Origin of the sequence: Mesorhizobium qingshengii (assembly GCF_027563465.1) — a bacterium.
Lineage (GTDB): Bacteria > Pseudomonadota > Alphaproteobacteria > Rhizobiales > Rhizobiaceae > Mesorhizobium > Mesorhizobium qingshengii_A.
In genome coordinates, this window is record NZ_JAPFQA010000012.1 from 54,444 (window position 1) to 111,541 (window position 57,098).

Here is a 57,098-nt window from a genome sequence, read left to right on the forward strand (position 1 = left end):
AGGTTTCGTTCGAAGCACCGGTGTCCTTCGGAATCTGGGTCAGCGGGATCAGATAGCCGGAGGTCGAATCCGGATCGGCGTAGCCCAGCTTCTTGCCCTTGGCCGACTTGATGTCGGTGATGCCGGAGGACTTCAGCGCCAGGCCGATCGAATAATAGCCGGTCGCGCCGTCGGTCTGCTGGGTGGTGAGGATCGGGGTGACGGCCTTCGGGTCCTTCAGGACGACGCTGGCGTAGCCGGAAGCGCCGAGCTCGGCGAAGTCGAGCGTGCCGCCGAGCAGGCCCTGGATGACACCGTCATAGTCGGCGGCCGGGAACAGCGACACTTTTTCAAAGCCGAATTCGGCTTTCAGGTGGTCGGCGAGGCACTGGTAGTTGCGCAGCCGGTCGGTCTCGTTTTCACCGCCGAGAATGCCGACGCGAAATTCCTTCATATCGGCGGCATGGGCCATGCTGGTCGCCATTGCGAGCACCGAAACGGCGCCAAAAACCATCTTCCTGAACATTGGATATCTCTCCTGTAGGTTCCGGCCACGCGCCGGCAGCGTTCTGATTTTGACAGGTACCCTTGACGCGGGCTGGCGATCCAGGCCGCTCAGTATCCCGGAAATGCGGGTTCGAGCGGTCCGGCGGATGCGGCGATCTTTTGCTTGATGGCAACGCTGGTCGAGGTGATGGCCTCGGAGATTTCGCCGCCATTGCTGTCGGCGCCATAGACGAGGCGCACGGCCTCGCGGTTGAGCTCTTCCGGCGGGCCATCGAAGACGACCTTGCCGGCGGCCATGCCGATGATGCGGTTGCAGTAGGTGCGGGCGGTATCCAGTGTATGCAGATTGGTGACGACGGTGATGCCTTCGCGCAGATTGATGTCCTGCAGCGAATCCATCACCACCTTGGCGTTGAGCGGGTCGAGCGAAGCGATCGGCTCGTCGGCGAGGATCACCCTGGGCTGCTGCATCATGGCGCGGGCAATGGCGACGCGCTGCTGCTGGCCGCCCGACAAGGTGCCGGCGGGCTGCAGGGCGGTGCGGGCGATGTCGAGCCGTTCCAGCGCCGCAACCGCTTCGGCGCACTCGGCGCGGGAGAACATGCCGAACAGATTGGTGATGGTCGAACGGTGGTTCAGCTTGCCGAGCAGCACATTGGTCAGTACGTCGAGGCGCGGCACCAGGTTGAACTGCTGGAAGATCATGGCGCAGTCGCGCTGCCAGCGCCGCAGTGGCGAACCGCGCAGCTGGGAAACCTCGGCGCCGTCAAAAAAAATCGACCCCTGGCTGGGATCGATGAGACGGTTGATCATGCGCAAAAGGGTCGATTTGCCGGCGCCGGAACGGCCGATGATGCCGACCATCTGACCTTGCGGGATCGAGATGTCGACATTGCTGACGGCGATGTTCTTGCCAAATCGGCGAGAGACGCCGCGGATTTCGAGCGTGGCTGACGTTGCTGACATGGGCAGGTTCCAGTCCAGTCGCGGTTGAAGGTCTGTTGGCCTTCGCTAGCGCAGCGCCATGAACCTGCGGTGTCGGATTGATGTCAGTTTTGTTACTGCCCACAGACGCGGCGTCTGGCGCCCCTTCCAGAGCGATCAGCCGAGCGCAAGCAACTCCTCGAAGTGCTTCATGTCGCGGAATGCACAGAAGGCGGGTGCCTTGATCTCGATCATCGGCGCCTGCCGCGCGAAAAGCGCGAGAGAGTCATCGAACAGTGCTTGCCATTGCGCCATCCTGTCGTCCGCCAGTCGCTGGATCTGATAGGCGAAGGTGATGTGGAAGACATAACTGTCGTGATCGGGGTGCCGGTATCCGAACGGCACGGCCAAGGCATCGCGCCAGGCACGCATGATGCGCACGTCGTCGTCCGTCGCGCCGGCAACGGTGAGTCCCGTCGGGACGACTTCGACCACCTTGATGTTGAATGGGCCAAAGCCCTCGAAGCCCTTCAGCCGTTCCAGATAGAGGCGGGTCATCGCGTCGATGCTGGTGTCGAGCGGTACGCCACGCGGCCAGTAGGGCAACCGGCGGCGGTATTCGATGATGCCCTGGAAAAGCGTCATATGCAGGCTGGAGACGGGCGTGAAGGCCAGCCGGTCGGCGTCGGGCATCGCCAGCATCCGGTCGCGTACTGCGAGCACCACGGCTTCGGATGGCGAACCGCCGACCAGGTGGCTGACCACGGTGTTGCCGGGTTCGATCAGGAAATTGCCTGACGTGTCGTAGCGGGTGCCGAGGTGCAACGGAGGGGTCGGATTGGAGCCGGCAAAGAATCCGGCGAGGGATGGTTTGACTGTGTCGAGCATGGCGATCTCCGAGGAAAGACCACGTCCTGCTTCGGCGATGTGTCAGGGATATGAAACAGGCCTGTCCATGACGATGATGTGATGGCCGATCTCTCGTTGTCTAACGCAATTCCGGACGGAAAACCGGTTCCCCACTTTTCCTGCAATTGCTCTACCCGCCATATTTCTCCAGGAAGGCTTCGGCCTCAAGCGACCGAAAATCGTCGAGTGCGGCGCGCAGCCTTGCGTGGTCCCAGTCCCACCAGGCAAGCGCCCGGTAGCGCTCGGCGGTGCGGCGATCGAAGCGCTCGCGGATCGGCTTTGCCGGTACGCCGCCGACGATGGTGTAGGGCGCGACATCCTTCGAGACGACCGCTCCGGCGCCGACCGCCGCGCCATCGCCGACAGTGACGCCAGGCAGGATGGTCGAGCCGTGACCGAGCCAGGTGTCATGGCCGATGGTGACGCGCCTGGCGCGGCGCTGGGCGAAGAATTCGCTCTCGTGCTCGGCATCGTCCCAATAGTCGGAGGCGCGATAGGTGAAATGGTGCAGCGTCGGCCGCCATGTCGGGTGGTTGGTGGCGTTGATGCGCACGCTTGCCGCAATGTTGGAGAACTTGCCGATCGTCGTGCACCAGACGGCGCAGTCCTGCATCATATAGGAGTAATCGCCGAGTTCGCTTTCGGAAACCCGGCTGCGGTCGGCGATCTCGGTCCAGCGACCAAGTGTCGAGTTTTCTACGTCAGCCGTCGGATGGACCAGCGGCGCTTCCGATAATTTCCTGGTCATGCGGCGATTTTTCCCGGGGCAAAAGCGGTGACGTCAATGATGCGGTCGGCAACCGCCTCGCGCACGTCATGGTCGTGGAAGATACCGAGGAGGGCGACGCCCGCCGTCTTCTTGCCAGCGATGAGTTCGATCACCACGTCGCGGTTCCTGGCGTCGAGCGAGGCAGTCGGCTCGTCGAGCAGCAGGATCGGGTGCTCGGTGATGAAGCCGCGCGCGATGTTGACGCGCTGCTGCTCGCCGCCGGAGAAGGTCGCCGGCGGCAGAGCCCAGAGTTTCTCCGGCAGGTTGAGTTGCGCCAGCAAGGCGCGCGCCTTGTCGCGCGCGCTCTCGTGGTCCTCGCCGCGCTCGACCAGCGGCTCGGCGACGACATCCAGCGCCGGGACACGCGGCACGGTGCGCAGGAACTGGCTGACATAGCCGATGGTCTGGCGGCGCACCGCAAGCACGGTGCGCGGGCTGGCGGTGGCAAGGTCGATCAAGCCGTCGTCGTGGCTGACGATGATCTGGCCTTCATCGACGGCGTAATTGCCGTAGAGCATCTTGAGGATCGAGCTCTTGCCGGCGCCGGACGGGCCGCCAAGCACCGTGCATTCGCCAGCCCTGATCGAGAACGAGACACCGGCGACGACTGGCAATTTGATGCCGTCGCGCAGATGCATGGTGAAGCTCTTGGCGACGTCGGAGACGACGAGCGGGGTTGCCATGTCAGTGTCCTTTGTTCTGCCGCATGATCTGGTCCGAAAACCGCCTTCCACTTTTCGGGATCACGCGGCTAGACCTGCAAAATGGAAGAAACGAGAAGCTGGGTGTAGGGCGCGCGCGGGTCATCAAGCACGCGGTCGGTGAGGCCGCTTTCGATGACGCGGCCGTCCTTCATCACCATCATGCGCTGCGACAGAAGGCGTGCCACCGCGAGGTCGTGGGTGACGACGATGGCGGCGAGACCAAGATCGGTGACCAGGCCGCGCAACAGGTCGAGCAGGCGCGCCTGCACCGAGACGTCGAGGCCGCCGGTCGGCTCATCCATGAACACCAGCCGAGGCCCGGTGACGAGGTTGCGGGCAATCTGGAGGCGCTGGCGCATGCCGCCGGAGAAGGCACGTGGCTCGTCGTCGATGCGGTCCTCGTCGATCTCGACGCGCGACAGCCAGTCGACGGCCGTGGCGCGGATCTTGCCGTAATGGCGATCCCCCACAGCCATCAGCCGTTCGCCGACATTGGCACCGGCCGACACCGTCATGCGCAGGCCATCCGCCGGGTTCTGGTGGACGAAACCCCAGTCGGTGCGCATCAAAAAGCGGCGCTCGGCCTCGCTCATGCGGTAAAGTTCGCGGAACTGGCCGTCGCGCATGCGGTAGCTGGCGGTGCCGGAGGAGGGCAGCAGCCGTGTCGACAGGCAGTTGAGCAGCGTCGTCTTGCCGGAGCCGGATTCGCCGACCACCGCCAGGACTTCGCCCGGCCACAGGTCGAAGGAGACATTGTCGCAGCCGACACGCGAGCCGTAGAATTTGGAGAGTGCCGAGACGCGCAGCAGTGGTTCGTCGGTCATTGCGCCGGCTCCATGTTTCCTGGGGCAAGGTGGGTTTCCGGCGCAAGATGGCCGCGATGGCCCTCTTCACGCCGCTTCTCGCAGTGATCGGTGTCGGAGCAGACGAACATGTGGCCGCCATGGTCGTCGAGAATGACCTCGTCGAGATAGACATTCTCGGCCGCGCACAACGCGCAGGGCTGGTCGAAGGTCTGCACCTCGAACGGATGATCCTCGAAGTCGAGGCTGACCACGCTGGTGAAGGGCGGCACCGCGTAGATGCGCTTTTCGCGGCCGGCGCCGAACAACTGCAGGGCCGGCGAGCGGTGCATCTTGGGATTGTCGAATTTCGGCGTCGGCGACGGGTCCATCACATAGCGGCCCTCGACCTTGACCGGATAGGCATAGGTGGTGGCGATGCGACCGTGCCTGGCGATGTCCTCGTAGAGCTTGACATGCATGAGGCCGTATTCCTCCAGCGCATGCATCTTGCGCGTTTCGGTCTCGCGCGGCTCGAGGAAGCGCAAGGGCTCGGGGATCGGCACCTGGTAGACCAGCACCTGGCCCGCCGTCAGCGGATGTTCGGGGATACGGTGGCGGGTCTGGATGATGGTGGCGCTGGCGGTATCGGTCGTCACCGCGACATTGGCGACCTTCTTGAAGAAGGCGCGGATCGACACGGCATTGGTGGTGTCGTCGGCGCCCTGGTCGATAACCTTGAGCACATCGTGGGGGCCGATGATCGAGGCGGTGACCTGGACGCCGCCGGTACCCCAGCCATAGGGCATCGGCATTTCGCGCGAAGCGAACGGCACCTGATAGCCCGGGATGGCGATGCCCTTGAGGATCGCGCGGCGGATCATCCTTTTGGTCTGCTCGTCGAGATAGGCGAAGTTGTAGGTGGCGATATCGCTCATGGCGCGACCTCCAGTTCCTTGGCGTAGCGTGCCAGCCGCTCCGTAAGCGTGCCGGTGTGCAGTTCGAACATGTGGTTGTCGTCGTCGTAGAAATAGATCGAGCGACCTTCGCCCTCGACACGCGGGCGGGGCGGGCGCATGTCGAGGCCGAGCTTGCCGACGCGCTCGGCATAGCGGTCGAAATCGGCGTCATCGATCTTGAAGGCGATGTGGTTGTAGCTGCGTTCCGGCAGCGTCTCGCCCTTCATGATGGCGATCCAGATGTCGCCGATCAGGAAGAATTTTTCGCGCGACAGCGAGAACTGCTTGGCGTCGCTGGCATAGACCTCGCGCGCGTCGAAGACTTCCTCGAGGATCGCGGTCATGCGGTCGAGGTCGCGGACGATGAAGGTCATGTGGGACAGGCCTTCGATCATTCGGCGGCCTCCCGCTTTTCCTCGACCTTCGTAGGATTTTCGCGCGCGTCGTATTCGGCGCGCATGCGGCGCACGAGGTCGAGCTCGGCCTGGAAGTCGACATAGTGCGGCAGCTTCAAATGCTCGACGAAGCCGGTCGCCTGGACGTTGTCGGAGTGGGAGATGACGAACTCCTCGTCCTGCGCGGCGGCGACGACATCCTCGCCGAGCTCCGTGGCGCGCAGCGCCCGGTCGCACAGCGCCATGGCCATCGCCTTGCGCTCGCTTTGGCCGAAGACGAGGCCGTAGCCGCGGGTGAATTGCGGCGGCGCCTTGGCCGAGCCCTTGAACTGGTTGACCATCTGGCATTCGGTGACGCGGACGGTGCCAAGCGGCACCGCGAAGGGCAGTTCCGGCACGTCGAGTTCCAGCTCGACCTCGCCGATGCGGATCTCGCCGACGAAGGGATGGTTGCGGGCATAGCCGCGCTGGGTGGAATAGCCGAGCGCCAAGAGGAAACCCTCGTCGCCGCGTGACAGCGCCTGCAGGCGGATGTCGCGCGCCATCGGGAATTCCATCGGCTCGCGGGTGATGTCGCCGGGGACATGGTCCTGCGGCATCTCGCCGTCCGGCTCGATCAGGCCTTCGCGGGCGAGGATCGCCGAGACGCGCGGCATGGCTTGCGGTTCCGTCTCGCGCCGCAGCGGCTCGGCAACATCGGCGCCGGCGGCAAGCTCCGGATCGAGCAGCCGGTGGGTATAGTCGAATGTGGGCCCAAGCAGCTGGCCGCCGGGCAGGTCCTTGTAGGTTGCCGACACGCGCCGCTCGACCAGCATGTTGGCGGTGTCGATCGGCCTTGTGTAGCCGAAGCGCGGCAGCGTGGTGCGATAAGCGCGCACCAGGAAGATCGCCTCGATCATGTCGCCGCGCGCCTGAACGATGGCCAGCGCCGCCAATTCCCTATCGTAGAGCGAGCCTTCGCTCATCACCCGGTCGACGCCGAGCGCCAGCTGCTCGACGATCTGGTCGAGCCGAAGTGCGGGCACCGAACGTTCGCCGCGCCTGCGATCAGCAAGCAGGCCGTGGGCGTTACGAATAGCGGCTTCGCCACCTTTTACCGCGACATACATCCTACGCCTCCATCGTCTTGATCCGCGTCGTGCGCGGCAGGCAGGCTATGCCGTCAGCGGTGGCGAGGATGATGTCGACGCCGCGCGGAAAGCGCTGGTTGTTCTGCTTCCACTGCTCGACGAAATGACGCGGCATCCGCGCCGGTGCGATCGTGGCGCTGGTCTCGATGCCGGGGCCCTCGAGCAGCAATGGGGCGCCCGAAGCAAGATCGCCGACTTGCAGGATCAGCGTGGTCGAGCGGTCGGGATAGTCCTGCGTGCCTTGCGAAAAACCATCGAGCGCCATCATCTCGGCCGGCGTGGCGACAAACGCGAAATGCGCATCGGCCGGTGTGTTGGCCAGTGGTGCGCCAGAGTGGAAACCAAGCCAGGATCTGATCGCGGCGGAGCTTTGCAGTGCCGGGTCGAGCCATAGCGGGGTGTCATTGTCGCAAAGCGCCAGTGCTATGGCGCCGGCGGTTGCCGACAGCGGCGCCGGCGGGCGGGCGAAGGCCGGCAGCGGCTGCACGCTACCCGGCCGCGCCATTGCGTCCATGACGGCGCGGAACACGGTCTGGGCGTTGAAGACCGGATCGGCGAAACCGCCCTCGATCGATTGCACAGCTGCGTCCATTAGTCTTCTCCGCGAACCATTGTGAAGAAATCCACCTTCGTTGCCGCCGTCTCGGCACGGCGCCGTTCATGCGCTGTGGTCAGCGCCGCCTGCAGGGGCGCGATGATTTTGGTCTCGACCTCATTGCGGCGCGCCGGGTCCTGCCACAGCGCGTCGGCGATGGCCGCCAGCCTTGCCTTCTGCTTGTCGCGGCCAAGCGCATAGCAATGGCCGACCTGACCGGACGGCAGCCTGACGGTGGCCCGGGTAATGGTCGCCTCGCCGACATTGAAAGGCGCGCCGCCGCCGCCGATGCGGCCGCGCATGGTCACCAGGCCGGTCTCGGGGCCACGCAGCAGTTCAGCTTCCGAGGGCAAACCGGCCTCGTTCCAGAGCCGGACGATATCGTCGCCGCTGGATTGCGCCAGTGTTGCCATGGCGGCCTTGCGGTCGGCCTGGTCGCGGGCTTCCTGTCCTCGCATGAGCAACATCCCTCTCGCCTAAATTCGTCTATTGATATAGACATCTATACAAATTATACCCATTATCTAACGCGAGTCCATGACGGGTGGATGACAGGCGATGGAAGGCTAGGGGCAATCGATGATCGGGCGGCCGGCAGCTGACAGAATCGAGCGGCGCAGTGGCGTCTCGCTATGGCGACAGATCGCCGACAAGATCCTGCACGCGATCGCCATTGGCGATTTCGCCGAGAATACCGCGCTGCCGCCGGAGGTGGCGTTGGCCGAGCGCTACGGCGTCAACCGTCACACCGTGCGCAGCGCCATATCGGCCCTTGTGCAGGAAGGGGTGCTGCGGGCAGAGCAGGGGCGTGGCACCTTCGTGCTGTCGCGCAAGCGGCTGTCCTATCCGATCGGCGCGCGCACGCGCTTTTCGACGGGTCTGCAAGGGCAGACATCGGAAAGGCACATCGTCCTGCTCGCCTCGTCGGTCGAGCCGGCCAGCCAGCGCGTCGCCGAGGGCCTTGGCCTTGCCAGGGGGGCCGAGGTGATACGGCTGGAAACGCGCGGCGAAGCCGATGGGCGGGCGGTGTCGCGCGCTGCAGGCTGGTTCGAAGCCAGGCGCTTTGCCGGCATCGATGCCGTGATGGCGGAAACCGGTTCGATCACCGCATCGCTGGCGCGTTTCGGCATAGACGACTATCTCAGGCAATCGACCGTGTTGTCGGCGCGCCATGCCGATGCTGCCGATCTTGCCGATCTCGATCTGCAGCCCGGAGCCATCGTGCTGGTCACGGTCGCCGTCAACGCTACGCCCGACGGCCAGCCGATCCAGTTTTCCGAGTCGCGTTTCCCGGCCGAGCGGGTCGAGCTCAGGCTGTCGGCGCTGTGAGCCGACGCTGCCGATTGCTTATCCGACCTCGATCACAGCCTTGATCAGGCCGGATTTCTCGTGTGCCCAGCGGGCGAGATCGCGCGGCGTTTCGGTAAGCGGTGTGCGGTGGGTGACAAGCTTGGCCAATGGCACCGCGCCGTTGCGGATCGAGGCCGCGACGTGATCGAAGTCGGCGCGCAGCGCATTGCGGCTGCCGATCAGCGTCATCTCACGCTTGTGGAATTCCGGATCGGAAAAGACGATGTCGTCCTTGACGACGCTGACCAGCACCAGTGTTCCACCATGCGCGACATGGGCGAAGGCCGATTGCACCGACCGGGTGTTGCCGGTGGCGTCGAAAACCATTTCGAAGCCTTCGCCGCCGGTCGCCTCCCTGACCAGATCGGGCACCGCGCCGCGCGAGCCGTCAAGGGTCTGGAAGCCGAGTTCGTTCGCGGCGAAGGCGAGCCTTTCGCTGCTCATGTCGAGCAGCGTCACGTCGAGACCGGCGATACGGGCGAAGATGGCCGTGCCGAGCCCGATCGGGCCGGCGCCGATGACCAGCGTGCGGGCGCCGGGATCGGCGCGTGCGCGCCGCACGGCATGCGCGCCGATGGCGAGGAACTCGACGGCGGCGGCGTCCGCCAGCGGCAGACCGTTTGCCGGATAAAGATTTTGCGCCGGTACCAGGATCCGTTCGCACATGGCGCCGTCGCGATGGACGCCGAGCACCTCGATCCTGACGCAGCAGTTCGGCTTGCCGTGCCGGCAAGCGATGCACTTGCCGCATGAAAGATAGGGGTTGACGACGACTGGCTCGCCAACGGCGAGATCCACAGCTTCACCGGTCTCGAGCACGGTTCCCGATACTTCATGGCCCATGATGCGGGGATAGGCGAGGAACGGGTGCTTGCCCTCGAAGATATGGTAGTCGGTGCCGCAGATGCCGACGTGGCTGACCGCCACCAGCGCCCAGCCGGGCGGTGGCGCGCCGGGTGCGGGACGATCTTCCAGGACAAGATCGCCGGGCGAGCGGCAGACGACGGCTTTCATGCTTCAATCCAGTCTGTCATAAAATCGCCGGCCCGTCTTCATGCCAGGCCGGCGATCGATTTCAGTGGTGGTCACTTGCCGCCGCGGCGGCGCAGACCGTCGAAATAGACGATGACGATGATCAGCACGCCGGTGACGATGCGCTGCCAGAACGCGTTTACGTTCAAGAGATTGGCGCCGTTGTTGATGGTGGCGAGAATGAAGGCGCCGAGCAGCGGCCCATGCACCGAACCGACCGCGCCGAACAGCGAGGTGCCACCGATGACCGACGAGGCGATCGCTTGCAGTTCCCAGCCCTCGGCCTGGGTCGGGTTGCCGATGCCGATGCGCGAAGCCAGCAGAACGCCGACGAAGGCCGCGCAGAGACCCGATAGCGTGTAGGCCATGAAGATGGTTCGCTGGACGTTGACGCCGGACAGACGCGAGGCTTCGGCGTTCGATCCGACCGAAAACAGGTACCGGCCCCAGCGGCTGTGATGCAGGAAGACATAGGCGGGTATGCCGACCAGGATGACCATCCAGAACAGGTTGGGGACGCCAAGGAAGGAGTTGCGCGAGAATTCCTGAAAGGCGTCGTTGTTGATCGAGATTGAATTGCCGTTGGTTATCAAAAGGCCGATACCGCGCAGCGAGGTCAGTGTCGCCAGCGTGATGATGAAGGGCGGCAAGCCCATCTTGACGATGCCGAAGCCATGGAACAGGCCGATGGCGACGCCGACCAGCAAGGTGAGCAGAACGGCGAGGAAGACCGGCACGCCGGCATTGATCAGCATCGCTGCGATGACGGTGGCAAAGCCGACCACGGCGCCGACGGAAAGGTCGATGCCGCCGGTGATGATGACGAAGGTCTGTCCGACCGCAAGGATCGCGATCATCGAACCCTGACGCAGCAGGTTCGAGATGTTGTTGGCGGAGGCGAAGCTTGATGTGGACACCGACAGGATGACCCATAGCAGCACCAACAAGGCCAGAAGCGTCAGCCCGAACAAGGCGTTGTAGTTGCGCTTCGGCTTTTCGGCAGGAATCGCCTCGGTGCTCATGTCTGTCCTCCCAGCTTTTCTTGTTTCTCGGCGAGCGCCTGTGTGAGAATTTCCTCGTGGTCGGCGGTGCGGAACCCATGCGTGGCCACCAGCTTGCCGCGGCGGAACACGTGCAGGGTGTCTGCCAGTTCATAAACTTCCGGCAGGTAGGACGAGATCAGGATGATGCCGGCGCCCTTCGACAGCAATGCGCTGAAAAGGCGGTAGATCTCGGCCTTGGTGCCGACATCGACGCCGACCGTCGGCTCGTCGAAGATGAACAGCTTGGCACCATGGGCCAGCCATTTGCCGATGACGATCTTCTGCTGGTTGCCGCCGGACAGGCTGGACGCCAGCGCATTGCGCGTCGGCGTCTTGATCCGCAGATCGGCGATCTGGCGGTCGGCTTGCGTCTTTTCCTGCGCGTTGGAGATCAGCAGATTGTTCGAGATGCGCTTGTAGATCGGCAGGTTGAGATTGAGGCCGACCGGCAGGTTGAGGCAGAGGCCCTGGTCGCGGCGGCTTTCCGGCGCCAGCGCCATGCCAAGCTTGATCGCGTCATGCTCGGAATTGATCTGGACTTCCTTGCCTTCCCACAGGACCTGGCCGGCCGATTTGCGGTGGCGGCCGTAAAGCGTGGTGACGAATTCGCTGCGCCCGGCGCCGATCAGGCCGTAGAGCCCGACGATCTCGCCTGCGCGGACCGTCATCGACACATTCTCGAAGCCTTTGCCGGAGAGGTTCCTGGCTTCGAGGATTGCCGCGCCCGGCGTGAAATGTTCCTTATGGTAGATCTGCTCGATCGAGCGGTTGATCATCATCTTGACCAGCTCGGCGTCGTTGGTCTCGCTGATGTTCCTGGTGCCGACCAGCGTGCCGTCGCGCAGCACGGAGACGCGGTCGGCCAGCTCGAACACTTCCTCCATGCGATGGCTGATATAGATGATCGTCACGCCTTCGCCCTTCAGCCGGCGGATCAGCGTGAAGAGCTGATCGGCTTCCTTGCGGGTCAGGTAGGCGGTTGGCTCGTCAAAGATCAGGAACTTGGTGCCGCGCACTGTGGCGCGGGCCGCCGCAATCAGCTGCTGCTGGCCGATGGTGAGGTCACCGAGTGTGACATGCGCCGGCAGGTCGAAACCGAGATCGTCGATGATCTTCTGCGCTTCCTTGACCATGGCGCGCTGCTGCAGGATGCCGAAGCGCGAGTTCTCCTCGCCGAGAAACATGTTGGCGGCGACCGTCAGGTGACGACAGAGCACGACCTCCTGGTGCACGGCATTGATGCCAAGCGCCATCGCTTCATGCGGGGTCGCCAGCGCCGCCGGCTTGCCTTCCCAGATGACCTCTCCGGACGTGCGCGGCATGACGCCGGTCAAAAGCTTGATCAGGGTGGATTTGCCGGCGCCGTTCTCGCCGACGATGGCGTGGATTTCACCAGCCTTGAAGGCGAGGGTCACCGGTTTCAGCGCATGGGTGCCCGGATATTTCTTCTCGAGGCCGTGCAGTTCGAGGATCGTCCTGCCGGGTTCCAGCACGGGGGCCGGGTGCAGTTCCTGCGCCGTCGACGTCATGACAATCCTCCCAGATTGGCCTCACGATTTGGCATGCGGCGAGGCTTTGGCACACCGCCGGAGCAGCCTAACCCAAGCCGGCGGATTTCCAAGCGATATGCTTGGTGTTTCCGGGGCAACGAGGCCCCGGAAACAGTGCGCCTGTGCCGATGCTTAGTTGAGCTTCGGATTGAGCAGCGCGTCGATCTTCGGTTCCTTCATGTTGGCCTTGGTGACGAGGTTGGCGCCGGTGTCGACATTGGCCTCGACCTTCTCGCCCTTCGAGGCGGCGAGCGCCGTCTTGATGCCGTCATAGCCCATCCGGTACGGATCCTGGACGACGAGGCCGGAAATGACACCGTCATTGAGGAATTTGATCAGCTTCTCGTCGCTGTCGAAACCGATCAGCCCGACCTTGCCGGCAAGGTTGTTCTCGGCGATCGCCTGACCGACGCCCTGCGCCATGATCAGGTTGGAAGCGAAGATACCCTTCAGGTCCGGATTGGCGGTGATCAGATCGGTCGCGATGTTGAGACCGGTCGTGGCCTGGCCGTCGGCATACTTGTCGGCGACCAGTTCGAGGCCAGGATATTTAGCCTTGAGCTGTTCCTTGAAGCCCTGGGCGCGCTGCTCGAGCGAGCCGGCGCCGGGAAGTGCGGTGATCAGGGCAACCTTGCCTTCGACCTTGCCGCCATTGGCGGCACCGATGGCCGCGGCAAGACCGTCCGCGGCGACGCGGCCGCCCTGCACGTTGTCGGTGGTCAGGAACGAGGTGAAGGCCTTGGAGTCGGCGCCGGAGTCGATGCCGATAACCTTGACCTTGGCGGCGGCCTCATCGATCGGCTTGCCGAGTGCCTTGAATTCCGTCGGCGAGATGACGACGGCGGCCGGGTTGCCGGCAACAGCGTTCTCGAGGATGGAGATCTGGCCGTTGACGTCGGTTTCAGCCTGGGCACCGAGTTCCGGCACGTTGACGCCGAGATCCTTGCCGGCCTTGCGGGCGCCGGCCAGAACGATCTGCCAGTAGAAGGACGTGGTGTCCTTGACGATGATCGGAATGGTCACGTCCGCCGCCGAAACCGGCGCCGAATGCATGACGCCGGCGAGCATGGAAGCTGCTGCCAGTGCCATGACGGCGCGGCGGTTGAGAATGCTGGTCACGAATTTCATAGGATTCCTCCCTAAGTCGCCCGGTGAACGTTACGGAAGCTCCATCCGGATAGGCGCGGCCCAAACAGAACTTTATCAATAAAAAACATTTACCTCGTTTTGATAGTGCATCGACTGGGTCGATGCAAGCGGTGTTTCATGCCAGTCCTCCCGTGGCCCGGCAGAGGCTGATCCACCGCGCCGCTCCTCCTTTGCCGCGGCCAGACACTCCCGTTTCCGTTCCGTGAACACATGGAATATTAATTCCATGTGTTAGTCAATATGGAATGTTCATTCTTTTCTGGGATGGCGAGGCTGTGATGCCTGGGGCGCCTGCTCACGGCGGGTGGACGCGCGTCTCACGCCAGTTCCTGCACCACCGTGTAGGGGCGATATCTGGCGTATTCCGTCTCCGGGAAGTCGACATCGAGCAGGTCGAGGTTGCGCGTCAGGTTCGCCAGTTTGGCTGTGCCGGTCAGCACGGTGGCGACCACGGGCTCATGCAGGGGAAACCGGAACGCGGCAGCGGCCAGCGGATAACCGCCTTCGGCGGCGATCTTCTCCATCGCATCGACACGGTCGAGGATATCGCGGCTGGCGGGCTGATAGTCGAAATGCGCGCCTTGCACCGGTCCGGTCGCCAATATGCCGGAGTTGAACACGCCGCCGATGACCAGTGAGGTCTGTTGTGCGCGGCATAGCGGCAGCAGTTCGGCTTCGGCACTGCGGTCGAGCAAGGAATAGCGGCTGGCGAGCAGGATGCAGTCGAGCGGTGCCCGGCGCATCACGTCGAGGCAGATCTGGACTTCGTTGACGCCGAGCCCATAGGCGGAAATCACCCCGGAAGATTTCAATTCCTCCAGCGCCTTGAGGCCGCCATCCATCAATTGGCGAAAGTGCAGCTTGGTCTTCTCGACGCCATGCGTATAGGTGCCGATGTCGTGGACGAAGAGGATGTCGATCTTGTTGAGGCCAAGCCGCGCGTAGCTGAAATCGACCGAGCGCATGATGCCGTCATAGGAATAATCGTAGTCGAGCGCGAAGGGCAGCGGGTCGACATAGGAGTGATCGGGAACCTGGTCTTCCGGCACCGGGCGGAACAGGCGGCCGACCTTGGTCGACAACACATAGGAATCGCGCGGCTTGTAGCGCAGGAAGTCGCCGAAGCGCCGTTCCGACAGGCCGAAACCGTAGAAGGGCGCGGTGTCGAAGTAGCGCAGGCCGGCTTCCCAGGCGCCTTGCAGCGTCTCCATCGCCGCCTCGCGCGAACAGGCGCGGTAGAGGCCGCCGATCGCGGCGCCGCCAAAGCTGACCTCGGTGACCTCGAGCGCAGTCTTGCCGATGCGGCGCTTTTCCATGCACAACCTCCCGTTCCCGACCGTTGTCCGGCCTGGCAGTCTTCAGATATCGGTGAAATCTAGAGCGTTGCGCCAAGATGCCAGGGCACGAACTCGTTGTCGCCGTAGCCGAAGTCCTCGCTCTTGGTCTTGCGGCCGGAAGCCGTCTCGACGATCAGTTCGAAGATCTCGCGGCCCATGCCGGCGATGGTCTTTTCGCCGGAGGCGATGACGCCGCAGTTGACGTCCATGTCCTCTTCCATCTGGTGATACATGGTCGAATTGGTGGCGACCTTGATCGACGGCGTCGGCCGGCAGCCGAAGCAGGAGCCGCGGCCGGTGGTGAAGACGATGACGTTGGCGCCGCCGGCCACCTGGCCGGTGGCCGAGACCGGGTCGTAGCCGGGCGTGTCCATGAACACCAGGCCGTGCCCGGTGACCTTTTCGGCATAGCCGAACACGCCGTTGAGCGGCGTCTGGCCGCCCTTGGCGACCGCGCCGAGCGATTTTTCCAGGATGGTGGTCAGGCCGCCGCGCTTGTTGCCGGGCGAGGGATTGTTGTCGATCGAGGCGCCGTGCTTGGCGACGTGATCCTCCCACCATTTCACGAAGCCGTCGAGCTTCTGCGCGACCTCCGGCGTTGCCGCGCGGTAGGCGAGCAGATGTTCGGCGCCGTAGATTTCCGTGGTCTCGGACAGGATGCCGATGCCGCCGACGCCGGCCAGGATATCGACAGCCGCACCCAGCGCCGGATTGGCCGTGATGCCCGACATGCCGTCGGAGCCGCCACATTGCAGGCCGACGACGATCTCGCTGACCGGGATCGGCTCACGCTTCAACTGACCGACTTCCTCCGCGATCTCGGCCAGCACGCCCATCGCCATTTCGACCGATTTGCGCGAACCGCCGGCGTCCTGGATGTTGAAATGGCGTTTGCCGGCGGCGACGCCCTTCTGGCCGTAAAGGGTCAACTGATTGACCTCGCAGCCGAGCCCGACCATCAGCACGCCGCCGAAATTCGGATGACGGGCGTAGCCGGCGAGCGTGCGGTGCAGCACCATCATGCCGTCGCCGGTGGCGCTCATGCCGCAGCCCTGGCCGTGGACGATGGGAACAAAGCCGTCGATGCCGGGATATTTCGGCAGCAGCGTGCGGTTGGCGTGATCGGCGATGGTACGGCAGACGGTGGCCGAGCAATTGACGCTGGCGATGATGCCGATGAAGTTGCGCGTGCCGGCGCGGCCATCGGCGCGGCGATAACCCATGAAGGTGCGGGCGCGGTCCGCCTCCGTTGCGTGCTCCGCCTCGCTCGGCGGCACCACCGGCAAACGACCGGCTTCGAAAACCAGATTGTGCGAATGGACATGCTCGCCGGGCGCGATGTCCTGCGTGGCGCGGCCGATCGCCTGGGCGTATTTGACCACGGCCGAGCCTGCGGGAATGGGCTTGATCGCTACCTTGTGGCCGGGCTCGATGACGGCGGTGGCAAGCGCGCCGCCCGGCAGCGCGGTGCCGATCTCGATGCGGCCGTTGGCGACGGCGACATTGTCGGCGGCGGAGAGAAGAATGCTGTTCGAGGCGTTCACGGGCGGTTTCCTGGGTGATCCTGGGATGCGCGGGCGGATTGACACGCGCCTGTTAAGAGGTAATGTCTTTTATCGTGAAAAAACATTTTTGCGTCAATTGTTTTTTCGCCGCAGTTCCGCGTGGCTCTGGGTGAGGGGGATGCTTCAAGCACCGAGCCAGACCTTGGATTGCCGAAAAGCGATTCCGCTTTTCGGGACCATGCGCTAGGAACGTCATATTGCGCTTCAAGCCGGCCACCGCAAGCGCCGGCGTGCAACGGGTCAGGGATGTCGAAGAGCAACAACGTCTACAAGGATGCCTACAACCGCTGCCTCAGGCTGCTCGACGAAACGCGCAGCCTGCCGTCGGAGCCGGAGCTGGGTACCTTGCTTGGCGTCAGCCGTACGACCGTCCGCAGCATCCTGGCGCGCATGGAAGAGACCGGGCTGATCACCTGGAACAAGCGTGCCAAGACGGTGCTGCGCGAACCGCGTCCAGATGATTTCTTCCCGGAGGAAGAAACCGACACGCTGGCAGAGATCATCGAGCGGTCGTTCATGCGACGGCTGCTCGCCGGTGGCGCCGAAGCTGGCATGCAGATCAACGAGCTCGAACTGGCGCGCGAGATCGGGGTTGGCACCACCAGCGTGCGCGAGTTCCTGATCCGCTTCTCCCGCTTCGGCCTGATCGAGAAGCGCCGCAACAGCCATTGGGTGCTGAAGGGCTTCACCCGTGCCTTCGCGCTGGAGTTGACCGAGATCCGCGAGATGTTCGAACTGCGCTCGGCGGCCGCCTTCGCCGCCTTGCCGCAGGACAGCACGGTCTGGGTCGATCTCGACCGTCTGGAGGATGAGCATCGCCTGCTCGCGCGCGAGATCGCCACCCGCTTCAACGAATTCTCGGAGCTGGACGAGCGCTTTCACCGGCTCATCCATCGCGCGTCGCGCAACCGATTCATCGTCGATTTCTACGACGTCATCGCCATGATCTTCCACTATCACTACCAGTGGAACAAGGCGCAGGAGCGTGAGCGCAACGAAGTGGCGGTCGGTGAGCATCTTGCCTACATCGAGGCGCTCAAGTCGCGCGACCTCGGCAAGGTCGACGCGGCCTGCCGCAAGCACCTGAAGTCGGCGCGTCACACCTTGCTGACCTCGATCCCTGAAAACCGGCCGCTGCAAAAATCCTGATCGCGCCGCGTTGCCGCAGCATCGAATTGCCGATTTTCCACCCGCCAGCCGCATGCTAGGTATGTAGCATTGCTGCGAAGAGGCAGGGCTTTGAGCGTATCGAGAAGACGGTGGAGCATGCCGGCCGCGCTTGTCGCGGCCTACCTGCTGCTGCTCCAGTCGACGCTCGGCGCGTTCGCCTTCGGCGCCGGGCCGACTGCGGCGCAGATCGACGCTTTCGGCAATGTCATCTGTACCCATGAGGGTGCGGCCGAGCTTCCGGGCGGCAATCCGCAACCGTCCCATGCGCCGGCATGCTGCGTGCTTGGCTGCAGCATGGTTTCGACGGCCTTCGCGCCGCCGCCCGACACCGGCCTGGCGCTGGGCAGCCTTTCCTTTGAAACGGTCGCTTTTGTCTTTCCGGCAACGCCGCACCTGGACTTCGCGCGTGAGCGCTCGCCGTCGAACCCGCGTGCGCCGCCGCTGCCGGCCTGAGCCTGCCTGCCGGCGGAACCTTTCGCGGGCGTACCCATCCAAAGATCAGAACTGCTCGCGACCGGTACCGGCGCGATCATCACTTCATGGAGCAACCATGTCCTATTTTTTCCCTACCGCCGCGCGTCCTGCGCTCGGCCGCAACAGATCCTTCCTGCGTAGCTTCGAGGAGCGTCTCGGCATTGCCGTGCTGGCTCTTGCCCTGTTGTTCGCCGGTGCCCAGACCGTCCTGGCGCATGAGTTCAAGGCCGGCGATCTCGAGATCGGGCATCCCTGGTCGCGCGCCACGCCGGCCGGCGCCAAGGTGGCCGGCGGCTATTTCACCATCACCAACAATGGCAGTGCGCCCGACCGGCTGCTGTCGATTTCCTCCGATGTTTCGGACAAGGCCGAACTGCATGAGATGGCGGTGAAGGACGGTGTCATGACCATGCGGCCGGTTGCCGGCGGCCTGGAAATCCCGGCCGGCGGCAAGGTGGCCCTTGCGCCTGGCGGCTATCACCTGATGTTCATCGGACTGAAGCGGCAACCCAAGCAAGGCGAGAAATTTTCCGCCACGCTGACTTTCGAGAAGGCTGGCACGGTCAGCGTCGATTTCGCCGTCGAAGGCATGGGCGAGATGGGCGGCATGGACGACCACGCCAATTGATCGCGCCAGCAGGTTTCAGAGGGATCATCATGAACAAGTATATTTTGTCGGCCGGCGCGCTTTTCGTGCTGGGGACAAGCGCCGCCTTCGCGCACATCACGCTCGAAACACAGGAAGCCGCGGTCGGCTCGACCTACAAGGCAATCCTGCGCGTGCCGCATGGCTGCGACGGCAAGGCGACGACAGCGGTGCGCGTACAGATCCCGGAAGGGGTGATCGCGGTGAAGCCGATGCCGAAACCGGGTTGGACATTGCAGGCCAAGAAGGGCAAATACGAAAAATCCTACCAGCTCTACGGCCAGGCGGTGACCGATGGGGTCAAGGAAATCGACTGGAGCGGCGGCAGCCTGCCGGATGAATTCTACGACGAGTTCGTCTTCCGTGCACAGTTGACCGCGGATCTGCCGGCGGGTGAAGAACTCTACTTCCCGGTGGTGCAGGAATGCGATGGCGTCGCCGATCGCTGGATCGAGATCCCGGCGGCCGGCCAGGATGAAGACGCCCTGGAGAATCCGGCACCCGGCATCAAGCTGTTGCCCAGGAAGTGATTTTTGGCGGCGCGCTTCAAAACGGAGCGCGCCGCTCTCTCAGCGGTGATGACATGAACGCGGCATTTGTCCTGGAGCAGGCCTGCACCATCCACCGTAGCGTCGGCCGGCTTGCTGCTGGCCTGCTGCTTGGATTTCTGCTGCTTGCCGCGGCACTGATGCCGGACCGGGCCTTTGCCCATGCCGCCCTGATCAAGACAGATCCGGCCGACGGCGCGGTGCTGGCACAGGCTCCGGCACGGTTCTCATTGACCTTCAGCGAGCCGGTGTCGCCGCTGGTGCTGACGCTGGTGAAGCCCGACGGCACGCCGCTTGCACTGACATCCTTCCGCCTCGGCGACCAGACGGTCGAGATCGACACTCCGCAGACCCTTGGACCCGGTACGCATGTGTTGAGCTGGCGGGTCATTTCCGCCGACGGTCATCCGGTCGGCGGTTCGCTGCTGTTTTCCATCGGCGCGCCAAGCGCGCCGCCCGCCGTGCCCGAGTTTGTCGACTGGCGGTTGCGCTCGGCAATCTGGCTCGGCAAGGTCTTTCTCTACATTGGCCTTTTCCTTGGCGTCGGCGGCGCCTTCGCCTTCGCCTGGTTGGCCGGCGGCGGACAGGCTGGTCGGCGTTTCGTCATCGCTGCGATCCCGTGCGGGTTGATTGGGGCATCCTTGTCGCTCGGCCTGCAGGGGCTGGATGCGCTCGGGGCACCGCTTTCTCATCTGGCGCAGCCGGTCATCTGGCGGACCGGGCTCGGCACCAGTTTCGGCTGGACGGTGCTCATTGCCCTGATGGCGCTGGGCCTCGGCCTGCTGTCGCTGGTCGGGCCGCGCGCGACCGCCAAGCCATTCGCCCTGGCAGGGCTGGCCGGGGTGGGTGCCGCGCTTGCCGCCAGCGGCCACGCCAGTGCCGCCGAACCACAATGGCTGACGCGGCCGATGGTGTTCCTGCATGGCGTCGGCATCGCTTTCTGGGCCGGCGCGTTGATGCCGCTCGGCCTGGCGCTGAAGGGTCAATCGGCGGAGGCCGCGCCGTTCCTGCGCCGGTTTTCCTGGCTGATCCTGCCTGTGGTCGCCGTGCTGGCCGCCGCCGGCATCGTGCTTGCCGTCATCCAGGTGCAGACACCCACAGCGCTGGTCGATACCGCCTATGGCCGGTTGCTGCTGATCAAGCTCGGGTTGCTGGTCTTCCTGTTCACGCTCGCCGCCGTCAACCGCTGGAAACTCACAGCGTCGGCCGAGGCGGGAGCGACGGAAGTGCAACGCAGGCTCTCTCGCTCGATCGGCGTCGAAATGCTGATCGTGCTGGCGATCTTCGGCGTTGCCGCGGGATGGCGCTTCACGCCGCCGCCACGGGCACTGGCGATCGCGGCGGGGCAACCAGCCTCGGTCCACATTCACGCGCTGAAGGCGATGGCCGATCTCAGCATCACGCCTGGCCACGCCGGGCCGGTCGCCGCCTCGATGATCATCATGACCGGCGATTTCGGGCCGCTCGACGCCAAGGAGGTGACGCTGGTGCTTTCAAAACCGGATTCCGGCATCGAGCCGCTGAAGCGCGCCGCGACCAAGCCCGGCGACGGCAGCTGGCGTGTCGACAACCTCGTCATCCCGGTTCCCGGCAAGTGGACGGTGCGCATCGACATCCTGGTCTCGGACTTCGAGATGGTGAAGATCGAAGCGCCCATCGACATCAGGCCGTAGAGGCGGACTTCCAAGCGCTTCGGCACGAGCCCGGCCCGACAATCCGGGCAACACAATTCGGCGAGGCGGTTGACGTGACCCGAAAGGCCCGTCAATCATCTCGCGAAGAATGGGCATCCGCGCAAATAGCGAGCTCGAACAAACAAGATCCGAAAGCAGGGAAGAAACGATGGAAAAAGCCGAAATCGGCCTGATCGGCCTTGGCACGATGGGCTCCAACCTGGCGCTCAACATCGCCGAGCACGGCCACCGCATCGCCGTCTTCAATCGCACCAGGGCACGCACCGACGCTTTCGTCGAAAATGCCGGTGCGTTGAAGGACATGGTGGTGCCCTGCTACAGCCTGGAAGAGCTCGCCGCGGCGATCCGGCCGCCGCGCCCGATCATCATCATGGTGCTGGCTGGCAAGCCAGTCGACGAGCAGATCGCGGCCTTGCGCGGGGTGCTGTCGGCCAATGACATCGTCATCGACGCCGGCAACGCCAATTTCCGCGACACGATGCGGCGCTTCTCCGAACTGTCCGGTTCAGGCCTCACCTTTATCGGCATGGGCGTTTCCGGCGGCGAGGAGGGCGCGCGCCACGGACCGTCGATCATGGTCGGCGGCACCGAAGAGAGCTGGAAGCGCGTCGAGAACGTGCTGACCGCCATTTCTGCCAAGTTCAAGGACGAGCCCTGCGCGGCGTGGCTCGGCACCGACGGCGCCGGGCATTTCGTCAAGACCATCCACAACGGCATCGAATATGCCGATATGCAGATGATCGCCGAAATCTACGGCATCCTGCGCGACGGCCTCGGCATGGGGCCGAAAGATATCGGCACGGTGTTTTCCAACTGGAACAAGGGTCGGCTCAACTCCTACCTGATCGAGATCACCGCCAAGGTGCTGGCCGCCGACGATCCGAAGACCGGCAAGCCGGTGGTCGACATCATCCTCGACCGAGCCGGCCAGAAGGGCACCGGCAAATGGTCGGTCATCGAGGCGCAGCAACTCGGCATCCCGGCAACGGCAATCGAGGCGGCGGTGGCGGCGCGCGTTCTGTCGTCGATCAAGGACGAGCGGCTGGCGGCTGAAAAAGCCTATGGCAATGTCGGCGTGGCGAAGATTTCGGGCGACAAGGACGCGGTGCTGAAAGACCTCGAACTGGCGCTGTTTGCCGGCAAGATCGCCGCCTATGCCCAAGGTTTCGCGGTTATGAGCGGCGCATCGAAGGAGTTCAACTGGAACCTGCCGATGCCAACCATCGCCAAGATCTGGCGAGCCGGCTGCATCATTCGTTCGCAGCTGCTCGACACCATGGCCGACGCCTTCAGCACGGGCGGCGCAGCCACCAACCTTCTGATGGCGCCGGCCTTTATCTCGTTGATGCAGGAGGCGCACCCGTCGCTGCGGCGCGTCGTGGCGAGAGCATCCGAGGCCGGTACGCCGGTGCCGGCACTGTCTTCGGCACTTGCCTATTTCGACAGCTATCGCCAGGGCCGCGGCACCTCCAACCTGATCCAGGCGCAGCGTGATTTCTTCGGCGCGCATGGCTTCGAGCGCATCGACGGGCCGGGCGCGTTCCATGGTCCGTGGGGCAGCGGCGCGGCTGGCTGATCAGAGCATCGGACCAAATCAGTCGGCTGAACGCCGATAGGCCAGCACCTCGCCTGGCAAGCTGAGCGACTGCAGCGAGCCGGGCGCGGCGCCGCCGATCCAGCCGAGCACGGAGCGGGCGAGTTCGGAGCCCGCCAGCCGGAAGTTCTCGTTGACGACGAGCAGTTCCGGCCGGAACAGATGCAAGAGGTCCGACGACTGCTTGGACACCACATCGACGTCGCGGCCGAGCTTGAGGCCAGCATCCTCGATGCCGGCGACGATGGCGAGTGTCGCGGCGGCGGCGCTGCTGACGAAACCGTCCGGCCGGTTTTCACGGCGCATCAGTTGCGCGGTCCGGCTCCTGATCTGCTCGATCGAATGGTCGATCGAAACGGTGTTGAACGGGATTTCGCTGGCGCCAACCTCGCTCAGCGCATCGGCAAACCCGTTCAGCGTGTGGCTGTAATAGGTCAGCCCGGGCGGCGGCGACAGAAGCGCCAGCTTGCGGCGGCCCATGTTCGCCAACCGGCGCACGGCCTCGATCGCGAAAGCATGGTTGTCGAAGTCGTGGTAGGGGTGGACGAGACCCATGTCAGTGCGGCCATGCGTGGCAAAAGGCATGCCGTGCTCCAGCATGTAGCGGGCGCGCGGATCGTTCGGTTGGGTGCGTGAGATGATGACGCCGTCGGCAGAGCCGGTCTCGACGAGATAGCGGATTGGCTCCATCGGGTCCTGGGAGCGGGAATAGGGCGTGACGATCAGGTGATAGGGCGTTTCGGCGAGCACTTCCGAAACGCCATAGATGATGTCCGAGACGAAGCTCATGATCTCGCGATCGGTGTTGAGCACGAGGCTGATGACGTTGGTCCTGCCGGTGCGCAGGCGCACGCCGGCGCGGTTCGGCCGATAACCGATCTGCTTGGCCACCAGCTGCACGCGTCGCCTGGTCTCGGCGCCGATTTCCGGGGCATCCTTCAAGGCGCGCGACACGGTGGTGACGCCGAGCCCTGTCATGAAGGCAAGCGTCTTCAGCGTCGGTCGCCCCTGCGCCGACGCCTCTTCCTTCTTGCCCCTGCGCTGTTTGTCCATTGGTCCCGCCCGTCAGGCGCATAGCAGTCGCCGGGCAGGTCGGCAATCACCGCCCCTGCGATACGACATGCGCTCCAGCCCTGGTAGATCTAGATATACTGAAACGTTACAGATTGCCAATATCGCGATGCCGACCGCTTATCGCGAGGGGACGGCTCCGGTGCGAAACCCATTGGGATTCTAGAAGGAATCTCGTCCCTTGCCGGTCATTCAAGCGTCTTGCACTGCAGCGAGCATATTGCGGTGCACATAGGCATTGCCGTTCGCACGAATTTGTTCGCGGCTCGAAAAAATGTTGAGCCTGCTTCGCCCATGGGCTTGCACAGTCCGCGTAATTCCCGTATCGAAAATCTGTAACGTTTCAGATTCTGGGAGGAACCGAAATGCGATACAAACTTTTGACCGCTGCCCTGGCAGCGACGGCTGCCCTGCAGTTTGCCGGTCCGGCCGCCGCGACCGATCTGGAAGTCACCCATTGGTGGACTTCGGGCGGCGAGGCGGCGGCGGTCGCGGAACTCGCCAAGGCTTTCGATGCAACCGGCAATCACTGGGTGGACGGCGCCATCGCCGGTTCCGGCGGCACGGCGCGGCCGATCATGATCAGCCGCATCACCGGCGGCGATCCGATGGGCGCCACCCAGTTCAACCACGGCCGCCAGGCGGAAGAGCTGGTGCAGGCCGGCCTGATGCGCGACCTCACCGACGTCGCCACCAAGGGCAAGTGGACGGAGATTGTGCGGCCGAAGAGCCTGCTCGACAGCTGCACCATCGACGGCAAGATCTATTGCGTGCCCGTCAACATCCATTCCTGGCAGTGGCTGTGGCTGTCGAACGAGGCCTTCCAGAAGGCCGGCGTGCCGGTGCCGAAGGATTGGAATGAATTCGTGGCCGCCGCCCCGGCGCTGGAGAAGGCAGGCATCGTCCCGCTCGCCGTCGGCGGGCAGGCATGGCAGTCCTCCGGCGCCTTCGACGTGCTGCTTGCAGCGGTGGGCGGCTCGGACGCGTTCCTCAAGGTCTACAAGGACAAGGACGCAAAATTCGCCGCCGGACCCGAAGTCGCCAAGGTTTTCAAGGCTGCGGACGATGCCCGCAAAATGGCAAAGAACACCAATGTGCAGGACTGGAACCAGGCCACCAACATGGTCATTACCGGCAAGGCCGGCGGCCAGATCATGGGTGATTGGGCGCAAGGCGAGTTTCAGGTTGCCGGAAAGACCGCCGGCAAGGATTATACCTGCCTGCCGGGCCTTGGGCTGAACGAAGTCATCGCCACCGGCGGCGACGCCTTCTACTTCCCGCTGCTCAAGGATGCCGACAAGGCCAAGGCGCAGGAGGTGCTGGCCGAGACGCTGCTCGATCCCAAGACGCAGGTCGCCTTCAACCTGAAGAAGGGCTCGCTGCCGGTGCGCGGCGACGTCGATCTCAATGCGGCTAACGACTGCATGAAGAAGGGCCTCGCCATCCTCGCCAAGGGCGCCGTCATACCGTGGACGGACCAGTTGCTCTCGCAGGACACCCAGAAGCAGAAGGAAGATCTTTTCGCCGAATTCTTCGCCAAGCCGGAGTTGACCGTGGAAGACGCGCAGAAGCGCTTCGCCGCCCTCATCGCGTCGGCGGACTGACGTTGGAGGCAACCCACCTCGGTCCCGGCCTTGCACACGCAAGGCCGGGACCGCACCGCCCTTACCCAGCCGGCTGACGAGATGAGCAAGAGCGAACGCCCCAACCCGCTGTTCCGCAACCTCAATGCGAAGGTCGCCTCGATCCCGATGATCCTCACCGCAGGGGTGGTTTTCGTCGGCGGCACTCTTTGGACGGTGCTCTATTCCTTCACCAATTCGAAACTCTTGCCGCGGCTGAATTTCGTCGGGCTCGACCAGTATTACAGGTTGTGGGTGACGCCGCGCTGGCTGATCTCGATCGAGAACCTCTTGATCTACGGCGCGATCTCGCTGGTTTTCTCACTGGTGATCGGCTTCCTGCTTGCCGCGCTGCTCGACCAGAAGATACGCTTCGAGGATACGTTCCGGACCATCTTCCTCTATCCCTTTGCGCTCTCTTTTATCGTCACCGGCCTTGTCTGGCAGTGGCTGCTCAATCCGGATTTCGGCATCCAGCATGTGGTGCGGGGGCTGGGTTGGGAGAGCTTCAGCTTCGACCCGCTCTACAATTCCAGCATCGTCATCTACGGCATATCGATCGCGGCGCTGTGGCAGGGCACCGGGCTCATCATGTGCCTGATGCTGGCCGGCCTGCGTGGCATAGACGAGGACATCTGGAAGGCCGCGCGGGTGGACGGGATACCGATGTGGAAGACCTATCTGTTCATCATCATCCCGATGATGAGGCCGGTCTTCATCACCACGCTCGTCATCATCGCCTCCGGCATCGTCAAGGTCTATGACCTCGTCGTGGCCCAGACCAGTGGCGGCCCGGGCATCGCCTCCGAGGTGCCGGCCAAGTACGTGTATGACTACATGTTCTTCGCCCAGAACCTCGGCCAGGGTTTTGCCGCCTCGACCATGATGCTGCTCTCGGTGGTGATCGTCATCGTGCCATGGGCCTATCTCGAATTCGGGCGGCGCAAATGAGTATGGCAAACACCAACGCTCCAACAATCGCTGCCAGCCAGGACAACGCCGGGCCCTACGGCCCGAAACCGCGCCGCGTGTTTTCGCGCCGCAACATTTTCCTCTACGGCACGCTCTTTGTCATCGCGGCCTACTATCTGTTGCCGCTCTATGTGATGGTCGTCACTTCGCTCAAGGGCATGCCGGAAATCCGGCTCGGCAACATCTTCTCGCCGCCGCTCGAGATCACCTTCGAGCCGTGGGTCAAGGCCTGGTCGACGGCCTGTACCGGACTCAACTGCGACGGGCTTTCGCGCGGCTTCTGGAATTCGGTGCGCATCACCGTGCCTTCGGTGCTGCTGTCGATCGCCATCGCCTCGGTGAACGGTTACGCGCTGGCCAATTGGCGCTTCAAGGGCGCCGACACCTTTTTCGTCATCCTGATCGTCGGTGCCTTCATTCCCTACCAGGTGATGATCTATCCGATCGTCATCATCTTGCGCGAGATCGGCCTCTACGGCAGCCTCAGCGGGCTGGTGATCGTCCATTCCATTTTCGGCATGCCGATCCTGACCTTGCTGTTTCGCAACTATTTTTCGTCCATGCCGGAAGAGCTGTTCAGGGCGGCGCGTGTCGACGGCGCCGGCTTCTGGGGCATCTTCCTGCGCATCATGCTGCCGATGTCGCTGCCGATCTTCGTCGTGGCCATCATCCTGCAGGTGACCGGCATCTGGAACGACTTCCTGTTCGGCGTCGTCTACACCCGCCCCGACACCTATCCGATGACGGTGCAGCTCAACAACATCGTCAACTCGGTGCAAGGCGTGAAGGAGTACAACGTCAACATGGCCGCCACCATCCTGACCGGGCTTGTGCCACTTATCGTCTATTTCATTTCCGGCAAGCTTTTCGTCCGCGGCATCGCCGCCGGCGCGGTGAAAGGGTGATGGCGATGACGGCGGCCAACGGCACCAGCGTTTCGATCCAGAACCTGTCGCTGAATTTCGGTGCGGTGACCGTCCTGGAGACGCTCAATCTCGATGTCGCCAATGGCGAATTCATCGTGCTGCTCGGCCCCTCCGGCTGCGGCAAGTCGACCTTGCTCAACTGCATCGCCGGACTGCTCGACGTCTCGCAAGGCCGCATCTTCATCAAGGGCAAGAACGTCACTTGGGAAGAACCCAAGGACCGCGGCATCGGCATGGTGTTCCAGTCTTATGCGCTCTATCCGCAGATGACGGTGGAGAAGAACCTGTCCTTCGGCCTGCGCGTCGCCGGCACACCGAAGGACGAGATCGCCAAGCGGATCGCGCGGGCCGCCGAAATCCTGCAGATCGAGCCGCTGCTGCAACGCAAGCCGGCGGCGCTCTCCGGTGGCCAGCGCCAGCGCGTGGCGATCGGGCGGGCGCTGGTGCGCGACGTCGACGTGTTCCTGTTTGACGAGCCGCTCTCCAATCTCGACGCCAAGCTGCGCGCCGAACTGCGTGTCGAGATAAAGCTGCTGCACCGCAAGCTGCAGAACACCATGATCTACGTTACCCACGACCAGATCGAGGCGATGACGCTGGCCGATCGTATTGCCGTCATGAAAGGCGGCGTCATCCAGCAGCTCGATGCGCCGCAAACCATCTACAACCGTCCGGTCAACCGCTTTGTCGCCGGCTTCCTCGGTTCGCCGGCGATGAATTTCATCGACGGGCAGGTGGCGGCCGGCACTGCTTTCAAGACCGGAAATGTCTCCATACCGCTCGACCGCTATGCTTTCGACGCGGCGGGCAACAGCGGCGGGCCTTGCGTTTTCGGTATCCGGCCCGAGCACGTCGCCTTTGGCGAGGCGGCGAACACCATGCCCTTTGCCACCGATGCCGCGGTCGAGATCGTCGAGCCGATGGGCTCCGACACGCTGGTGTGGACGAAGCTCGGCGGCCACAATTTCTCTTTCCGCGTCGAGGCGGAAAAGACGCTGCGCAATGGCGAGCCGATCCGGATCGGCTTCGATCCCGCCCGCGCCTCGCTGTTCGACAGCCAATCCGGCAACCGCATGTAGCCCCAAGACCCACCATCCCCAAGCAGAACGGACAGAGACGATGAACTGGTCATTCCAACTGTACAGCGCCCGCAATTTCCAGCCCTGGGAAGGCGTGCTCAGCACGCTCGGCAAGCTCGGCTACACCGAGGTTGAAGGCTTCGGCGGCGTCTATGACGATCCAAAGAACTTCCGCGCGGAACTCGACAAGAATGGCCTCGCCATGCCGACAGGGCATTTCTCGATCGACGCGCTCGAGAAGGATTTCGACGGCGTGCGCAAAATTGCCGACGTGCTCGGCATCACGCTGCTCATCTGTCCCTTTCTGATGCCTGACCAGCGGCCGTCCGACGCCGCCGGCTGGCGCGGCTTTGGCGAACGCTTGGCCAAGGTCGGCACGACCGCAAAGAAGGCTGGCTACGGCTTTGCCTGGCATAACCATGATTTCGAGTTCAAGAAGCTTGCCGACGGATCGGTGCCGCAGGACCACATCCTGTCCTCCGCGCCTGACATCGGCTGGGAAATGGACGTCGCCTGGGTGGTGCGCGGCGGCGGCGATCCGCTGCCCTGGATCGAGAAACACGGCAAGCGCATCAGTGCCGTTCACGTCAAGGACATCGCCAAGCCTGGCGAGGGGCTGGACGAGGATGGCTGGTCGGATGTCGGCCACGGCACCATCGACTGGGCCGGCCTGATCAAGGTGCTGCGCGCCAGGAGCGCCGCCAAGTACTTTGTCATGGAACAGGACAACCCGAACGACATCGAGCGCTTCGCCCGCCGCTCCATCGCAACCGTAAAAAACTACTAGGAACAATCAGCATGGCAAAGAAACTGGGTATCGGCGTCATCGGCTGCGGCAACATCTCGAAGGCGTATTTTTCGCTGGCGCCGCTGTTTCGCGGCATCGAGATGCGCGCCTGCGCCGACATCAACATGGATGCCGCCAGGGCGCGGGCAAAGGAGTTCAAGCTGCGCGCCGAAACAGTCGACGGATTGTTGAAAGCCGACGACATCGACATCATCGTCAATCTGACCATCCCGGCGGTGCACTACGAGGTGTCGAAGCAGGTGCTCGACGCCGGCAAGCACGTCTATTCGGAAAAGCCCTTCGTGCTGTCGGTCAAGGAAGGCCAGGACCTCAAGGCGCGAGCGGAGAAGAGGGGGCTGCGCATCGGCTCGGCGCCCGATACCTTCCTCGGCGGTGCGCATCAGCTGGTCCGCGAGCTGATCGACGGGGGAAAACTCGGCAAGATCACCAGCGGCACGTGCCACGTCATGGGCCACGGCATGGAGCACTGGCACCCCAATCCCGACTTCTTCTTCCAGCCTGGCGCGGGACCGGTGCTCGATATCGGACCGTATTACATCACCAATCTGATCCAGCTGATCGGACCGGTGAAACAGGTCGCGGCCTTCGCGACGACGCCGGCCAAGGAGCGCACCATCAGTTCAAAGCCGCGCGCGGGCGAAAAGATCCCGGTCAACACGCCGACGACCATCCATGGCCTGCTGGAATTCGAGAACGGCGCCGTGGTGACGCTGAACACAAGTTGGGATGTCTGGGCCCACGGCCATGCGCCGATGGAACTCTATGGCGAGGCTGGCACGGTGTTTGTGCCGGATCCAAACTTCTTCGGTGGCGATGTGCGCTTCACCGAGGACAGCAAGCCGGTCAAGAAACTGCCGAAATGGAAGCATCCGTTCGGCGTGCCCAACGAGATGCATTCGCAAGGCATGATGGCCAACTACCGCACGGCGGGCCTCGCCGACATGGCGCTGGCGATCACCGAGGGCCGGCCGCACCGCTGCTCGATGGAACTGGCGTTGCACGCCGTCGACGTGATGACGGGGCTGCTGCGCTCGGGCGAGACCGGCAAGTTCGTCGCCATGCAGACGACATGCGAGCGGCCGGCGGCACTTGGCGTCAAGGAAGCCAAGGAGCTGCTGGCAAAGAAGAAATAGGCCACGCGCCGCATCCCTCTCCCCGTTCTAGCGGGGAGGGGGTAAGGGAGAGGGGCTGAGCCGACTCGCCGCGTTGTCGCGGTGGCAGCCGACGGGCTCGCTTCCATTTGAGGATTTCCCATGCCCTACACACCCGCCGAAAACCGCTACGAGAACATGGTCTACAACCGTTGTGGTCGCTCCGGCCTTAAGCTGCCGGCGATTTCGCTCGGGCTGTGGCACAATTTCGGCAATGATACGCCGCACAAGACCAAGCAGGCGATCGCCCGCAAGGCCTTCGATCTCGGCATCACGCATTTCGACCTCGCCAACAATTACGGTCCGCCGCCCGGTTCGGCGGAGACCGCTTTCGGCGAAATCCTGCGCACCGATTTCGCCGGCTATCGCGATGAGCTGATCATCTCGACCAAGGCCGGCTATGAGATGTGGGCCGGTCCCTATGGCGAATGGGGCGGGCGCAAATACATGCTGGCCAGCCTCGACCAGAGCCTGAAGCGGATGGGTCTCGACTATGTCGACATCTTCTATTCGCACCGCTTCGATCCCGATACGCCGCTGGAAGAAACCATGGGAGCGCTCGATCATGCCGTGCGCTCGGGCAAGGCGCTCTATGCCGGTATCTCGTCCTACAATTCGCAGCGTACACGCGAGGCCGCGGATATCCTGAAGCAACTCGGGACGCCCTGCGTCATCCACCAGCCGAGCTATTCGATGCTGAACCGCTGGGTCGAGGAGGACGGCCTGCTCGACACGCTGGAAGGGCTCGGCGTCGGCTCGATCGTGTTCTCGCCGCTGGCGCAAGGCATGCTGACCGACAAATATCTCGGCGGCATCCCGCAAGGCAGCCGCGCCTCCCAGGGCAAGTCGCTGAAGACGGCGTTCATCAACGACAGGACCATCGCCAACATCAAGGCGCTCGACGCCATTGCCGGCAAGCGCGGCCAGACGCTGGCGCAGATGGCGCTGGCCTGGGTGCTGCGCAAGGGCAAGGTGACCTCGGCGCTGATCGGCGCCAGCCGGCCGGAGCAGGTCGAGGACTGCGTCGGCGCGCTCAAGGTGCTCGACTTCAGCGATGCCGAACTGGCCGAGATCGATACCTACGCACGCGAGTCCGACATCAATCTGTGGGCTGCTTCGGCCGAACGCAAAGGCCCGCCGAGGAAATAGCTTGCTTTACAAGCCGGCAAACCAAAACGGCGGGAACCCCTCCCGCCGTTTTTCACGCAAAAAGCGATGACCGCGCGTCAGGGCGTCGCCGGCCTCTGGGCGGTGCCAAGTCCGACCTTGGGCTTTTCCGGCGCGGGCGCAGGAGTCTTCATCTTCGCCTCGATCCAGCCGCTGTAGTTGGCCAGCCGCGTGTAGATGCCATAGGCGTCCTTGTGGCCGCAGGCAGCACTTCCGTCCGCCGGGCCTTCGCCCCAGCTGACGACGCCGACCTGGACCGGGCCACCGGCGCCGGTCATGAACAGCGGGCCGCCGCTGTCGCCATTGCAGGCGTCGCGCACGCCGCTGGTGGTGCCGGCGCAGATCATGTTGTTGGTCAGCGGGTCGGTCATGTCGGCGGCGATCGCATTGGCGGCGGCTTCGATGCCCTTTTCCGAGTAGCGCATGCGATGGGACAGATCGCCCAATGCGGCCTTCAGATCATGCGCATAGATGGCCTTGATGCCGCTGTTGCAGGCGCTGTTCGGCTGCAGGTCCAGGTCGGCAACCATCAGCGTGGTGGGAAAGGTCCCGTCCTGCATCTTGCCCCAGCCGGTGACGGTCGTCTTGCCGGCATCGGGGGTAGCCTCGTGGGCAAGCTTGATGGCCGGCGCATCGGCCGGCTCGGCAAGCCGAAGCAGGCCGAGGTCGTTGTCGAGCGTCTGCTCGCTGTAGCCTTCGTTGACGATGACCTCCACCACCTTGTGGCGCTTGCCCTCGCTCAGCTCGGTGGCGCCGGTCAGCACGGTGACGGAGTCTGGCGAAATCGGCTGGCCCTTGTCGTTGAGGCAGTGCGCCGCGGTGAGCACCCATTGCGGCGCGATCAGGCTGCCGCCGCAGAATTGTGCATTGGCCTGCGAGGCCGGGTTCTCGTCCAGCCTGTCGGTGGTAAGCAGCGCGACCTGGAACGGGTAGGCGCCCTTTTCGGCCTGGTTGCCGCCATAGACGCGATCGGTGCCTTCGGGATTTTCCGCCGCTGCCTTGGCCCTGGCATCGGCGACACGTTTCATCGGCGAAACCGCCGCTTCGGGCCTGGCGATGTCATCCGCCTGGCTGGTGTTGATTGATATAACGGCAGCGGCGATGCCAAGCAGCGAAGCGGCAACGATTGGCCCGAACCGACTTGTGATGTGCACCTGAAACCTCCTGAAACCATTTTCCCGTGCAGGCCGGTGCCGGGACATGATGCAATGAGGCGGTGCCGGTTTCGAGATCCGGACGCGTGCCACTTTCAATTGGCGCGCGATCGGTCACAAAACCGAATCCCACTTTTGCTAACCGTGCCCGCGAGCAGGACCCGCACAAACCCTATAGCCCCCCACGGGCTACGTGGAAGTGATTTGTCATTGCCAATGTTGGATTATTTTAGGCAGTATATCGCCGCGGGCGTTTTTTGGCGGGGGCCTTCAAATGACCGTGCAGAACAACGATCGGGCCGAACGCCGGCAGGGAAACTCATTTATCGGCGTCACCACGATCTCGACAATATTTCTGTATTTTGATCCAGTCCTTGCTGACTTTTGGGAGAGTCTCACCATGACAAAACTGACAAACGCACTCATTGCGTCCGCATTGCTTTCCACGGCAATGTGGACGGCCCCTGTATTCGCCGCCGACCCTGGCTCCGCCAGCGCCGGCAACGGCGAAAGCATGCGGGACGCGACTTCAGGCGACTACAAGCCCGGGCGGGCAAAGCCAATCGCGTCGCCGAAGCTGACTGACGAAGACAGCCGCGCCGCGCCGCTTGCCGACGAGGCAACGGCTGTCAAATCCTATGGCATCGTCGGACGTTCCGCAGATGGCAAGGAGATCAAGATCGAACCGAGCGAAGCGCTGCGGGACCTTATCATCAAGGAACTGAATGCGCCGGCCAATGGAGCTGAAGCGGGTCCGCGCAAGACCGAGGATCCCGGGCTCGGCGAAGGCGAAGCCGGCCGCCAGGTTTTCGGCACCGACGATCGCGAGCAGGTCAAGAACACCAAGACCTATCCGTTCTCGGCAATCGGCTATCTCGAAGCCAAATCGGCGAAGACGGGCAGCTACGGCAGCTGCTCGGCAACGCTGATCGGCCCCCGCACGGTGCTCACCGCGGCGCACTGCCTCTACAGCCATGAGGACAAGGACTGGCTCTCCGAATATCTGTTCGTTCCAGGCCTCAATGGCAGCACCGCCGATGACGCGCCGTTCGGCGCCTTCACCTATGAAAGCGCCTATGTGCTGCAAGGCTTCATCGACAACTACCAGGGCTATTATGGTTCGGTCATCCCGTGGGATCTCGGCATCATCACGCTGAAGCAGGATGTCGGCACCAACCTCGGCTGGCTGGGCTATGCCAATTATGACGATCTTGGCGACTTCACCGCCAATCTCGTCGGCTATCCCGGCGACAAGCCGATGGGCACGATGTGGAAAGCGAACTGCGAGGTTCATGCCGAGAACATCGCCCCGGAGTATTTCCAGTATGACTGCGATACGTTCCCGGGATCGAGCGGCAGTTCCGTCTATGCCTACGACAACAACTCCAAGCAGCGCATCATCACCGGCGTCAACGTTGCGGAAAGCCCGGAAGCGAATACGGCCGTGCGCCTGAACGCCGCCAACGTCCAGTGGATCAACAGCCTGTACAAATAGTCCTTGCGCTTTCGCAACGGAGACAAGGGCGGCGGACCGGTTCCGCCGCCTTTTCATGCCAGGGCTTCCTTCGCGGCTTCTCTTGCACGAGGCTGGCCCGCCGACTACGCTTGACCGGCCAAGGGGTTGGCATCCGAAGGGGCTCAAGGGATGACGCGGGCAAGGGCAGTGTTGGGAATCTCGGCCGCATCGATGCTGGCCGCGCTGATGCTTTCACCAGCCTTCGCCGATCCGGCGGCCGCACCTGCCGGCGGTGCGTGGGCGGAACGCGTGCAGGTACTCTACCAGGCTGAGACGCGCTCGGTGCTGCGCAAGACGGTCCGGGTATGGGACTTCCATCCGGAAAAGAACCTCGACTTCGTCTGGGAGCCGGCGGCGGGCCAGTCGCCCGACCGGACGATCGCCGAGGACGGCACCATCAACGGCAAGGGCCGGCTGGTCTGGCGTGTGCGCGGCTCGGCGAACTACGATCCGAAGACCATCTATTCCAGCTACTTCGGTGATGTCAGGAATGGCCGGCCCGACGGGCAAGGCCGGCTCGAGCTGCGTTCGGGCGAGGTTTTCGACGGGCACTGGCTCGCCGGCGTGCTCGATGGAACAGGTATCCATGTCGATGCCGATGGCAACCGCTATGAGGGTCGGTTCGTCAACGGCATCCCGAATGGCGAGGGCCGGCTGCTGTCGACCACTGGTGAAATATTCGTAGGCTCATTCGTCGAGGGCCTGAAGAACGGCAAGGGCCACACCCGGCTGGCCGGTGGCACGGTTTACGAGTCGCAGTGGGTGATGGGCAAGGAGATTGGCGGCTTGCGCCCCGACGTTCTGGCCGATGCCCGAGTCGGCGGCCTCATCAAGGCGCAGGCTGGCGGAGGCGATGCGGACAAGGTCGAGATCGGCGTCGTGGTCGACCAGCGCATGACCCAGCAGGCCGACATGCAGTACCAGCATCTGGTGCGCTACGAGGACATCGCGATCTATCCGCAGGCGGAGGAGGACAATGACAGCTGGAACGGCACCGGGCAGATCACGACCAACAATGTCTTTGGCAGCAAGGACTGGGACGACGCGCCGGCCTTCGCCGAGGTCGACCTCAAGACGACGGACCAATCCAGGGTCAAGCTTGACAGCATGGAAATGAAGGTCGCGTCGAGCGATGCCTACCGCAAGCCGATGCTGTCGATATCGGAGCATTTCGGCTGTGTCGGCTTCCGGCCGGATTTCTCGATCATCAACAATGGCTGGGGCGACGCCAAGGACATGAAGATGTCGATCCAGTTCACAAGCGTGGACGAGGATGGCAACCCGACCGGCCAGCCAAGCCGCATGTTCAGCAAGGACATCGGCAGTTTTGGCGAGGGCGTCGACGTATCGATCAAGAGCGTGCTCACCGAGGCCGGGGTCGACACGGCCAGCCTGGAGACGGGGCGTTTTCCCTGTCCATCGGTGGACAGTCTCAATGTCTGCCGCAGCCAGCTTACCAACAAGATCAAGTTCGGCGAGGTCGCCGACTATCTCGGCAACATGCAACAGGCGATGACGCTGAATGCGATCGGCAAGTTCGACTATTCCTGGGCGGATGACGAAGGTCATGTCTATCAGAAGAGCGAGCCGTTCCGCGCCTCGGTGACCATGGCGGTTTTCGAGACCCCGGAATCGATGGCCGAATGCGGCGATGGCGGTGGCGGCACGCCGGAAGCGATGCGCTACCAGAACATCAAGTTTCCGATCGGCAAGCACGACTACACGATCGCCATGCCGGTGCGCGGCAACAAGAACGTCAGCGCCTACACGGCGCGGCTGAAGATGTGGTCGTCTATGTCGTCGATCCACAGCTTCAGCATCGCCGCGCATTTTGCCGACGGCAGCGTGCGCGAGAGCAAGCCGGTGACCTTTTTCTATTTCAAGCCGAAGCGGTCGCTGTTCGAGACCAGGACCGAGCCGGCGTCTTGTTACCTGCCGCGCGATATGGTCGGTTGCGGCTAGGGTATGTTGGTATTCAGCCGGCCTGCAAAGGGTAACTATTTGCGGCCCGTCTCGAAATAGTTGGGAAGCGGAATGAGCCTTGTGAAGATCGTTCCCTGGGCGAAGACACGCAGTTCCAGCATCGATCCTGATGACCGTTCCGCATTTTGGTCGAACAGGAAATTGCCGAGCGAATAGACCTCCGCCACATCGCCGCCGGCGAGCGGGACGATCGCCTCGCTCGACACATGCGGATGGCCGCCGACGATGGCCGAGACGCCACGCAGCCGCATCTGGTCTGCAAGCATGTCCTCGCGCGCCGATGGTTCGGTCTTGTATTCGCGGCCCCAGTGAACGAAGGCGGCCACCGGCCGCGCGGCATTCTCGTGCAGCAGCCGGTCGAGCAACGCCGGGGTGAGCAAATCGGTGTTCTTCGAACCATTGGTGTCGATGTCGGTCAGGCCGACAAGGTCGAGATCGGCAAGGGCCAGCGTCTCGCCCTGGCCGAAATGCGGGATGCCGGCTTCATCCAGGGCGCGCAACGTCTCGGCATAGCCTGATGGGCCGAGATCGTATGCATGGTTGTTGGCGAGCCCGACGCCGGCGACATGCAGCCTCTTCAGCATATCGACAGCCAGCCCTTCCGGCATCGCCAGCGTCATGTCGTCGATCGCTTCCGGCACGTTGGGCAGGACGACGCCTTCGAGATTGACGATCAGCGGCCGTGATCCGGTCAGGGCCAGCACGCTGTCGACGATCCGGTCGGCAACACCGTCGCGGACCAAGATCTTCTTCATGGCGCGGCCGAAATTCACGTCTCCGGCCAGATAGTTAATCCGGTCCTTCGGCCGTGCCGGGTTGTTGAAGCCGGGACCGAAGGCTCCGAACAGCGCCACCACATAGCTGGTGGTCCGCTCGACATAATCCGACGTGTGCTCCTGTGAGTTCTCGTTGGCGACGACCAGCGGCTGGGCACCGAACAACTCGCGCTGCAGCCTGGTCTGGATGTAGAGCGCGCCGACGGAATCGGCATGATCGGGCTGACGAAGTGCGGCTATGCCGTCGAGCGACCCGGCAGCCAGCATGTTCAGCGTCTGCTGGTCGAAGCGGCGCGCATCGTGCTGCGGCAGATAGTGCGAGAAATCGGTCGATTCGACGATCAGCGTGTCCTGGTCGACAATCGGCTTCAGGGCCTCGGCCAACCTGTCCCAGTCGCCACGCCGCGCCTTGACCGACATTGCCACGGGCACGATTTTCGCCTCGGGAAAATAATGGTGCAGGAAGGGCAGCATGGCGCGCACGCCGTGCTCCTTGTCGAACAGGCAGGACTCCTCGATCATGTCGCTGTTTGTTTCCAGCCGGCGCACGGCGTTGGTGTCGGCGGCGACCGGGCCAAGCACGGTATCGAAACCATGCAGCGTGGTGGCGTAGAGCTTGTGCGTCTTGTGGAAATGGTCCGGCGACAGGATGATGATGCGCTTGTAGCGGAAGCCGGACGCTGCCCGAAACCCCAGCGCCACCAGGTCGGCGGCCAGCAGATGATGCGGCACCGTGATGCCGGTCAAGCGCTGATTGGAGGGCTCGACATTGGCGACGCTGGCAATGGCATTCTTGAACAGCGTGGCATCGTCGTAGAAGGGCGGAAAGTTATCGCTTCCTGGCGGGCAGACGACAGGTGCGGCGTATGCCGCGCCGCCAACGATCAAGGACAGGACGGCGATCGTCAGCAGGCGGGCGATCATGGCTCGGCGAGCACGATGTTCTCCACGCCGCCGACATAATAGAACGGCTTTTGCCGCGACGACGTCAGCCGCACCACCTCGCGCGAAATGAAATCGGCAAGTCCGAACAGCGTGACGCCGCCGTCCGACGTCCTGGCCTTTCCACGCAGGCCTTCGAGGATCGAATAGGTGAAGACGCCGTGGCCAAGTTCCGGCAGTTCGGCGGCGGTGTTGTTGGCGGCGGTGGCGGAAAACACGACGATGCGCGCGTCCTGCGCATCCTTTTCCAGGCGGGGATTGAAGGCGTTGGCGGCATGGCAGGTGTCGAGCAGCATGAAGCGCATGCCCTTGGCCCGCTCGACCGATTTCTGGATGTCCGACCAGTCGACGAGCGAGGAGCGCTTCCAGCGCTCGGCATCCTGTTTGCGGCCATCGGTCGGGATGAAGTAGTAGTCCTCGTCGATGTTGATGCCGTGGCCGGCGACGAAGATGATGGTGGTGTCGTGCTCGCCCGGTCTGTCGAGGAAATCGGCGAGCTGATCGTCGATCGTGTGCGAGTCAGGCTCCATGATGCCGTCGGCACTGGCGATGGTGTAGGTCTGTTTGGCCTTGTCGGGGGCCTCGTCGAGCGCCTCGCGGTTGACCAGCACCAGCGATTCCATCGAGGAGAACAACGGCGCCGATTTCTGCGCAATCACCTTGAGGAACTCGGTGGCGTCGTCGACGGGGTAACGCAGGTCGCAGGCGTGGCCAGAACAGGCGTCGGTCAGGAACGGATATTTGTCGACACCGATGACCGCGACATAGAGCTTGCCCTTGGCCTCGGCCTTCTCGGTTTTCCTTGCCAGCGCCGTCACGCTGCGTTCGGTCAGATAGCCATACTCGTTGGTGCCGGTGATGCGGATGGTGTTCTGGCCATTCTCGACCGGCACCTCGACGATGGTGCTGTTGCCGTCCACCGCGCGGGCGGTGACGTCGCCGACATTGCGGCTGTTCGACAGGATCGAGAAGCCGGCGACATCGGTCCCGGCTTCCTTGGCACCTGATATCTCGACGGCGACATAGCCGTCGCGGACCTTGCTCTGATCGTCGGCAAGGCGAATGCCGAACTCCGGCGGCTTGCGCTGCAGCAGCTTCTGCAATTCGTTGTCGACGCCTGGCCGCATCTCCTTGACCGCCTGTCTGGCGCTGCGCAGGATGATCGCCCGGCGCACCATTTCCGGGCTCCAGAGATATTTCTTCAGCTGGCCGGCGCGGATGAAGCGGCCTTCATGATCACGGCCCTGGTTGACCTGCCAGCCGATCAACTTGTCGCCTTCATCCGAGGAATAGTAATAGCCCTGCGGCATCCAGGCGATCCATTGCGAGCCGGCAAAGAACATCGACACGATCAGCTCGTGTGTTTTCAGGTTCCACAGCCTGAGCGTCTGGTCGGCGCTGCCGGTGACCAGCAGGCCGGCCTTCTCCGAGGCGACCATGGCGTTGATTTCACCGGTGTGCCCGGTGAATTCGCCAGACACTTTCGCGGTTGCCGTCCGGTATTCGAGCAATGTTCCATCGCTGCCGCCGGTGATCAGGCCAAGCCCGTCATCGATCAACGTATAGGCGGAATGGCCAAAGCCGTTGGTGGCGTCGTTCTCGATGCTGCGCACCACCTTGCCGCCATTGGCGATCTCCAGCACCGCGTTCTCCAGCGCATCCTTGCCGCCCGTCGTGGCGTGCAGCGACCACTGGCCGTCGGCGAGCGCGGCACGGGCGAACGAGCTCGGCTCAGCCAGCGGCTGCGGATCATCGAAGAAACGCTCGGTGGTTGGCAATTCGAGCTTCTTGTCGAGCGCGCCCTGTTGTTCAGGACAGGCCACGCGAGCGGGACAGGGATTGGCGTTGCCCCAGGCGATGATGCCGTTCGCCGCGTCGAAGCCAACCGCCGTCACCGGTTCACCCAATCCCTGCAGCAAGGCCTTGCGCTCGCCGGTCGCTGGGTCCCAGACCTGGATGGCGTTGCGGGCGCCGCCGGCCGTCGCCACCAGCGAGCCATCGGCGTTGGCGGCACTGGCATGGACGGTGCCGTCGTGGCCGGAGTAGTCGAGTGTCTTTTCGCCGGTATCGGTGTTCCAGACGGTCGAGCGATGCTTGTCGGCGCAGCGATAGCCGCAGGAGGCGACCAGCCGTGATCCCTTGGCGAAGGTCAGCGAGCCGATGAGAAAATCCTGCTTCGGCAGGGCACGCGCCAGCGAACCGTCCGCCGCGTGCCAGAGCTGGACAAGCCCGTCCTTGCCGCCGGTGGCAAGCAGGCTGCCGTCCTGCGAGGCGGCGAGCGCCATGACGCTGATATCCCTCAGCGGCTCGGCCTCGGCCGGCAGCGCGATCTCCTCGCCCTTCACGACATCCCAGAGCCGGATGCCGTTGTCGGTGGTGGTCGCCGCCAGCCGGGTTCCCGCGGCGGCGAAGGCAAGCTTGTCGATGTGCCAGGAATCGGCGTCGAGTTTCTTGTCCAGGGTCCAGCCGGTCGCTGATTTGTCGTCCGGCCGCCAGAGATAGACGAAGCCGTCGGCTCCACCGGCAGCCAGGGTCTTTCCGTCGGGCGAGAAGGCAAGGTCGTAGGTCGCGTAGTCGGCGGCCTTGAGCACGGCCCTCATCTTGCCGGTGGCGAAGTCGAACAGCCTGATGTCGCCATAGGGCGGCTTGTCGCCGAGACTGGGGCCGAAATAACCGCCGGCGGCGATCGTCTTGCCATCCGGCGACACCGCGACCGCGAAGATCTTGCCGTCGCTGCCATTGCCGAGATAGCCGCGGATGGTGCGCAGCGTCACCCCGCTCCGCCAGTCCCAGATGCGGATGGTCTTGTCATCGGATGCCGAGACGAGGTCCTCGCCATCGGGCGTGAAGGCGAGATCGGTGACCTGAGCGCTGTGGCCGCCGGTGTCGAGGTCCAGATGGAAGTCAGGCGCCTCTTCGGCGCTGACAGCAGATGCGACAACAAGCGACCCCGCCATGGCCAGCCAGCGGCAGACGCGCACAAGGCGGACGCTGATCTCGGCTTTTCCCATGGCTATTTCGCTTCGGCCGCGGGCGAGCCATTGCCCACATAGGTCTCGATCGGCAGGGCAAAAGTAGGGGAACCTGCCTTGCGCTGCTTGTCGACATAGCCGGCAAAATAGCTCCAGAACGAGACGGCATAGTCGCGGAAATAGGCATCGCTCACTTTGCGCGAACACAGATTGCCGTCGACGCAGAAGGACAGGCGGTTGAGGAAATAGACGATGCGGTCGAAATTGTCGCTGAAATCGGCGAGCGGCATGTCGCCACCGGAAGCGGTCATCGCCTCGATGCCGATGCGCTGCCGGAAAACCTGCTCCTCGGTCGGCGACGGGTTGGCGCTGAGCAGATTGTCATATTTGACGTTGAGCGCCGCAAGACGATCCTTCAGGGCACGCTGCGCCTGCTGGTAATCCTTGGTCTCCCAGAGCTCGACCAGCGACATGGTCTGCTCGACGCGCTTCTGTTCCTGGTTGGCCAGGAACTGGTAGATCGAGAACATCAAGGTGAAGATGATGGCGAACCGCACTGCCATGCCCGACCAGGCATAGACCAGCATGCGCCAGTCGCGGTCGGTGAAGGGGTTGCTCTCCTTCTTGATCTCGTGGCTGCTCGGCCAAGGGAAGCCCTCGGTGGTCTCCGGCAACGCCTCCTTCGCCGGTGTCTTTGCGGTCGCGGCCGGTGCTGCTTGCCTGGTGGTGCCCGCCGGCTTCTTCATTGGCAGCTGTCCAGTTTGATGGTCGCCGAGGGATCAAGCACGATGCCGGGCGCCTCCAGCTGCTTTTTCAGGCAGTCGAGCTGCGGGCGGGAAATCATGAACTGCACGTCCGGCTGCTGCACCGCCTTGGTCGGTGACGGCAGCGCCTCGACCACGCCGCGCGAGGCGCAGCTGCTGAGGTCGACCACGACAGCGTCGCTGCTGCTTTTGGCGATCTGGTCGTACTGATCGAGAAAGCAACTCGCCAGTTCCGAGTTGGTGACGATCTGCTTGGCGCACAGGCCGCAGGTGTCCTCCGCCGAGGCGTTGGCGATCAGCAACAGGCCGCCTGCAAGTCCGGCAACCGTTCCGCGCCAGGAAAAAACAATGTTCTTCAAGACCGATCCTATCTGCTTCATCTAGCCGCTGTGCGCCATGGCCGCGGCGGGAATGTTCTCATATCGCGCCAATCGCGCAAGAGCCGGCCCTTTTGCCGGCATCCGCTCAGGCGCGCGGCACCGTCTCCATCGGGAAGATCATCACCGCGCCCTTCGGGCCACTCTTGTCGGCAAGCCGCATCACCGACCGGGTGGCCGGCGCCATGCCGATATCGGTCAGCATGTCGGAGAAACTGGCGGGCCCCAGCCCGCGCGTCTTCGATGCGACGCCATCCTGCGCCAGGAAGCTCAGATCCTCCTTCTCGCTCTCGGGCGGCGCCTCGGTCAGCACCGCGATCATCCTTTCCATGCCGAAGCTGGTGTCGGTGAAGGCCAGCAGCCCTTCCTCGAGCGTGGCCTGCGGCGCGAGGCGCTCGGCAACGATGTGGGTGATCGAATAGTCGCTGCCGACATAGAGCACGTTGATGTCGACCAACTGGTCCGAGCCGTTTTTCGCCAGCACATGCACCTCGTCGCCCGGCGAGACGCGCGGCACCGCCGAAGCCTGCAAGGGTTCGAGACCGTCCTTGTCACGGCGCTTGACCTGGAACTGGACGTCGACGTCCTCGGGCTTGTAGTCGGAGGCCGCGGCCAGCCGCGAGAGCCCGGTGGCGCGGAAGATGGTGCGCAGGTTCCTGGTCGTGGCATCAACCAGTTTCTGGCGGTCATCCATGTGGATGATGATCAGCGGCGGCTTGCCGCCATCCTTCAGCGTCACATCACCCGATGCCGGCAAAAACCACAGCGCCGGCTTGTCGGTCGCGTCCTTGGCTGCGCCGGCAATGGCATTCTCGCGCATCACCGCAAAGCGAAGCTCGGCGCTCTTGCCCGCGTCGACCAGCTCGATGTTGAAGCCGGTCTCCTTGGCTGCCGCCAGCTCGTCCAGCATCGAGTTGACCAGCGCGGTTTCCTTCTCAAGCCCCCTGGTCGCCGCCGGCCGCGCGACAGTGAGCTTGTAGTCGACGGCGATCTCCGCCACCCGCGCATAGGCATTGGCTGGAATGTCGGCCACCTTCAGTGCCGGCTTGTTGTCGAACGCCACCGGCTTGACACGGCTCTCGAGGTTCTTCGCCGATTGCACTTCGAGAAAGCCGACCGCGTCGGAAAGCGACGACAGCGCCGACGGCAGGATGGCGAGCTTGCTGCCAGGGGTGAGGCGATGCAGCAGGCCGGCGCCGATCGTCGCCTCGCCGTCCTTGATGACGACAGGCCACTGCATGACGGCGTCCGTCTTGTCGGTGCCGAACACGCGCGCATCGAGCTCTCCCTCGAACAAGGGGGTCGGCCGCGTGCGGCTGTCGGCCGAGTATTGCTGCAGCACGGCCTGGCCAAGCTGGCGATAGGTGACGTTGGGGTTCTCGGCCAGCTTCGACAGGATGGTGAAGGTGAACAGGCCGAACCGTGGTGCGTCCGTCGTGCCCTTGGGCAGCGGCATCTCCGGTGTCGTCTCGACCGTTTGCGCGGCATAGAAGGCGACCAGCTTGCCCTTGGTGATCGGCTCGCCGCCGGTCGGTGTCAAGTTGAAGGCGGGCTTGCGTGTGCCGTTCTCGTCGACGCCGCGCGACCCGGCGGCGGATGTCATCTCCTCATAGGCCTTGATCGCGGCGGCCCGCTCGGCCTCGCCTCCGCCAACCAGGTCGGCGAACTCGACCTTGCGCTCCATCTCGTCGTCGACCTCGACAGCGCGTGTCGCGGTGCCGGAATGGCAGCAGTCGAACACAGCCCAGACGAAAGCGCCCTTGTCGCGGATCGCATCGAGCGCGGCGCCGATCTCGTTATCGACCAGCGCATTCGGCACGCCGGCATCGCGGTTGATCCATTTGTCGATGTCGACGGGCAGGAAAATCTCGTCGAGTCCGTCGGTCTCGTCGCCCTTGACCCTCTCCGGCTGCTGGGCGCCGTGGCCGGACAGATGCAGATAGACGAAATCGTCACGCCGCACCTTGGCGGCGAGGTCGGCGAGTGCCGCCTTGATCACCGCATGGGTCGGCAAGCCACTGGCGCCGGGCACATCCTTGGCGAGCAGCGTGACATTCTCGGGTGCGAAGCGCACCGGATCGGGCACGTTCTTCAAGAGATACTCGTGGACCAGGCCGGCATCGTTCTTCGGCCCGATCAGCCAGTTCCTCTGCGGCAGGTTCGGATATTCGGTGCAGGCAACCAGCAGCGCATGGTAGGTGCGCGAAGCGGCCAGCGCCCGAAACGAAACCGTGCCGGCCGCCATCAGCGCCGACGTGCCAACAAGCAGCGTCCGGCGTGTCAATTTGATCATGTTGCTTCCCCAAGCCCGATCGAATTTCCCAAGCGAGGCCACCCTCGTCGAGGATTTTGTCAGTATTTTGAATGTCGCCCCGCCATCAACCTACCATCACCATTGTGCCGGCGCGCCATCGAATGGTCCGGACAGCAACAGAAGAGTAGCAAAGGCGGCGGTTCGTCGCTATCTGAATAGGCTCAGGTCGTCTGTATGCGCAAAATGGCCTGCGGATGGCGCAAGGCGGGTTGGAACAGGATCATGGCGGCAAGGGATGTGCTGACGAAGAACCAGCTGTGTGTGCTCGAGAAGCTCGAGACCGCCAGCGGGCCGCTCAGCGCCTATACCTTGCTCGACCAGCTTCGTGAGCGGGGTTTTCGGGCGCCATTGCAGGTCTATCGGGCGCTCGACACGCTGGTGAAGTCCGGCTTCGTGCACCGGCTGGAAAGCATCAATTCCTTCGTCGCCTGCGCAGAGCCACATGACCACAGCCATTCGATGACCGCCTTCGCCATCTGCGACACCTGCGGGCAAGTGACCGAGATGTCCGACCACGATGTCGGCCACCAACTCGACGAGTGGGTGCGCTCCACCGGCTTTGCGGCCAAGAAGGCGGTGATCGAATTTCGCGGCGTTTGCGCGAAATGCCGGGCCGAAGCGGCCTGAAGCCCATCCCAGGGTCTGCGCTCCGCTTCGCGTCGCTCCGCCCTGGGATGACGAACCAAGGCTAATGCGCCTCGTCCCAGTTGTTGGCGGCGCGGGCGTCGACATGCAGCGGCACCGACATCGATACAGCCGGCATCGCCGCGTTCTCCATGACATGGCGCACGACGGGGATTGTCGCCTCGACTTCGGCCTCGATCGTCTCGAAGATCAGCTCGTCATGCACCTGCAGCAGCATGCGGGCGGAGAGCTTGGCTTTTTCCAGCGCCTCGTCCATGCGCACCATGGCGCGGCGGATGATGTCGGCCGCCGTGCCTTGCAGCCGGGCGTTGATGGAGGCGCGCTCATTGAACGCACGGACCGAGGGGTTCGAAGATCTTATCTCAGGGTAGTGGATGCGGCGGCCGAAGATCGTCTCGACGAAGCCGTGCTCGCGGGCATAGGCCTTGGTCTCCTCGATGTAGTCACGGATGCCGGGGAAGCGCTCGAAATACTTCTTGATGTAGTTGCCGGCCTCCTCGCGCGGGATCGACAGCTGGTTGGCGAGGCCAAAGGCTGAAATGCCGTAGATGATGCCGAAATTGATGGCCTTGGCGCGCCGGCGTATCTCCGAAGGCATGCCCTCTACAGGCACGTTGAACATTTCCGATGCGGTGATGGCGTGGATGTCGGCACCATCGGCGAAGGCCTGCCGCAGTTGAGGGATTTCGGCGACATGGGCGAGCACCCGCAACTCGATCTGGCTGTAGTCGGCCGAGACCAGCCGGTTGCCCTTGTCGGCGATGAAGGCCGTCCTGATCTTGCGGCCCTCTGCCGTGCGCACCGGAATGTTCTGCAGATTCGGGTCGGAGGATGACAGCCGGCCCGTCGTCGTTGCGGCAAGTGCGTAAGAGGTGTGGACGCGCCTGGTGTCCGGGTGGATGAAGCCGGGCAGAGCATCGGTGTAGGTCGATTTCAGCTTGGTGAGCTGGCGCCAGTCGACGATCTTGCGCGGCAGTTCGTGGCCCTCGGCGGCAAGGTCTTCGAGAAGCTGCGCCGAGGTCGACCACTGACCGGTCTTGGTTTTCGAGCCGCCGGGCAGGCCCATGCGGCCGAACAATATATCGCCGAGCTGCTTGGGCGAGCCGATGTTGATGCGCTCGCCGACGAGTTGATAGATTTCTTCTTCGAGGCGAGCGGCGCCCTGCGCCAGTTCACCCGAAAGCCGCGACAGGATCTGCCGGTCGACCGAGATGCCGCGCTGTTCCATGCGTGCCAGCACTGGCACCAGCGGCCGCTCCAGCCGCTCATAGACCGACACCAGCCCCTTTGCGGCAAGCCGAGGCTTCAGCACCAGCCAGAGCCGCAGCGCGACATCGGCATGGCCCGCTGCGTAGGCGGTTGCCTTGTCGATATCGACCTGTTCGAAACCGACGAAGCTTTTTCCGGAACCAGCCAGCTCCTTGAGCGGGGTCGTCGCGTGGCCAAGCCATTTCTCCGACAGCGCCGCCAGGCTGTGCCCGCCTGACGTGCCGGCGTCGAGCACGTAGGAAATCAGCATGGTGTCGTCGAAAGGTGCGACATCAATGCCGTGACGGCTCATGACGACGAGGCTGGATTTCAGCTCCTGCGCGATCTTGAGAACCGATCTGTCCTCCAGCAGCGGCTTCAGCAGCGCGAGAGCCTCGCGGACCGGGACCTGGTTCTCGAGCGCGCCGCCGCCGAGCAGGTCGCCGCTTCCGCTCTTGTGGGTCAGTGGCACATAGGCGGCGCGGCCGGATGCGGTGGCCAGCGCGAAGCCGATGAGTTCGGCCTGCATCGGATCGGAAGACGTGGTTTCGGCGTTGAAGGCGACGATGCCAGCCTCCTTCGCCTCGGCTATCCATGCCTTCAGCGTTGCCGCGTCGCGGATGGCGATATAGGCGCTGGTGTCGATCTTGCGGGCAGTCGCGGCCTCGAGCCGGAGCGCGGCGAGCAGGGAAGGGGTATCGCCGGCCTTGGGTTTTTCAGCCGTCGGCGCCTCGTCCGCCATGCCGTTTTCACCGGCCCGGTCAGGTCGCGTCTCGGCGGCACTGGACGTTCCCGCGCCGAGATCCGGACCATGCGCCGAGTCAGCGCGTTCGACGGTGACGGCGACAGCCTGGACATCGCCAGCCTCGGTTCCGGTCGCTTCCGCCACGCGGCGGGTCAGCGAGGTGAATTCCATGGTCTTGAGGAAGCCGATCAGCTTCGGTCCGTCAGGCGCGTGCAGGACGAAGTCCTCCAGCCCCTCGGCCACCGGAACGTCTTTCTTGAGCGTCACCAGCTGGCGCGAAATGCGCGCCTTGTCGGCGTTGGCGATGATCGATTCCCGCCTTTTGTCCTGCTTGATCTCGCCGGCGCGGGCCAGCAGCGTGTCGAGGTCGCCAAACTGCTCGAGCAGTTGCGCCGCCGTCTTCGGCCCGATGCCGGGCACACCGGGCACGTTGTCGACGGAGTCGCCGGTCAGCGCCTGCAGGTCGACCATCTTTTCCGGCGGCACGCCCCATTTCTCGATGACTTCGGGGATGCTGATCTGGCGGTCCTTCATCGGGTCGTACATGCCCACCGTGGCGCCGACCAGCTGCATCAGGTCCTTGTCGGAGGAGATGATGGTGGTGTCGCCGCCCGCTTCGCAGGCAAGCCTGGCATAGGTCGCGATGAGATCGTCGGCCTCATAGCCCTCGATCTCCACGCATGGCAGGTTAAACGCCCTGGTCGCCTGGCGGATCAGGCCGAATTGCGGGATCAGGTCTTCCGGTGGCGCCGAACGGTTGGCCTTGTATTCGGGATAGAGATCGTTGCGGAAGGTTTTTGATGAATAGTCGAAAATCACCGCGAAATGCGTCGGCACAATACCGACATCGGTGTTGCGGGCATCCAGCATCAGCTTCCACAACATGTTGCAGAAGCCGGAAACGGCACCGACCGGCAAACCGTCGGATTTGCGGGTCAGCGGCGGCAGTGCGTGATAGGCGCGGAAGATGTAGCCGGAGCCGTCGACAAGGAAGAGATGATCGCCTTTTTTCATGTCGGCAGGGATAGCGCGGGGCCGGCATCGCGTCCACTGACAAGGCTGGTTTTTTGCTGCCGTCCGGCTTCGCGCATGGCAGTCGCGACTGACAGCGAGTTGACAGGTCCGCGTTGCTAGTGGGGCCCGTAGCCGGTCCTGCGGACGGAACCGGTCGACAACCGGAACCCGAGGTTAAAATATGATTTCACTGCAGCATGTTCATCCTGTTCTCGTCCACTTCCCCATCGTCTTCTTCCTCACGCTCGCTGCGTTCGACATGATCGCTGCATTTCGCGGCAAAGCGGTGACCGGGCGTTCATCCGCGGCAAATGCCTCGACCGGGTTGGCCCTCCTGGCCGGGCTTTCCGCCATCGTCACGTACTTCTTCGGCGATCTGGCACTCACAATTGCCGAGAATGGGGGGTTCTCGAGCGAGATCGCCGAGATTCATGAAAGTCTCGGCATGGCCACCGCGACTGCCTTTGTCATCTGGGCCGCCGTGCGTGCCTTTCTGTGGTGGCGCGACATTCGCTTGAGCGGCCGGCTTGCCGCGGCGGTGCCCGCCTTGGAATTTCTGGGCGCGGCACTGGTCATGACCACCGCCTACTATGGCGGCCAGCTGGTCTATGAACTTGGGGTCAATGTCGCCCACGCCGCTGGCTGACCCGCAGCGTTCACGTCCATGTTACAAAAGTGTAATTTTCGCGCCCTTGAATCGCCACGTTCAAAGACACAAATACACGTCATCGGCAGTTTTCGCCGAAGTCCGGAGTAAGGCCCGTCCCCCGCCTATACCGGGCAATTGCGGCAGCCTATCCCCCCTCTCCGGGCTGCCGCATCGTTTCGAGTAGAAGGCCGCCGTGGTTCCCTCTCCACCACGGCGGTCTTTTTTTTCTTTCGCCAGGCGTTGCGGGCCGTGGTCCAACGGTCTCGGGCTTTTCGTTTTCCCGGTCTGCCTTTACGGTTCCGGCACTGAATCGAAAGGCTTCGCAAATGTCCGCAGTTTCCCCCGTCCTCGATCGCCTCGACAAGAACCTCGACCAGAGCCTCGAACGGCTGTTCGGCCTGCTCAGCATCAAGTCGATCTCCACCGATCCGACCTATGCCGCCGACTGCCGCAAGGCCGCCGAATGGCTGGTGGCCGACCTCAAGCTGATCGGCTTCGACGCCAGCGTGCGCGACACATCAGGCCATCCGATGGTCGTTGCGCATCATGACGGACCAGCCGGTTCGCCGCATGTGCTGTTCTACGGCCACTACGACGTCCAGCCGGTCGATCCGATCGAATTGTGGGAAAGCGATCCGTTCGCGCCAGCGATCAAGGAGGTCGAGCCCGGCCACAAGGTGATCACCGGCCGCGGCTCGGCCGATGACAAGGGCCAGTTGATGACCTTCGTCGAGGCTTGCCGCGCCTGGAAGCAGGTGCATGGCAGCTTGCCGTGCCGCGTCACCATCCTGTTCGAGGGCGAAGAGGAATCCGGCTCACCGTCGCTCAAGCCGTTCCTCGAGGCCAACGCCGACGAGCTCAAGGCCGACTTCGCGCTGGTCTGCGATACCGGCATGTGGGACCGCGACACGCCATCGATCTGCGTCGGCCTGCGCGGGCTGGTCGGTGAGGAGATCACTGTGAAAGCCGCCGACCGCGACCTGCACTCCGGCCTCTACGGTGGGGCGGCCGCCAACCCGATCCGTATCCTGACCAGGGTGCTGGCCGATATCCATGACAAGGATGGCCATATCACCATCCCCGGCTTCTACGACGGTGTCGAGGAAACGCCGTCGCAGATCCTGAAATCCTGGGAGACGCTGGGCGAGACGGCCGAGACATTTCTTGGGCCTGTCGGTCTGTCCATCCCGTCCGGTGAAAAGGGCCGTTCGGTGCTGGAACTGACCTGGGCGCGGCCGACGGCCGAGTTCAACGGCATCATCGGCGGCTACACCGGCAAGGGTTTCAAGACGGTGATCGCGGCGGAAGCCTCGGCCAAGGTGTCCTTCCGCCTCGTCCACAAGCAGGATCCAAAGAAGATCCGCGCCGCCTTCCAGACATTCGTCAAGGAGCGCATTCCGGCCGACTGCTCGGTCGAGTTCCATGCCCATGGCGGCTCGCCGGCAATCCAGCTTTCCTACGACTCGCCGTTCCTGGCCAAGGCCAAGAATGCGCTGTCCGACGAATGGCCGAAGCCGGCGGTGACGACGGGCAGCGGCGGCTCTATTCCCGTGGTGGGCGATTTCCAGACCTATCTCGGCATGGAATCGCTGCTGGTCGGATTCGGCCTCGACGACGACCGCATCCATTCGCCCAACGAGAAATACGAGCTCAACTCCTTCCACAAGGGCCAGCGCTCCTGGGCGCGCATTCTCGACGCACTGACGCGCTGAAGCGGCGGGACCCTCGTTTTCCTGTTGATTTTTCGACGGATCACGGCGAGGACGGACCCCAAGATCAAAGCGTTCCAGCGTTCCTTGCATGTCAGGGACGCTTGAGGCTCGACCGGAGAAGACAATGGCCGACATCCGTTTCCACAAGAATGACCTGCCCGACCTTTCGCACTACGATGTCGGGGCGGTGGCCATCGACACCGAGACGCTCGGGCTGAACCCGCACCGCGACCGGCTGTGCGTGGTGCAAATCTCGCCGGGAGACGGCACAGCCGACGTCATCCAGATCGCGCCCGGCCAGAAGAAGGCGCCGAACCTGGTCAGCTTGCTCAGAAACCGCAGCATAACCAAGCTTTTCCATTTCGGCCGTTTCGACCTCGCGGTGCTCTACAACGCGTTCGGGGTGATGCCTGAGCCGGTGTTCTGCACCAAGATCGCCTCGCGGCTGACCCGCACCTACACCGACCGGCACGGGTTGAAGGACATCTGCTTCGAGCTTCTCGGCGTCGGCCTGTCCAAGGCGCAGCAATCGTCGGACTGGGCCGCCGAAACACTGTCGCCCGAGCAGCTCGAATACGCCGCTTCCGACGTGCTCTATCTGCACCGGCTGCGCGATGTGCTGGCCGGGCGGTTGGCGCGAGAGGGGCGGACAAAGGAGGCTGATGCCTGCTTCCGCTTCCTGCCGACGCGTGCCAAACTCGACCTGATGGGCTGGGACGAAGAGGATATCTTCGCCCACAGCTGACGGCCCTGGCGACCTTCTGCCGCCGATGGCCGGTTTGGAACCAGATGCGAGCCGTCGCGTTCTGTCGGCTCAAAGGGGATGACATGGCGGACAGAAAACCGATAGCGACCGCGCCGACCGACGGCTCCAGGGTCACCGTCACCTGGAAGGACGGCGACGGCGTCATCAACGAATCCATCGGGCAATACCGCGACGGCGGCTGGTGGGTCTACACCGACAGCCATACGCAGAAGAAGGTCGAGCCGACCAACTGGCGCCCTGCCGCAAGCGACGATGATGATCAATGAGCGCGCCGCTGGCGAGGCGGGCTGCTTTCGAATAGCCTGAGACCGTTGATAACGAGGCCGATTCGGAGCTTTCCGCTCTGCCGTCGCCCTCTAGCTCGGAGGAAATCGTTATGGCTGTCGAAAGCCTTCTCGTGTTCATCATCATCGGTGCCATCGCCGGCTGGCTCGCCGGTCTCATCGTCTCGGGTTTCGGCTTCGGCCTGATCGGTAACATCATTGTCGGCATTGTCGGCGCGTTCATCGCCGGCTGGCTTTTTCCGCGGATCGGCTTCTCCATCGGCGGCGGCATTCTCGCCTCCATCATCCACGCAACGATCGGCGCCATCATCCTGCTGGTGCTGGTCAAGGTCCTGAAACGAGCGTGAGGCTCGACGAAGAAAAGAGCGCGCCGTGAAGCAGAACACACTCTATCTCGTCATTGGCGCGCTCGTTGTCGCGGTCATCGCGCTTGGCATCTATGTCTATCGCGAGGAAAGCAAGCCCAAGGGGGTCGAGCTCAAGATCGACGACAAGGGCATTTCCATCCAGCAGAACTGACGGCATGGCCGGCGCCGCTATGGCGCCGAGGGTCTCGACAGGGGTCTCAGCTGATCGCTCCAGACGTTACCGTGCCTGTTGAAAAACACGAATTCCGGCCCGAGATTCAGGGGCTGCGCGGCGTTGCCGTCGCTTTCGTGGTGATTTTCCACCTCTGGCCCGCGGCACTTCCCGGCGGCTATGTAGGGGTCGACGTTTTCTTCGTCATCTCGGGCTTCCTCATCACCGGCTTGCTTGCCCGCATGGCGATCGCCGATGGCCATGCCTGGCTGATCGCATTCTATTCACGGCGGGTGCGGCGACTGCTGCCGGCGGCGCTGCTGGCCCTTCTCGCGACGCTGGCGGGAACGCTGGTCTTCCTGTCCAGGGCGCGGTGGGAAGAAACGGCAATCCAGGTCGCGGCCAGCGCGCTCTATGTGCAGAACTGGCGACTTGCATGGCAGGCGGTCGATTATCTCGCAGCGGAGGAAGCGGCGAGCCCGGTACAGCACTACTGGTCGCTGTCGATCGAGGAGCAGTTCTACATCGTCTGGCCGTTGCTGATGGCGGCAACCATCTGGCTGGCTCGGCGCCTGGGGCAGTCCACGAAAGGCGCTTTGCTGGCGGCGCTCTTCCTCGTTTTCATTGGATCACTGCTCGCCTCGGTGCTGATCACCCGGACCGACCCGGCCCAAGCCTATTTCGTTACCCACACCCGCCTCTGGGAACTGGCCCTAGGCGGGCTCTTGGCGCTGACGATCGATCGTTTCACGGCGGCGTTGCCATCGCGCGCGGCGATGATGATGATTGGCATTGGCGCCATCGTGGCTTCAGCGCTTTTCTTTTCCGCCTCGACGCCATTTCCGGGCGCATACGCGTTGCTGCCGACGCTCGGGACGGTGCTGATCATTGCGGCCGGCGATATCCGGGTTGGCCGGTTTCGTGGGCTCGACGTCGCCGCGCTTCGCTATATCGGCGACCGCTCCTATTCGATCTATCTGTGGCACTGGCCGTTGATCGTTTTCTATTCGTCACACCGCCCTGCGGTCGGGCTCTTTGCAGGCCTCGGGCTGGTCGTGCTGTCGCTGGCGATCTCACACCTGTCCTACCGATACGTAGAACAGCGATACCGCCGGCCGCGTTCCGACACGGAATGGCGGCCCCTTGTCCACGGTTCGGTCGCGGTCACCGTTTGCGTGGTGGTGTCCGGCGGCCTCGGCTACGCGCTCGGCCGGCATGGCGTCGATATCAGCCTGGTCGGCACACCGAACTACCCAGGGCCGGCCGCGCTGCTCGCCAACGCGGCCGTTCCGCCCGGCGTGGACCTGATTCCGCCGCTGGGCAAACTCAAGAATGACGTGCCGATCGTCTACCGCAGGAAATGTCATCAGCAGCAGGACAGCACGCAGGCCGTCGGCTGCCAGCTCGGCGACCCGAATGGCGCCAGGACCGTCGTCGTCATTGGCGATTCGCACGCCGCGCAATGGATACCGGCCATCGACAAGATTGCCCGCGACCGCAAATGGAAACTGGTCACCTTCACCAAGGCGGCTTGCCCTTTCACCGGCGTGATGGTGACGGACAACGGCAAGCCGTATGAAGCCTGCGCGCAGTGGCGCGACAATGTGCTGGCCGAGATCGGCAAGCTGCGGCCGGACCTGATGTTCACCAGCCAGTCCAACTATTCCAGTACTCCGGAGCCGGCGATGGTTGAAGGTCTGCGCGGCATCTGGAGCGAGTTGAATGCGGCGGGCGTGCACATCATCGCCATCAGGAACACGCCGTTCGTCAAGTTCGACCCCGGCGACTGTCTGGCCGCCAATCCCGACAAATGCGTCACCGCGCGACAGGACGTGGAGGCCAGCAATGTCTTTGCCCTCGCCGCCAAGACGGTGCCGGGGGTCCATGTCATCGACATGAACGATGCCCTCTGCACCAAGGACAAGTGTTCGGCCGTCGTCGGCAACATCATCGTCTGGCGCGACTACCACCATATGACGGCAACCTACGCACTGGCGCTGGCGCCGTATCTGGCAAAGGCAGCGGGTCTCTAGCGTGCGCATGAAGATACCCTCGATCGAGGTCAAGGGCAGCGAAACGGTGCGAGCGGCCCTTTCCGCGATCGGACGGACCGAGGACCTGCGCTTTTCACCGGACAACCGGCTGTTGGCGATTGCTGCGTTCGCGCGCAAACGCTGCCTGATCCTGCGTATCGATGTCGAGATGGGATCGGGCGGTCCGGGAGTCGGAGGCGTTGAAAATTGCCGGCAGGGCAAGGCCATTGCATCGGCGTCGCGACGCAAGAGAGGCCATCCGGCATGGAATTAGAATGACGGATCGACGCTTCAGCGTTATGATACAGGCATAGGGCGTTTGGGGCCAACCAACCTGACCATTAGGAGGTTGCCATGAAGCACCAAACACTGGACCAACTGCATGCAGTGGCCGAGATCAACACGACACAGCCGGTAATGAGCCGAACCCAGCGTCTCGTACGTTGGGCCGAACTCCTTGAACGTGAGCCCAGCCGGCTCCTGACCGCGCTTGCCGGGACCGAATACCGTGCGCTGCCCGAGCGCGATGTCATGCGAGGCGATGGCTCGCCGATATCGGTTGCCTTCACGGATCCCATTTTGCATGACGAGGGTCTGAAAGACGACAGTTATGGCGAAGCCAAGCGGTTCTTCGAACTGACTGACCACCAACTGCACGAGATCGTCTGCTACTGCCATGTCGGCGAGGTTATGCAATCGTCCAGGGCAGCGCTTTCCGTTCGTGCGGCGATTGGGTGACGCATGTCCACCAGGTGATCACCTGGTGACGGGATGATTTAGGGCGCGGTCGAACGCGGAACTGCAACCATTTGCGATCGCGCCCTAACGAGGACCATGTTTGCCAAAGGTTGTCCGTGCAGCGGCCGGCAGTGGCCGGGGGCTTGGCGCCCGGACAAAATCCACGGTTTCTGATCGTTCCATCGCGGTGGGTGCGACCGCTTGCTGGTGCCAAAACAAGAGGCCCCGAACAGAGCCATAACGGCCGGACCCCAGGGCATTTGATTATCAATCGCTTTGAATCTTTCCGACTTAACCCGCCCTTAAATCGCCGCATCTACTCTTCAACCCGACGCCATAGTCACCGGGACAGACAGCACAGCGCATGGCGAACCGCAGGGACAGCCGCATAGAACCCAGTTTCGAGGGACCGCAGCGAGCGAGATCCTCGACAGGTCTTTCGGTGAGCGAGGAGGACCGCGTCGTGCCAAGCAACCGCAAAGCCTCCGCAAAACGCAAGCCGGCCAAGGGGAAATCGTCGCGCGGCGGGCGCGGCAGAAGCCGGCGCGGCCTGTTCGGCGTGCTCGGCCGGCTGTTCTACTGGTGCTTCGTGCTCGCCATCTGGGGTGGCATCGCGGTGGCCGGCATCGTCGTCTATTACGGCGCCAAGATGCCGGCGGCGACGACCTGGTCGATCCCCGACCGCGCGCCCAACATCAAGATCGTCTCGGTCGATGGCCAGTTGCTGGCCAATCGCGGCATGAGCGGCGGCGAGGCCGTCGGCCTGCACGAAATGTCGCCCTACATCCCCGAGGCCGTCATCGCCATAGAGGACCGCCGCTTCTACTCGCATTTCGGCATCGACCCGATCGGCCTGTCGCGTGCGATGGTAACCAACCTGGTTGGTAGGCATTTCTCGCAGGGCGGTTCGACGCTGACGCAGCAATTGGCCAAGAACCTGTTCCTGACGCCCGACCGCACGCTGGAGCGCAAGGTGCAGGAGGTGCTCTTGGCGCTGTGGCTGGAGCACAAGCACACCAAGGACCAAATCCTCGAAATGTACCTCAACCGGGTCTATTTCGGTTCCGGCGCCTATGGTGTCGAAGCGGCTTCGCGGCGTTATTTCGGCAAGAGCGCGCGCGACGTCACCCTGTCGGAAGCCGCATTGCTTGCCGGCCTGCTCAAGGCGCCGTCACGGCTGTCGCCGGCGCGCGATCCAAAGGCTGCCGAGGAGCGCTCGCAGCTGGTGCTTGCCGCCATGCGCGACGAGGGCAAGATCAGTGACAAGGAATTGAAGACCGCGCTCAGCGCGCCGGCGACGCGTTCGCCGTCTTACTGGACCGGCTCGGAAAACTACGTCGCCGACACCATCATGGAAGAACTGCCCGACCTGATCGGCGACGTGCGCGGCGACATCGTCGTGGACAGCACCGTCGACCTGACGCTGCAGAAGCTGGCCGAACAGTCGATCCGCAGGCTGATCGACGAGAGCGGCAAGAAGCTCAACGTCACCCAGGGCGCCCTGGTGTCGATCGACGATTCCGGCGCGGTGCGCGCCATGGTCGGCGGCTACGACTATTCGACCAGCCAGTTCGACCGTGCCTCGGAGGCACGACGCCAGCCGGGCTCGGCGTTCAAGCCGTTCGTCTATATGGCCGCCCTCGAGGCCGGCCGGACGCCGGACAGCGTGCGCAATGACGCGCCGATCAAGATCGGCAACTGGACGCCCGACAATTACGGCGGCAAGTATTTCGGCAAGGTGACGCTGGCCACCGCACTGGCCAAATCGCTGAACTCGGTCGCTGCCCAATTGGCCATGGAGGTCGGGCCGAACGCCGTGGTCGAGGCGGCGCACCGGATGGGCATCCAGTCCGACCTGCAGGCCAACACCTCGATCGCTCTTGGCACCTCGGAAGTGACGCCGCTGGAACTGACCTCGGCCTATGTGCCGTTCGCCAATGGCGGCTACAAGCCGGACATCCATTTCATCCGCCGCGTGACCACCACCGGCGGCAAGGTGCTCTACGACAGCGGCGGCGGCAGCGCGCCGCGTGTCGTCAAGCCCGAGATCGTCGGCATGATGAACTCGATGATGACGGGCACGGTCGAGACCGGTACGGCGAAGAAGGCGGCTTTCGCCTGGCCGTCGGCCGGCAAGACCGGCACCAGCCAGAATTCGCGCGACGCCTGGTTTGTCGGCTATACCGCAAATCTCACCACCGGCGTCTGGTTCGGCAACGATGACGGCACGCCGATGAAGAAGGTCACCGGCGGCGCGCTGCCGGCGCAGGCCTGGCACGAGTTCATGGTCGCCGCGCATCAGGGCGTGCCGGTGCGGCCGCTGCCCGGCACCTGGAAATCGACGCC

General features: G+C 63.6%; 53 protein-coding genes (2 of these 53 cut by a window edge). 28 read left to right on the forward strand and 25 right to left on the reverse strand.

The features are described from left to right. The 11 genes from phnD to phnG form a co-directional block, all read right to left on the reverse strand. A protein-coding gene (phnD, locus tag OOJ09_RS22850; protein WP_269907378.1) for a phosphonate ABC transporter substrate-binding protein crosses the window boundary here: on the reverse strand, positions 1-505 show its 5' portion. 404 nt of this gene lie to the left of the window's left edge; only the first 505 of its 909 coding nucleotides appear in the window; its start codon is at positions 503-505; its stop codon lies off the left edge, out of view. Between the two features lie 89 nt (positions 506-594). Then, positions 595-1,452 carry a phosphonate ABC transporter ATP-binding protein gene (phnC, locus tag OOJ09_RS22855; protein WP_269907379.1) on the reverse strand — a complete coding sequence of 286 codons (858 nt, stop codon included), beginning with the start codon at positions 1,450-1,452 and terminating at the stop codon, positions 595-597. Between the two features lie 135 nt (positions 1,453-1,587). Beyond that, positions 1,588-2,298 carry a DUF1868 domain-containing protein gene (locus OOJ09_RS22860; protein WP_269907380.1) on the reverse strand — a complete coding sequence of 237 codons (711 nt, stop codon included), beginning with the start codon at positions 2,296-2,298 and terminating at the stop codon, positions 1,588-1,590. Between the two features lie 151 nt (positions 2,299-2,449). Next, positions 2,450-3,067: a DapH/DapD/GlmU-related protein gene (locus OOJ09_RS22865; RefSeq protein WP_269907381.1), complete on the reverse strand. Its 618-nt coding sequence runs from the start codon at positions 3,065-3,067 to the stop codon at positions 2,450-2,452. Beyond that, positions 3,064-3,771, reverse strand: coding sequence for a phosphonate C-P lyase system protein PhnL (phnL, locus tag OOJ09_RS22870; RefSeq protein ID WP_269907382.1), 708 nt, complete (start codon positions 3,769-3,771; stop codon positions 3,064-3,066). The genes OOJ09_RS22865 and phnL overlap by 4 nt, the downstream gene beginning before the upstream one ends. Positions 3,772-3,839: 68 nt before the next feature. Then, positions 3,840-4,616 (reverse strand): phosphonate C-P lyase system protein PhnK, encoded by a 777-nt coding sequence (phnK, locus tag OOJ09_RS22875; RefSeq protein ID WP_091583414.1) that lies wholly within the window; start codon positions 4,614-4,616, stop codon positions 3,840-3,842. Beyond that, positions 4,613-5,512, reverse strand: coding sequence for an alpha-D-ribose 1-methylphosphonate 5-phosphate C-P-lyase PhnJ (locus OOJ09_RS22880; protein ID WP_269907383.1), 900 nt, complete (start codon positions 5,510-5,512; stop codon positions 4,613-4,615). The genes phnK and OOJ09_RS22880 overlap by 4 nt, the downstream gene beginning before the upstream one ends. Next, a complete protein-coding gene (gene fosX / locus OOJ09_RS22885) occupies positions 5,509-5,928 on the reverse strand; it encodes a FosX/FosE/FosI family fosfomycin resistance hydrolase (RefSeq protein WP_269907384.1) in 420 nt (139 codons plus the stop codon). Before fosX ends, OOJ09_RS22880 begins: the two co-directional genes overlap by 4 nt. Next, entirely contained in the window at positions 5,925-7,037 is a 1,113-nt protein-coding gene (locus OOJ09_RS22890; RefSeq protein WP_269907385.1) for a carbon-phosphorus lyase complex subunit PhnI, read from the reverse strand. The genes fosX and OOJ09_RS22890 overlap by 4 nt, the downstream gene beginning before the upstream one ends. A gap of 1 nt (position 7,038) precedes the next feature. Further along, the gene (gene phnH, locus OOJ09_RS22895) at positions 7,039-7,650 is read right to left on the reverse strand and encodes a phosphonate C-P lyase system protein PhnH (protein WP_269907386.1); all 612 of its coding nucleotides are present in this window, start codon (positions 7,648-7,650) and stop codon (positions 7,039-7,041) included. Continuing rightward, complete coding sequence (phnG, locus tag OOJ09_RS22900; RefSeq protein ID WP_269907387.1) at positions 7,650-8,111, reverse strand: phosphonate C-P lyase system protein PhnG; 462 nt, start codon at positions 8,109-8,111, stop codon at positions 7,650-7,652. The genes phnH and phnG overlap by 1 nt, the downstream gene beginning before the upstream one ends. 121 nt (positions 8,112-8,232) lie before the next feature. Between phnG and phnF the strand changes: the two genes are divergently transcribed. After that, entirely contained in the window at positions 8,233-8,982 is a 750-nt protein-coding gene (gene phnF / locus OOJ09_RS22905; RefSeq protein WP_269907388.1) for a phosphonate metabolism transcriptional regulator PhnF, read from the forward strand. A gap of 18 nt (positions 8,983-9,000) precedes the next feature. Here the strand turns inward: phnF and OOJ09_RS22910 are convergent, their stop codons facing one another. From OOJ09_RS22910 to OOJ09_RS22935, 6 genes are all read right to left on the reverse strand, one after another. Then, positions 9,001-10,017 (reverse strand): zinc-binding alcohol dehydrogenase family protein, encoded by a 1,017-nt coding sequence (locus OOJ09_RS22910; protein ID WP_269907389.1) that lies wholly within the window; start codon positions 10,015-10,017, stop codon positions 9,001-9,003. 71 nt (positions 10,018-10,088) lie between these two features. After that, positions 10,089-11,057: an ABC transporter permease gene (locus tag OOJ09_RS22915; protein ID WP_269907390.1), complete on the reverse strand. Its 969-nt coding sequence runs from the start codon at positions 11,055-11,057 to the stop codon at positions 10,089-10,091. Next, entirely contained in the window at positions 11,054-12,607 is a 1,554-nt protein-coding gene (locus OOJ09_RS22920) for a sugar ABC transporter ATP-binding protein (protein ID WP_269907391.1), read from the reverse strand. The genes OOJ09_RS22915 and OOJ09_RS22920 overlap by 4 nt, the downstream gene beginning before the upstream one ends. A gap of 153 nt (positions 12,608-12,760) precedes the next feature. After that, positions 12,761-13,756 carry an ABC transporter substrate-binding protein gene (locus OOJ09_RS22925; RefSeq protein WP_269907392.1) on the reverse strand — a complete coding sequence of 332 codons (996 nt, stop codon included), beginning with the start codon at positions 13,754-13,756 and terminating at the stop codon, positions 12,761-12,763. Between the two features lie 338 nt (positions 13,757-14,094). Further along, positions 14,095-15,093, reverse strand: coding sequence for an aldo/keto reductase (locus OOJ09_RS22930; protein ID WP_269907393.1), 999 nt, complete (start codon positions 15,091-15,093; stop codon positions 14,095-14,097). Between the two features lie 59 nt (positions 15,094-15,152). Beyond that, on the reverse strand, positions 15,153-16,658 hold the full coding sequence (locus OOJ09_RS22935; protein WP_269907394.1) for a UxaA family hydrolase: 1,506 nt from the start codon (positions 16,656-16,658) through the stop codon (positions 15,153-15,155). On the opposite strand from OOJ09_RS22935, the gene OOJ09_RS22940 reads away from it, so the two are divergent. The 7 genes from OOJ09_RS22940 (at position 16,639) to gndA (ending at position 22,787) form a co-directional block, all read left to right on the forward strand. Further along, the gene (locus OOJ09_RS22940; protein ID WP_269907395.1) at positions 16,639-16,866 is read left to right on the forward strand and encodes a hypothetical protein; all 228 of its coding nucleotides are present in this window, start codon (positions 16,639-16,641) and stop codon (positions 16,864-16,866) included. The two genes, OOJ09_RS22935 and OOJ09_RS22940, sit on opposite strands and share 20 nt — an antisense overlap. A 59-nt stretch (positions 16,867-16,925) precedes the next feature. Further along, positions 16,926-17,828, forward strand: coding sequence for a GntR family transcriptional regulator (locus OOJ09_RS22945; protein ID WP_256751643.1), 903 nt, complete (start codon positions 16,926-16,928; stop codon positions 17,826-17,828). A 117-nt stretch (positions 17,829-17,945) separates the two neighbouring features. Then, entirely contained in the window at positions 17,946-18,302 is a 357-nt protein-coding gene (locus OOJ09_RS22950; protein ID WP_269907396.1) for a hypothetical protein, read from the forward strand. 97 nt (positions 18,303-18,399) lie between these two features. Further along, the gene (locus OOJ09_RS22955) at positions 18,400-18,951 is read left to right on the forward strand and encodes a copper chaperone PCu(A)C (RefSeq protein WP_269907397.1); all 552 of its coding nucleotides are present in this window, start codon (positions 18,400-18,402) and stop codon (positions 18,949-18,951) included. A gap of 29 nt (positions 18,952-18,980) precedes the next feature. Beyond that, positions 18,981-19,499 (forward strand): YcnI family protein, encoded by a 519-nt coding sequence (locus OOJ09_RS22960; protein WP_269907398.1) that lies wholly within the window; start codon positions 18,981-18,983, stop codon positions 19,497-19,499. 53 nt (positions 19,500-19,552) lie between these two features. Continuing rightward, positions 19,553-21,190, forward strand: a complete 1,638-nt coding sequence (locus OOJ09_RS22965; RefSeq protein ID WP_269907399.1) for a copper resistance CopC/CopD family protein — start codon at positions 19,553-19,555, stop codon at positions 21,188-21,190. A 169-nt stretch (positions 21,191-21,359) separates the two neighbouring features. Then, positions 21,360-22,787 carry an NADP-dependent phosphogluconate dehydrogenase gene (gene gndA / locus OOJ09_RS22970; RefSeq protein WP_269907400.1) on the forward strand — a complete coding sequence of 476 codons (1,428 nt, stop codon included), beginning with the start codon at positions 21,360-21,362 and terminating at the stop codon, positions 22,785-22,787. Positions 22,788-22,805: 18 nt separating this feature from the next. Here gndA and OOJ09_RS22975 read toward each other — a convergent pair whose 3' ends face one another. Next, the gene (locus OOJ09_RS22975) at positions 22,806-23,858 is read right to left on the reverse strand and encodes a LacI family transcriptional regulator (RefSeq protein ID WP_269907401.1); all 1,053 of its coding nucleotides are present in this window, start codon (positions 23,856-23,858) and stop codon (positions 22,806-22,808) included. Between the two features lie 383 nt (positions 23,859-24,241). Here OOJ09_RS22975 and OOJ09_RS22980 point away from each other — a divergent pair, with 383 nt between their 5' ends. The 7 genes from OOJ09_RS22980 to mgrA all read left to right on the forward strand — a co-directional run bounded on the left by OOJ09_RS22980 (position 24,242) and on the right by mgrA (position 31,583). Further along, positions 24,242-25,480 carry an ABC transporter substrate-binding protein gene (locus tag OOJ09_RS22980; RefSeq protein ID WP_269907402.1) on the forward strand — a complete coding sequence of 413 codons (1,239 nt, stop codon included), beginning with the start codon at positions 24,242-24,244 and terminating at the stop codon, positions 25,478-25,480. Positions 25,481-25,561: 81 nt separating this feature from the next. Continuing rightward, complete coding sequence (locus tag OOJ09_RS22985; RefSeq protein WP_269907403.1) at positions 25,562-26,449, forward strand: carbohydrate ABC transporter permease; 888 nt, start codon at positions 25,562-25,564, stop codon at positions 26,447-26,449. Further along, entirely contained in the window at positions 26,446-27,375 is a 930-nt protein-coding gene (locus OOJ09_RS22990; protein ID WP_269907404.1) for a carbohydrate ABC transporter permease, read from the forward strand. Before OOJ09_RS22985 ends, OOJ09_RS22990 begins: the two co-directional genes overlap by 4 nt. A 5-nt stretch (positions 27,376-27,380) precedes the next feature. Next, a complete protein-coding gene (locus OOJ09_RS22995; RefSeq protein ID WP_420107538.1) occupies positions 27,381-28,475 on the forward strand; it encodes an ABC transporter ATP-binding protein in 1,095 nt (364 codons plus the stop codon). 40 nt (positions 28,476-28,515) lie between these two features. Beyond that, positions 28,516-29,262 carry a sugar phosphate isomerase/epimerase family protein gene (locus tag OOJ09_RS23000; RefSeq protein WP_269907406.1) on the forward strand — a complete coding sequence of 249 codons (747 nt, stop codon included), beginning with the start codon at positions 28,516-28,518 and terminating at the stop codon, positions 29,260-29,262. An 11-nt stretch (positions 29,263-29,273) separates the two neighbouring features. Next, positions 29,274-30,416: a Gfo/Idh/MocA family protein gene (locus tag OOJ09_RS23005; RefSeq protein WP_269907407.1), complete on the forward strand. Its 1,143-nt coding sequence runs from the start codon at positions 29,274-29,276 to the stop codon at positions 30,414-30,416. A 120-nt stretch (positions 30,417-30,536) separates the two neighbouring features. Then, positions 30,537-31,583, forward strand: a complete 1,047-nt coding sequence (mgrA, locus tag OOJ09_RS23010; protein ID WP_269907408.1) for an L-glyceraldehyde 3-phosphate reductase — start codon at positions 30,537-30,539, stop codon at positions 31,581-31,583. A 77-nt stretch (positions 31,584-31,660) separates the two neighbouring features. Here the strand turns inward: mgrA and OOJ09_RS23015 are convergent, their stop codons facing one another. Next, positions 31,661-32,755, reverse strand: a complete 1,095-nt coding sequence (locus tag OOJ09_RS23015; protein WP_269907409.1) for a S1 family serine peptidase — start codon at positions 32,753-32,755, stop codon at positions 31,661-31,663. Between the two features lie 400 nt (positions 32,756-33,155). Here OOJ09_RS23015 and OOJ09_RS23020 point away from each other — a divergent pair, with 400 nt between their 5' ends. Both OOJ09_RS23020 and OOJ09_RS23025 read left to right on the forward strand, forming a co-directional pair. Next, positions 33,156-34,250 (forward strand): trypsin-like serine peptidase, encoded by a 1,095-nt coding sequence (locus tag OOJ09_RS23020; protein ID WP_269907410.1) that lies wholly within the window; start codon positions 33,156-33,158, stop codon positions 34,248-34,250. A 150-nt stretch (positions 34,251-34,400) separates the two neighbouring features. Then, a complete protein-coding gene (locus OOJ09_RS23025) occupies positions 34,401-36,233 on the forward strand; it encodes an MORN repeat-containing protein (protein WP_269907411.1) in 1,833 nt (610 codons plus the stop codon). Between the two features lie 35 nt (positions 36,234-36,268). Here OOJ09_RS23025 and amrB read toward each other — a convergent pair whose 3' ends face one another. The 5 genes from amrB to OOJ09_RS23050 form a co-directional block, all read right to left on the reverse strand. Then, entirely contained in the window at positions 36,269-37,954 is a 1,686-nt protein-coding gene (amrB, locus tag OOJ09_RS23030; protein WP_269907412.1) for an AmmeMemoRadiSam system protein B, read from the reverse strand. Next, complete coding sequence (locus OOJ09_RS23035) at positions 37,951-40,983, reverse strand: caspase family protein (RefSeq protein ID WP_269907413.1); 3,033 nt, start codon at positions 40,981-40,983, stop codon at positions 37,951-37,953. The genes amrB and OOJ09_RS23035 overlap by 4 nt, the downstream gene beginning before the upstream one ends. Before the next feature lie 2 nt (positions 40,984-40,985). Further along, positions 40,986-41,690 (reverse strand): DUF4760 domain-containing protein, encoded by a 705-nt coding sequence (locus OOJ09_RS23040; protein WP_269907414.1) that lies wholly within the window; start codon positions 41,688-41,690, stop codon positions 40,986-40,988. After that, entirely contained in the window at positions 41,687-42,067 is a 381-nt protein-coding gene (locus OOJ09_RS23045) for a hypothetical protein (protein ID WP_269907415.1), read from the reverse strand. The genes OOJ09_RS23040 and OOJ09_RS23045 overlap by 4 nt, the downstream gene beginning before the upstream one ends. 106 nt (positions 42,068-42,173) lie before the next feature. Further along, complete coding sequence (locus OOJ09_RS23050; RefSeq protein WP_269907416.1) at positions 42,174-44,378, reverse strand: caspase family protein; 2,205 nt, start codon at positions 44,376-44,378, stop codon at positions 42,174-42,176. Between the two features lie 243 nt (positions 44,379-44,621). On the opposite strand from OOJ09_RS23050, the gene OOJ09_RS23055 reads away from it, so the two are divergent. Continuing rightward, positions 44,622-45,026, forward strand: coding sequence for a Fur family transcriptional regulator (locus tag OOJ09_RS23055; protein ID WP_269907417.1), 405 nt, complete (start codon positions 44,622-44,624; stop codon positions 45,024-45,026). A gap of 61 nt (positions 45,027-45,087) precedes the next feature. Here OOJ09_RS23055 and polA read toward each other — a convergent pair whose 3' ends face one another. Next, the gene (polA, locus tag OOJ09_RS23060) at positions 45,088-48,051 is read right to left on the reverse strand and encodes a DNA polymerase I (RefSeq protein WP_269907418.1); all 2,964 of its coding nucleotides are present in this window, start codon (positions 48,049-48,051) and stop codon (positions 45,088-45,090) included. Positions 48,052-48,232: 181 nt separating this feature from the next. On the opposite strand from polA, the gene OOJ09_RS23065 reads away from it, so the two are divergent. The 10 genes from OOJ09_RS23065 to OOJ09_RS23110 form a co-directional block, all read left to right on the forward strand. Further along, complete coding sequence (locus OOJ09_RS23065) at positions 48,233-48,697, forward strand: DUF2231 domain-containing protein (protein ID WP_269907419.1); 465 nt, start codon at positions 48,233-48,235, stop codon at positions 48,695-48,697. 329 nt (positions 48,698-49,026) lie between these two features. Beyond that, entirely contained in the window at positions 49,027-50,412 is a 1,386-nt protein-coding gene (locus OOJ09_RS23070) for a M20/M25/M40 family metallo-hydrolase (protein ID WP_269907420.1), read from the forward strand. A gap of 124 nt (positions 50,413-50,536) precedes the next feature. Then, positions 50,537-51,157, forward strand: a complete 621-nt coding sequence (locus OOJ09_RS23075; protein ID WP_256751615.1) for a ribonuclease D — start codon at positions 50,537-50,539, stop codon at positions 51,155-51,157. Between the two features lie 83 nt (positions 51,158-51,240). After that, complete coding sequence (locus OOJ09_RS23080) at positions 51,241-51,444, forward strand: hypothetical protein (RefSeq protein ID WP_269907421.1); 204 nt, start codon at positions 51,241-51,243, stop codon at positions 51,442-51,444. 110 nt (positions 51,445-51,554) lie between these two features. Continuing rightward, the gene (locus OOJ09_RS23085; RefSeq protein ID WP_091583325.1) at positions 51,555-51,809 is read left to right on the forward strand and encodes a GlsB/YeaQ/YmgE family stress response membrane protein; all 255 of its coding nucleotides are present in this window, start codon (positions 51,555-51,557) and stop codon (positions 51,807-51,809) included. A gap of 25 nt (positions 51,810-51,834) precedes the next feature. Continuing rightward, positions 51,835-51,981 carry a hypothetical protein gene (locus OOJ09_RS23090; protein WP_256751613.1) on the forward strand — a complete coding sequence of 49 codons (147 nt, stop codon included), beginning with the start codon at positions 51,835-51,837 and terminating at the stop codon, positions 51,979-51,981. A 71-nt stretch (positions 51,982-52,052) separates the two neighbouring features. After that, positions 52,053-54,014 (forward strand): acyltransferase family protein, encoded by a 1,962-nt coding sequence (locus tag OOJ09_RS23095; protein ID WP_269907422.1) that lies wholly within the window; start codon positions 52,053-52,055, stop codon positions 54,012-54,014. A gap of 7 nt (positions 54,015-54,021) precedes the next feature. Continuing rightward, on the forward strand, positions 54,022-54,288 hold the full coding sequence (locus OOJ09_RS23100; RefSeq protein ID WP_269907423.1) for a hypothetical protein: 267 nt from the start codon (positions 54,022-54,024) through the stop codon (positions 54,286-54,288). Positions 54,289-54,368: 80 nt separating this feature from the next. After that, positions 54,369-54,752, forward strand: a complete 384-nt coding sequence (locus OOJ09_RS23105) for a hypothetical protein (protein ID WP_269907424.1) — start codon at positions 54,369-54,371, stop codon at positions 54,750-54,752. Positions 54,753-55,116: 364 nt separating this feature from the next. Further along, positions 55,117-57,098: the 5' portion of a transglycosylase domain-containing protein gene (locus OOJ09_RS23110; protein ID WP_269907425.1), read on the forward strand. 286 nt of this gene lie beyond the right edge of the window; 1,982 of the gene's 2,268 nt are visible here — the first part of the coding sequence; it begins with the start codon at positions 55,117-55,119; its stop codon lies beyond the right edge, outside the window.

Bases quoted from the DNA above. Each gene is read 5' to 3' on its own strand.
- phnC (WP_269907379.1), bottom strand. From the start codon at position 1,452: ATGTCAGCAACGTCAGCCACGCTCGAAATCCGCGGCGTCTCTCGCCGA.
- OOJ09_RS22860 (WP_269907380.1), bottom strand. From the start codon at position 2,298: ATGCTCGACACAGTCAAACCATCCCTCGCCGGATTCTTTGCCGGCTCC.
- OOJ09_RS22865 (WP_269907381.1), bottom strand. From the start codon at position 3,067: ATGACCAGGAAATTATCGGAAGCGCCGCTGGTCCATCCGACGGCTGAC.
- phnL (WP_269907382.1), bottom strand. From the start codon at position 3,771: ATGGCAACCCCGCTCGTCGTCTCCGACGTCGCCAAGAGCTTCACCATG.
- phnK (WP_091583414.1), bottom strand. From the start codon at position 4,616: ATGACCGACGAACCACTGCTGCGCGTCTCGGCACTCTCCAAATTCTAC.
- OOJ09_RS22880 (WP_269907383.1), bottom strand. From the start codon at position 5,512: ATGAGCGATATCGCCACCTACAACTTCGCCTATCTCGACGAGCAGACC.
- fosX (WP_269907384.1), bottom strand. From the start codon at position 5,928: ATGATCGAAGGCCTGTCCCACATGACCTTCATCGTCCGCGACCTCGAC.
- OOJ09_RS22890 (WP_269907385.1), bottom strand. From the start codon at position 7,037: ATGTATGTCGCGGTAAAAGGTGGCGAAGCCGCTATTCGTAACGCCCAC.
- phnH (WP_269907386.1), bottom strand. From the start codon at position 7,650: ATGGACGCAGCTGTGCAATCGATCGAGGGCGGTTTCGCCGATCCGGTC.
- phnG (WP_269907387.1), bottom strand. From the start codon at position 8,111: ATGCGAGGACAGGAAGCCCGCGACCAGGCCGACCGCAAGGCCGCCATG.
- phnF (WP_269907388.1), top strand. From the start codon at position 8,233: ATGATCGGGCGGCCGGCAGCTGACAGAATCGAGCGGCGCAGTGGCGTC.
- OOJ09_RS22910 (WP_269907389.1), bottom strand. From the start codon at position 10,017: ATGAAAGCCGTCGTCTGCCGCTCGCCCGGCGATCTTGTCCTGGAAGAT.
- OOJ09_RS22915 (WP_269907390.1), bottom strand. From the start codon at position 11,057: ATGAGCACCGAGGCGATTCCTGCCGAAAAGCCGAAGCGCAACTACAAC.
- OOJ09_RS22920 (WP_269907391.1), bottom strand. From the start codon at position 12,607: ATGACGTCGACGGCGCAGGAACTGCACCCGGCCCCCGTGCTGGAACCC.
- OOJ09_RS22925 (WP_269907392.1), bottom strand. From the start codon at position 13,756: ATGAAATTCGTGACCAGCATTCTCAACCGCCGCGCCGTCATGGCACTG.
- OOJ09_RS22930 (WP_269907393.1), bottom strand. From the start codon at position 15,093: ATGGAAAAGCGCCGCATCGGCAAGACTGCGCTCGAGGTCACCGAGGTC.
- OOJ09_RS22940 (WP_269907395.1), top strand. From the start codon at position 16,639: ATGCTGTTCGAGGCGTTCACGGGCGGTTTCCTGGGTGATCCTGGGATG.
- OOJ09_RS22945 (WP_256751643.1), top strand. From the start codon at position 16,926: ATGTCGAAGAGCAACAACGTCTACAAGGATGCCTACAACCGCTGCCTC.
- OOJ09_RS22950 (WP_269907396.1), top strand. From the start codon at position 17,946: ATGCCGGCCGCGCTTGTCGCGGCCTACCTGCTGCTGCTCCAGTCGACG.
- OOJ09_RS22955 (WP_269907397.1), top strand. From the start codon at position 18,400: ATGTCCTATTTTTTCCCTACCGCCGCGCGTCCTGCGCTCGGCCGCAAC.
- OOJ09_RS22960 (WP_269907398.1), top strand. From the start codon at position 18,981: ATGAACAAGTATATTTTGTCGGCCGGCGCGCTTTTCGTGCTGGGGACA.
- OOJ09_RS22965 (WP_269907399.1), top strand. From the start codon at position 19,553: ATGAACGCGGCATTTGTCCTGGAGCAGGCCTGCACCATCCACCGTAGC.
- gndA (WP_269907400.1), top strand. From the start codon at position 21,360: ATGGAAAAAGCCGAAATCGGCCTGATCGGCCTTGGCACGATGGGCTCC.
- OOJ09_RS22975 (WP_269907401.1), bottom strand. From the start codon at position 23,858: ATGGACAAACAGCGCAGGGGCAAGAAGGAAGAGGCGTCGGCGCAGGGG.
- OOJ09_RS22980 (WP_269907402.1), top strand. From the start codon at position 24,242: ATGCGATACAAACTTTTGACCGCTGCCCTGGCAGCGACGGCTGCCCTG.
- OOJ09_RS22985 (WP_269907403.1), top strand. From the start codon at position 25,562: ATGAGCAAGAGCGAACGCCCCAACCCGCTGTTCCGCAACCTCAATGCG.
- OOJ09_RS22990 (WP_269907404.1), top strand. From the start codon at position 26,446: ATGAGTATGGCAAACACCAACGCTCCAACAATCGCTGCCAGCCAGGAC.
- OOJ09_RS22995 (WP_420107538.1), top strand. From the start codon at position 27,381: ATGACGGCGGCCAACGGCACCAGCGTTTCGATCCAGAACCTGTCGCTG.
- OOJ09_RS23000 (WP_269907406.1), top strand. From the start codon at position 28,516: ATGAACTGGTCATTCCAACTGTACAGCGCCCGCAATTTCCAGCCCTGG.
- OOJ09_RS23005 (WP_269907407.1), top strand. From the start codon at position 29,274: ATGGCAAAGAAACTGGGTATCGGCGTCATCGGCTGCGGCAACATCTCG.
- mgrA (WP_269907408.1), top strand. From the start codon at position 30,537: ATGCCCTACACACCCGCCGAAAACCGCTACGAGAACATGGTCTACAAC.
- OOJ09_RS23020 (WP_269907410.1), top strand. From the start codon at position 33,156: ATGACAAAACTGACAAACGCACTCATTGCGTCCGCATTGCTTTCCACG.
- OOJ09_RS23025 (WP_269907411.1), top strand. From the start codon at position 34,401: ATGACGCGGGCAAGGGCAGTGTTGGGAATCTCGGCCGCATCGATGCTG.
- amrB (WP_269907412.1), bottom strand. From the start codon at position 37,954: ATGATCGCCCGCCTGCTGACGATCGCCGTCCTGTCCTTGATCGTTGGC.
- OOJ09_RS23035 (WP_269907413.1), bottom strand. From the start codon at position 40,983: ATGGGAAAAGCCGAGATCAGCGTCCGCCTTGTGCGCGTCTGCCGCTGG.
- OOJ09_RS23040 (WP_269907414.1), bottom strand. From the start codon at position 41,690: ATGAAGAAGCCGGCGGGCACCACCAGGCAAGCAGCACCGGCCGCGACC.
- OOJ09_RS23050 (WP_269907416.1), bottom strand. From the start codon at position 44,378: ATGATCAAATTGACACGCCGGACGCTGCTTGTTGGCACGTCGGCGCTG.
- OOJ09_RS23055 (WP_269907417.1), top strand. From the start codon at position 44,622: ATGGCGGCAAGGGATGTGCTGACGAAGAACCAGCTGTGTGTGCTCGAG.
- polA (WP_269907418.1), bottom strand. From the start codon at position 48,051: ATGAAAAAAGGCGATCATCTCTTCCTTGTCGACGGCTCCGGCTACATC.
- OOJ09_RS23065 (WP_269907419.1), top strand. From the start codon at position 48,233: ATGATTTCACTGCAGCATGTTCATCCTGTTCTCGTCCACTTCCCCATC.
- OOJ09_RS23070 (WP_269907420.1), top strand. From the start codon at position 49,027: ATGTCCGCAGTTTCCCCCGTCCTCGATCGCCTCGACAAGAACCTCGAC.
- OOJ09_RS23075 (WP_256751615.1), top strand. From the start codon at position 50,537: ATGGCCGACATCCGTTTCCACAAGAATGACCTGCCCGACCTTTCGCAC.
- OOJ09_RS23080 (WP_269907421.1), top strand. From the start codon at position 51,241: ATGGCGGACAGAAAACCGATAGCGACCGCGCCGACCGACGGCTCCAGG.
- OOJ09_RS23085 (WP_091583325.1), top strand. From the start codon at position 51,555: ATGGCTGTCGAAAGCCTTCTCGTGTTCATCATCATCGGTGCCATCGCC.
- OOJ09_RS23100 (WP_269907423.1), top strand. From the start codon at position 54,022: ATGAAGATACCCTCGATCGAGGTCAAGGGCAGCGAAACGGTGCGAGCG.
- OOJ09_RS23105 (WP_269907424.1), top strand. From the start codon at position 54,369: ATGAAGCACCAAACACTGGACCAACTGCATGCAGTGGCCGAGATCAAC.